Annotated in this window: 42 protein-coding genes, 3 pseudogenes and 1 riboswitch; of the genes and pseudogenes, 23 read left to right on the top strand and 22 right to left on the bottom strand. The window is 71.0% G+C overall.

The annotated features are described in order from the left end of the window. Positions 1 to 400: 400 nt before the first annotated feature. Positions 401 to 2,194 (bottom strand): FG-GAP repeat domain-containing protein, encoded by a 1,794-nt coding sequence (locus ACZ49B_RS34370; RefSeq protein ID WP_468313876.1) that lies wholly within the window; start codon positions 2,192 to 2,194, stop codon positions 401 to 403. Positions 2,195 to 2,903: 709 nt separating this feature from the next. Between ACZ49B_RS34370 and ACZ49B_RS34375 the strand changes: the two genes are divergently transcribed. After that, positions 2,904 to 3,641 (top strand): VOC family protein, encoded by a 738-nt coding sequence (locus tag ACZ49B_RS34375; protein WP_468313878.1) that lies wholly within the window; start codon positions 2,904 to 2,906, stop codon positions 3,639 to 3,641. A gap of 53 nt (positions 3,642 to 3,694) precedes the next feature. Here the strand turns inward: ACZ49B_RS34375 and ACZ49B_RS34380 are convergent, their stop codons facing one another. From ACZ49B_RS34380 to ACZ49B_RS34390, 3 genes are all read right to left on the bottom strand, one after another. After that, on the bottom strand, positions 3,695 to 4,222 hold the full coding sequence (locus tag ACZ49B_RS34380) for a peptide ligase PGM1-related protein (RefSeq protein ID WP_468313881.1): 528 nt from the start codon (positions 4,220 to 4,222) through the stop codon (positions 3,695 to 3,697). A gap of 148 nt (positions 4,223 to 4,370) precedes the next feature. Then, positions 4,371 to 6,485: an MMPL family transporter gene (locus tag ACZ49B_RS34385; protein WP_468313883.1), complete on the bottom strand. Its 2,115-nt coding sequence runs from the start codon at positions 6,483 to 6,485 to the stop codon at positions 4,371 to 4,373. 126 nt (positions 6,486 to 6,611) lie between these two features. Next, positions 6,612 to 7,136 (bottom strand): MarR family winged helix-turn-helix transcriptional regulator, encoded by a 525-nt coding sequence (locus ACZ49B_RS34390; protein ID WP_468313973.1) that lies wholly within the window; start codon positions 7,134 to 7,136, stop codon positions 6,612 to 6,614. Between the two features lie 507 nt (positions 7,137 to 7,643). Between ACZ49B_RS34390 and ACZ49B_RS34395 the strand changes: the two genes are divergently transcribed. Continuing rightward, complete coding sequence (locus ACZ49B_RS34395) at positions 7,644 to 8,528, top strand: oxygenase MpaB family protein (RefSeq protein WP_468313886.1); 885 nt, start codon at positions 7,644 to 7,646, stop codon at positions 8,526 to 8,528. Between the two features lie 409 nt (positions 8,529 to 8,937). On the opposite strand, the gene ACZ49B_RS34400 is transcribed toward ACZ49B_RS34395, so the two are convergent. Beyond that, entirely contained in the window at positions 8,938 to 9,438 is a 501-nt protein-coding gene (locus ACZ49B_RS34400) for a metallophosphoesterase family protein (RefSeq protein WP_468313887.1), read from the bottom strand. Positions 9,439 to 9,814: 376 nt separating this feature from the next. After that, positions 9,815 to 9,976 carry a hydrophobic protein gene (locus ACZ49B_RS34405; protein WP_468313889.1) on the bottom strand — a complete coding sequence of 54 codons (162 nt, stop codon included), beginning with the start codon at positions 9,974 to 9,976 and terminating at the stop codon, positions 9,815 to 9,817. Positions 9,977 to 10,192: 216 nt separating this feature from the next. On the opposite strand from ACZ49B_RS34405, the gene ACZ49B_RS34410 reads away from it, so the two are divergent. Next, entirely contained in the window at positions 10,193 to 10,366 is a 174-nt protein-coding gene (locus ACZ49B_RS34410; protein ID WP_468313892.1) for a CsbD family protein, read from the top strand. A gap of 228 nt (positions 10,367 to 10,594) precedes the next feature. Beyond that, positions 10,595 to 11,320 carry a peptidylprolyl isomerase gene (locus ACZ49B_RS34415; protein ID WP_468313895.1) on the top strand — a complete coding sequence of 242 codons (726 nt, stop codon included), beginning with the start codon at positions 10,595 to 10,597 and terminating at the stop codon, positions 11,318 to 11,320. A 292-nt stretch (positions 11,321 to 11,612) separates the two neighbouring features. Here the strand turns inward: ACZ49B_RS34415 and ACZ49B_RS34420 are convergent, their stop codons facing one another. The 7 genes and pseudogenes from ACZ49B_RS34420 to ACZ49B_RS34450 all read right to left on the bottom strand — a co-directional run bounded on the left by ACZ49B_RS34420 (position 11,613) and on the right by ACZ49B_RS34450 (position 20,168). Next, on the bottom strand, positions 11,613 to 12,284 hold the full coding sequence (locus ACZ49B_RS34420) for a TetR/AcrR family transcriptional regulator (protein WP_468313898.1): 672 nt from the start codon (positions 12,282 to 12,284) through the stop codon (positions 11,613 to 11,615). Between the two features lie 91 nt (positions 12,285 to 12,375). Then, the gene (locus ACZ49B_RS34425) at positions 12,376 to 13,578 is read right to left on the bottom strand and encodes a cytochrome P450 family protein (protein ID WP_468313901.1); all 1,203 of its coding nucleotides are present in this window, start codon (positions 13,576 to 13,578) and stop codon (positions 12,376 to 12,378) included. A 135-nt stretch (positions 13,579 to 13,713) separates the two neighbouring features. Further along, positions 13,714 to 14,869 (bottom strand): annotated as a pseudogene (locus tag ACZ49B_RS34430) (NAD(P)/FAD-dependent oxidoreductase). 90 nt (positions 14,870 to 14,959) lie between these two features. After that, positions 14,960 to 15,799: a patatin-like phospholipase family protein gene (locus tag ACZ49B_RS34435; protein WP_468313904.1), complete on the bottom strand. Its 840-nt coding sequence runs from the start codon at positions 15,797 to 15,799 to the stop codon at positions 14,960 to 14,962. 1,189 nt (positions 15,800 to 16,988) lie between these two features. After that, a complete protein-coding gene (locus tag ACZ49B_RS34440; protein WP_468313907.1) occupies positions 16,989 to 17,483 on the bottom strand; it encodes a hypothetical protein in 495 nt (164 codons plus the stop codon). Between the two features lie 800 nt (positions 17,484 to 18,283). After that, entirely contained in the window at positions 18,284 to 18,886 is a 603-nt protein-coding gene (locus ACZ49B_RS34445; RefSeq protein ID WP_468313909.1) for an HAD family hydrolase, read from the bottom strand. Positions 18,887 to 18,941: 55 nt separating this feature from the next. Then, entirely contained in the window at positions 18,942 to 20,168 is a 1,227-nt protein-coding gene (locus tag ACZ49B_RS34450) for an MFS transporter (protein ID WP_468313912.1), read from the bottom strand. A 170-nt stretch (positions 20,169 to 20,338) separates the two neighbouring features. Between ACZ49B_RS34450 and ACZ49B_RS34455 the strand changes: the two genes are divergently transcribed. The 7 genes and pseudogenes from ACZ49B_RS34455 to ACZ49B_RS34485 form a co-directional block, all read left to right on the top strand. Next, positions 20,339 to 21,106 (top strand): DeoR/GlpR family DNA-binding transcription regulator, encoded by a 768-nt coding sequence (locus tag ACZ49B_RS34455; protein ID WP_468313914.1) that lies wholly within the window; start codon positions 20,339 to 20,341, stop codon positions 21,104 to 21,106. A 547-nt stretch (positions 21,107 to 21,653) separates the two neighbouring features. Beyond that, positions 21,654 to 21,716: riboswitch (guanidine-III (ykkC-III) riboswitch) on the top strand. 12 nt (positions 21,717 to 21,728) lie between these two features. Next, the gene (locus ACZ49B_RS34460; protein ID WP_468313917.1) at positions 21,729 to 22,043 is read left to right on the top strand and encodes a hypothetical protein; all 315 of its coding nucleotides are present in this window, start codon (positions 21,729 to 21,731) and stop codon (positions 22,041 to 22,043) included. A 352-nt stretch (positions 22,044 to 22,395) separates the two neighbouring features. Further along, complete coding sequence (locus ACZ49B_RS34465; RefSeq protein ID WP_468313920.1) at positions 22,396 to 23,022, top strand: family 1 glycosylhydrolase; 627 nt, start codon at positions 22,396 to 22,398, stop codon at positions 23,020 to 23,022. 80 nt (positions 23,023 to 23,102) lie between these two features. Continuing rightward, positions 23,103 to 23,732: an HAD-IA family hydrolase gene (locus tag ACZ49B_RS34470; protein WP_468313922.1), complete on the top strand. Its 630-nt coding sequence runs from the start codon at positions 23,103 to 23,105 to the stop codon at positions 23,730 to 23,732. Positions 23,733 to 24,173: 441 nt separating this feature from the next. Then, a complete protein-coding gene (locus ACZ49B_RS34475) occupies positions 24,174 to 24,461 on the top strand; it encodes a hypothetical protein (RefSeq protein WP_468313923.1) in 288 nt (95 codons plus the stop codon). 430 nt (positions 24,462 to 24,891) lie between these two features. Next, on the top strand, positions 24,892 to 25,872 hold the full coding sequence (locus tag ACZ49B_RS34480; protein WP_468313926.1) for a GNAT family N-acetyltransferase: 981 nt from the start codon (positions 24,892 to 24,894) through the stop codon (positions 25,870 to 25,872). Between the two features lie 78 nt (positions 25,873 to 25,950). Further along, positions 25,951 to 26,068 (top strand): annotated as a pseudogene (locus tag ACZ49B_RS34485) (winged helix-turn-helix transcriptional regulator); the annotation flags it as partial. Positions 26,069 to 26,578: 510 nt separating this feature from the next. Here ACZ49B_RS34485 and ACZ49B_RS34490 read toward each other — a convergent pair. The 3 genes from ACZ49B_RS34490 to ACZ49B_RS34500 form a co-directional block, all read right to left on the bottom strand. Continuing rightward, entirely contained in the window at positions 26,579 to 27,022 is a 444-nt protein-coding gene (locus ACZ49B_RS34490) for a DUF2267 domain-containing protein (RefSeq protein ID WP_468313928.1), read from the bottom strand. Positions 27,023 to 27,081: 59 nt separating this feature from the next. Continuing rightward, positions 27,082 to 27,477: a DUF2267 domain-containing protein gene (locus ACZ49B_RS34495; protein ID WP_468313931.1), complete on the bottom strand. Its 396-nt coding sequence runs from the start codon at positions 27,475 to 27,477 to the stop codon at positions 27,082 to 27,084. A 92-nt stretch (positions 27,478 to 27,569) separates the two neighbouring features. Continuing rightward, entirely contained in the window at positions 27,570 to 28,004 is a 435-nt protein-coding gene (locus ACZ49B_RS34500) for an Hsp20/alpha crystallin family protein (RefSeq protein ID WP_468313934.1), read from the bottom strand. Positions 28,005 to 28,110: 106 nt separating this feature from the next. Here ACZ49B_RS34500 and ACZ49B_RS34505 point away from each other — a divergent pair, with 106 nt between their 5' ends. The 9 genes from ACZ49B_RS34505 (at position 28,111) to ACZ49B_RS34545 (ending at position 33,578) form a co-directional block, all read left to right on the top strand. Then, positions 28,111 to 28,812, top strand: a complete 702-nt coding sequence (locus tag ACZ49B_RS34505) for an HSP18 transcriptional regulator (RefSeq protein WP_468313975.1) — start codon at positions 28,111 to 28,113, stop codon at positions 28,810 to 28,812. A gap of 53 nt (positions 28,813 to 28,865) precedes the next feature. Beyond that, a complete protein-coding gene (locus ACZ49B_RS34510) occupies positions 28,866 to 29,249 on the top strand; it encodes an STAS domain-containing protein (RefSeq protein WP_468313937.1) in 384 nt (127 codons plus the stop codon). A 36-nt stretch (positions 29,250 to 29,285) separates the two neighbouring features. Next, positions 29,286 to 29,585: a hypothetical protein gene (locus ACZ49B_RS34515; protein WP_468313940.1), complete on the top strand. Its 300-nt coding sequence runs from the start codon at positions 29,286 to 29,288 to the stop codon at positions 29,583 to 29,585. A 204-nt stretch (positions 29,586 to 29,789) separates the two neighbouring features. Then, positions 29,790 to 30,266 (top strand): hemerythrin domain-containing protein, encoded by a 477-nt coding sequence (locus tag ACZ49B_RS34520; protein ID WP_468313943.1) that lies wholly within the window; start codon positions 29,790 to 29,792, stop codon positions 30,264 to 30,266. Positions 30,267 to 30,322: 56 nt separating this feature from the next. Beyond that, on the top strand, positions 30,323 to 30,712 hold the full coding sequence (locus ACZ49B_RS34525; RefSeq protein ID WP_468313945.1) for a hypothetical protein: 390 nt from the start codon (positions 30,323 to 30,325) through the stop codon (positions 30,710 to 30,712). A gap of 81 nt (positions 30,713 to 30,793) precedes the next feature. Continuing rightward, positions 30,794 to 31,492: a DUF6766 family protein gene (locus tag ACZ49B_RS34530; protein ID WP_468313947.1), complete on the top strand. Its 699-nt coding sequence runs from the start codon at positions 30,794 to 30,796 to the stop codon at positions 31,490 to 31,492. Between the two features lie 162 nt (positions 31,493 to 31,654). Continuing rightward, positions 31,655 to 32,074 (top strand): STAS domain-containing protein, encoded by a 420-nt coding sequence (locus tag ACZ49B_RS34535; protein WP_468313950.1) that lies wholly within the window; start codon positions 31,655 to 31,657, stop codon positions 32,072 to 32,074. Between the two features lie 275 nt (positions 32,075 to 32,349). After that, the gene (locus ACZ49B_RS34540; protein WP_468313952.1) at positions 32,350 to 32,676 is read left to right on the top strand and encodes an isoamylase early set domain-containing protein; all 327 of its coding nucleotides are present in this window, start codon (positions 32,350 to 32,352) and stop codon (positions 32,674 to 32,676) included. Between the two features lie 680 nt (positions 32,677 to 33,356). Continuing rightward, on the top strand, positions 33,357 to 33,578 hold the full coding sequence (locus ACZ49B_RS34545; RefSeq protein WP_468313955.1) for a hypothetical protein: 222 nt from the start codon (positions 33,357 to 33,359) through the stop codon (positions 33,576 to 33,578). Between the two features lie 14 nt (positions 33,579 to 33,592). Here the strand turns inward: ACZ49B_RS34545 and ACZ49B_RS34550 are convergent, their stop codons facing one another. The 3 genes from ACZ49B_RS34550 to ACZ49B_RS34560 form a co-directional block, all read right to left on the bottom strand. Continuing rightward, entirely contained in the window at positions 33,593 to 34,570 is a 978-nt protein-coding gene (locus ACZ49B_RS34550) for an AraC family transcriptional regulator (protein ID WP_468313957.1), read from the bottom strand. 198 nt (positions 34,571 to 34,768) lie between these two features. Beyond that, a complete protein-coding gene (locus tag ACZ49B_RS34555; protein ID WP_468313959.1) occupies positions 34,769 to 35,554 on the bottom strand; it encodes an alpha/beta fold hydrolase in 786 nt (261 codons plus the stop codon). A 59-nt stretch (positions 35,555 to 35,613) separates the two neighbouring features. Further along, the gene (locus tag ACZ49B_RS34560; protein ID WP_468313962.1) at positions 35,614 to 36,126 is read right to left on the bottom strand and encodes a hypothetical protein; all 513 of its coding nucleotides are present in this window, start codon (positions 36,124 to 36,126) and stop codon (positions 35,614 to 35,616) included. Positions 36,127 to 36,473: 347 nt separating this feature from the next. On the opposite strand from ACZ49B_RS34560, the gene ACZ49B_RS34565 reads away from it, so the two are divergent. Further along, entirely contained in the window at positions 36,474 to 36,683 is a 210-nt protein-coding gene (locus tag ACZ49B_RS34565) for a hypothetical protein (RefSeq protein WP_468313964.1), read from the top strand. Positions 36,684 to 36,686: 3 nt separating this feature from the next. Then, a complete protein-coding gene (locus tag ACZ49B_RS34570) occupies positions 36,687 to 36,926 on the top strand; it encodes a hypothetical protein (protein ID WP_468313966.1) in 240 nt (79 codons plus the stop codon). A 73-nt stretch (positions 36,927 to 36,999) separates the two neighbouring features. Here the strand turns inward: ACZ49B_RS34570 and ACZ49B_RS34575 are convergent, their stop codons facing one another. After that, on the bottom strand, positions 37,000 to 37,413 hold the full coding sequence (locus ACZ49B_RS34575; protein ID WP_468313977.1) for a TraR/DksA family transcriptional regulator: 414 nt from the start codon (positions 37,411 to 37,413) through the stop codon (positions 37,000 to 37,002). A gap of 111 nt (positions 37,414 to 37,524) precedes the next feature. Continuing rightward, a pseudogene (locus ACZ49B_RS34580) lies at positions 37,525 to 37,656 on the bottom strand (YnfA family protein); the annotation flags it as partial. Between the two features lie 524 nt (positions 37,657 to 38,180). Here ACZ49B_RS34580 and ACZ49B_RS34585 point away from each other — a divergent pair. After that, complete coding sequence (locus tag ACZ49B_RS34585; RefSeq protein ID WP_468313968.1) at positions 38,181 to 38,735, top strand: hypothetical protein; 555 nt, start codon at positions 38,181 to 38,183, stop codon at positions 38,733 to 38,735. Positions 38,736 to 39,223: 488 nt separating this feature from the next. Here the strand turns inward: ACZ49B_RS34585 and ACZ49B_RS34590 are convergent, their stop codons facing one another. Next, on the bottom strand, positions 39,224 to 39,769 hold the full coding sequence (locus ACZ49B_RS34590) for a hypothetical protein (protein WP_468313971.1): 546 nt from the start codon (positions 39,767 to 39,769) through the stop codon (positions 39,224 to 39,226). Positions 39,770 to 40,835: the final 1,066 nt, after the last annotated feature.

The raw sequence follows: 40,835 nt of genomic DNA on the forward strand, positions 1-40,835 counted from the left end.
TTCCCTCCCGTTCCCCCCCCCCCCCCCCCCCCCCCCCCCCCCCCTCCCCCCCCCCCCCCCCCTCCCCCCCCCCCGATGCCGTGTCGCCCTGCGGTCACCATCCCGGGGGTCGCCCGCCAACGACAAGGCGGAGGGGCCGGCTCAATTGTCCCGTGCCGGCGAAGGTTTGGCCGGCTGACGCCCCGGCCGGCTCACGGGTCGGCGCGAGTCGGGGGGGGGGGGGGGGGGGGGGGGGGGGGGGGGGGGGGGGGGGGGGGGGGTGGGGGGGGGGGGGGTGTTGGGGGCGGAGAACCCTTCTGCGGTCGGGGGGGTGGAGGGGGGGGGGGGGGGCCCCGCGCCCCCACCGGGGCCGGGGGGGCGGCCCCCCGCCGTCGCTCTCAGCGGCCCGGGGCCGCGAGGGTCAGAGCATGTTCTTGTAGATGTTCCACCCGCTGCCGAACTTCACCCGGGGGGCGAAGGTCGCCGTGCCGGTCTTGCCCGTCGAGGTGTACGTGTACACGTCGCCTCCCGGGAGGCGGGCCATCAGGTCGCCCTTGCTGTCGCCGTTGATGTCACCCGGGACGAACAGCGTGTCGTACTGGTTGAAGCCGCTGCCGACCTGTTCCCGGGCGGCGAACGGCGCGGAGGCCGTGCCGGTGCCCTTGTAGAGGAAGAGACCGCCGGCGGTGTCCCGGGCGAGCAGGTCGGGCCGCCCGTCCCCGGAGTAGTCGCCCGCGCCGACGAGGGTGTTGTAGCCGTTCCAGCCGGTGCCGACCTTGATGCGCGTGCCGAACTTCGTGTACGGCAGGCCGTCGCCGGGGTGTAGCCACAGGACGCCTGCGGAGTCACGGCTGACCAGGTCGCCCTTGCCGTCGCCGGTGAGGTCGCCGGGACCGGCCATCATGGTGTAGTTCCACGACGTACTCACCTTCTGGCCGCGGACATAGAGGTCGGTGCCGATGTTCTGCACGTAGCTGGCGTGGTTGTGGCTGTTGAGGCCCGTGGCGTACGTGTTGCGGGAGCCGGGCGTCTCCTTGCCGACCTCGTACGGCGGCGAGTAGTAGGCGCTGTTGGCCAGGGCGTGGTACTTGACCAGGACGTTGTCGGCCTGGGTCATCACGTTCTGGCCCTTGCCGAAGAGCGATGTGGTGCCCGCGCCGACGATGAACTTGTTGAGTTCGTAGCCGCTGCCGAAGTAGGCGGGTGCGGCGAACTTGCCGCCGCCGATCGACTTGAACCAGTACTCCACGCCGTCGTGGTTGCGAGCCAGCAGATCGCTCAGCCCGTCGCCGTCGCCGTCGTCCGAGCCGGTGATCACGTTGTACGTGTTCCAGCCGGTGCCGACCTTGACACGGGGTTTGAGCGGGGCGGTGGCGCTGCCGGCTCCCTTGTGGAACCACAGCTCACCGGTCAGGGTACGGGTGAGGACGTCGCCGATGCCGTCGCCGTCGACGTCGTTGGCGCCCACGACCTGGTCGTAGATCCCCCAGCCGGAGCCGACCTTGACCCGGGAGTTGAAGGGCTTGCCGACCGTCCCGGTTCCGGTGTACAGCCACAGGTCGCCGGCGGGATCCCGGGCCAGCAGGTCGGGGCGGCGGTCGCCGGTCAAATCGCCGGTGGCGATGATCCGGTTGTACATCTGCCAGCCACGGCCCGACCACAGAGGTGCCGAAGTGCTCTTCACGCCCGCCTCGTAGAGCGTGAGCACGCCGTCGAAGGTGAGGGAGAGGAGTTCGGGCCGGGTGGTGCCGCCGACGTCGCCCACCGGCAGCAGGTCCTTGAACGAGGCCTCCGGATCCGGATCGGTCTTGATAATCGTGTAGTCGCTCCAGGCCTTGATCGACGACAGATATACGGCCGTGACCTGGTCGTACTCCATGACGATCATGTCGCTGACGCCGTCGCCGTCGACGTCGTGCCGCGGCTTGGCGGCAGCGGCCACCCGGGCCGGGACCCGGGCCGGCATGACGACGGTCGGGAGCCCTTGGTCGCGGGCCGTTTCGGTGACGGCGGACGGTGCCGGCGCGGCGACGCCCGGCACGGCCAGGCCCGTCGCGGCCAGACTCGGCGCGGCCAGACTCGGCGTGGCCAGACTCGGCGTGGCGGCCAAACTCGGCGCGGCGGCCAGGCCGCTGGCGGCCAGGGCGAGAACGCTCCCGGCGGCCAGAGCGCGTAGCCATCTGCGCTGCGTTGACGTGCGGTGCGATGTACTCAAGATCCCCCCTGAGGATCGAGCCGTGGGGCTCTGCCCTGACACACGTCATGTGTGTGTACAGGATCACGCGTCCGTGCGTGAACGACCCCCCGCTTCCGTCCGTGCACGCTGAGCCCCGATACCGACATTCACGTCGGCACGATCACTCCGGTTCCCGTTCCCGGCACATCAGTTGGGCTTCCTGCACCGGGCGTGTGAGGAACAAGGGCCGCTCGGCCAGGCTTCGCTCGTGGGCGGAGTGGACGCTCCGGGCCCGGGTACGGCACCCCGGGCTCTGGGCGGCGGACCGCACGCGGCCACCATGACGACCAGGGCCCCCGCCAACCAGGCACGCCCTGCTGGAACGTTCGCGCACCCACCCTCTGGCCTGGGAATTCTCGGAACTCCGGTCAGAGGCCGGAAAGCGGGCAAGGCTGCTCGTCGCCCCACTTGGTCCGGAGTTCAACGGAGCGGGGTAGCGTCGGCCGGCGTCGCGCGTGTTGTCGACTGGGCTCGCCCGCTCGTGGAGCGTGTGGGCCGAGCCGGCCGGTGCGGGCTTGCAGCATTCGATCGGTCAGTGGCGTCGGCGTCGGGGCTTGCCTTCGTTCACAAGGACTCGCCCCGGTCGCCCCGGTCGGAAGTCTCGGCAAGTGCGACCACAATCAGTACCTGGTCGAGCACAGGTCTGATCGCGGCGGCCTGGGCCGGCGGAGCTTCTAAGATCTGCGGCATGGCAACACGACTTGTACAGATCAACATGAAGGCCCATGACGACTCCGCACTCGGCCGGTTCTGGGCTGAGGCACTCGGTTGGGGTGTCGACAGCGAGGGCCCCGGCGTGACCAACCTCGAACCCGTGGGCTTCGCCTACCCCGACCCCGTGGCCGTTTGCATCGACATCATCGCCCGCCCGGAACCCAAAACGGTCAAGAACCGCGTGCACCTTGATCTGGCCACCACCTCGACTGCCCATCAAGCGGAGTTGGTCGCGCGCTTGAAGGGTCTCGGCGCGACGCTCGCCGACGTGGGGCAAGGCGACGTCCCCTGGACGGTCATGGCCGACCCGGAAGGCAACGAGTTCTGCGTCCTGGAACCCCGTCCGATCTACCAGGACACCGGGCCGATCGCCGCGGTGGTGGTCGACTGCACCGACCCACGAGGGATGGCCCGGTTCTGGGGCGACGCGATGGACTGGACGCTGCACGAAGTCACCGACGACCACGCCACCATGCGCTCCGCCATGGGCGTCGGCCCCTACCTGGAGTTCCTGCGCACCCCCGACAGCAAGAGCGTGTGGAACCGCGTCCACCTCGACGTCTGCCCCTACCCCGGTGACGACCTGGCCGCAGAGGCAGCCCGACTGCGCGTCCTGGGCGCCACCAACCCTGATTTCGATCAGTCCGCAATCTCCTGGACGATTCTGGCCGACCCGGAAGGCAACGAGTTCTGCCTCCTCACGCCTCGCTGACCTTGAGCAACGACTCCGGCTGGTTCCAGGGCACCGGCGAAGACCGCGTGGCGTCAGCCTATGCCGCCCGCGACGGGAATGGCGTCCCCGATGAGCCAGCACGCTCCCTTCGGGGGCAAGAAAGGAGCGGTGGTCTCTGGAGGATCAGACGACAAAACGGGGTAGGACCTCTTGCTGAATGCTCGGATGGAAACAGAAGCCCACGCTGACTGGCATGCGGTGGTCGCTGACACCGTCGACACCGCCGGTAGCCCTGCGCCCCAGGGCGGTGGCCGCAGGCATTCAGGCGCGGACGGCTTCGAGGCCAAGGGCGTCGGCCGTCGCCTCTTCCTGCCCTGCCCTGCCACGTCCCCGGCGCTCTGGGCAATGACCGCGTAGCGCCAAGACTGGCCGTCGGGCGGAGCGTCCGCACAGAGGACCACCCCTTCGCCCTGCTCCGGCTCGAAGGCGAGGCCGCACACCCGCAGCCGGGCCGGCGCTTCCTCGAAGCGCAGCGGATGGCCCGCCCACCCCTTGGCCACCACCCAGGCCCAGGCCGGCGGGTGTGCGCCGCTCGCGCGTCGGGTCAGCCGGGTCACCATGGCGTGGGGTGCGGTGGTGGCCGTACGCCGGATGTTGCTCTCGCTCGCGTACGCGACACCGTCTACCCTCCAAGTGGCCTCCCAAGGCGGTGCCCCACGCTGCCAACTCGTCGGCCAGGTGGGCGCAGGGGCGGGCTACCGGAGTACTTCAGCCCTGCCGCCAGTTGCTGGTTGAGGTGTCGTCCAGGCTGCGGCTGAGTCTGCCGGGCCACCACACAGTCGGTCCGATGTCCCGTACCAGGGCCGGCACCAGGAGCGACCGAACGACCAGCGTGTCCAGGAGCACGCCGAATGCGACGATGAACGCAATCTGCACCATGAATGCCAGTGGAATCACACCGAGCGCAGCGAACGTTGCGGCGAGCACGACACCGGCCGAGGTGATCACCCCGCCGGTGGCGACCAGGCCACGCAGGACACCCTGGCGCACACCGTGGTGCACGGACTCCTCCCGCACCCTGGACATGAGGAAGATGTTGTAGTCGACGCCCAGAGCCACCAGGAACACGAAGCCGTACAACGGGACGGACGCGTCGGTACCGGTGAACCCCAGGACGTGGTGGAAGAGGAGGGACGCCACGCCGAGGGTGGCGAGGAAGTTCAGAGCAACTGTCGCGACCAGCAACACCGGCAACAGGAGCGCGCGGAGCAGGGCGATGAGAATCACCAGGATGATGGCAAGCACAACGGGCACGATCAGGAGACGGTCCCGTTCGGACGTTCGCTGGACGTCGTACTGCTGTGCGGTGTAGCCGCCGACACGGGCGTCCGCGCCGTTCACGGCGTGGACGGCGGTACGCAGGCGCGCCACGGTGTCCCTGGCCTCGTCGCTGTCGGCGGCGGAGCGCAGGGTGACGTCGACCCTCGCACGGCCGTGGACCACCTTCGGCTCTCCGCCCGGACGGCCTTGGGCGCCCACGGTGGTGGCCGAGGCGACGCCGTTGGTTTCCCGTGCTGCCGCGAGCACCGGCTCGAGGCGGGCTGCGTTCGTGATCACCACGGCGGGATTCCCCTGGCCTGCGGGGAAGTGTGCGCTGAGGGTCTCCTGAGCGGAGACGGACGGCGCGTCGCGGACGAAGATCTCCTCCAGGGGCACGCCCTTGGCACCGAGGGTGGGGGCGAATGCGGCGCATGCGAGGAGCCCTGCCAGGCACAGGGCCCAGATTCGGCGCGGTGCCTGGTCGACCAGGTTCGCAATACGCAGCCACACCACGTGTCCGCCCCGCCCGTCCGTGGCGGGGCGAGGCCGTGCCGGCCAGTAGGCAGCACGGCCGAGAAGAACCAGGACAGCGGGCAGAAACGTCAGCGTACTGAGAACGGCGCAGGCGATGCCGATGGCGCCGACGGGTCCCAGCGCGCGGTTGTTCGTCAAATCGCTCAGAAGCAGGGCGAGCAGGCCGAGGGCGACTGTGGCCGCGCTGGCGGTGATGGCGCCCCAGGACCGGCGCAACGCCGATCGCATGGCGGTGAACCGGTCATCGGTGCGGAGCAGTTCCTCGCGGTAGCGGGCGGTCAATAGCAGGGCGTAGTCGGTGGCGGCGCCGATGACGAGGATGGACAGGATGCCTTGGACTTGGCCGTCGACGCGGACGACGGCCTGCTCGGCGAGGGCGTAGACGATCGCGCAGGCGACGCCGAGCGCGAGGACCGCCCCGATGATGATCACGAATGGCAGGAGCACGCTGCGGTACACGAGCAGCAGGATCACGAGCACGGTGACGAGTGCGACTGCGAGGAGCAGTCCGTCGATCCCGGCGAAGGCGTCGGCGAGGTCTGCCCGGGCGGCTGCCGGGCCGGCCAGCTGGACGGTGGTTCCGGAGACCTTGCCCGCGGCGTTGCGGATGTCGTCGAGCACGCGCGGCAGGTCCTCGCCCAGTCGTGGGCTCAGCGGGACGACACTCTGCAGGGCCTGGCCATCGCGTGAGGTGAGGGCGGGGGGCACCGGCCCGACGACGCCGGGTGACCCGGCCAGCGAGGTGAGGACGACAGTGGCCGCCTGCTGCTGGGCCGACGACACCTTGGCTCCGGCGGTTTCGGCGGTCCACACGACGATGGCAGGCAGAACTTCTTCCTGCTGGAAGGCCCGCTGTTCGGCGATGACCGCGGTCGACTCGGCGCTGCGGGGCAGGAAGGCGGCCTGGTCGTTGGTGGCTACTTCACCCAGTCTGCCGGCGAACGGACCCAGGGCTCCGCCAAGGAGCAGCCAGACGACGAGAAGCAGGATCGGCGCGGCCACGCGGCCGCGGCGGTATGGGGACGACATGGCGCTCCGAGGCTCGGAATTACCTCAACGATAAACAATCTCAACGATTGAGATATTACTGCTTCCTGGCGTTCCGCTTCTCCTCGGGTGAGCAGGTCGGACGCGGCGACCGGCGGGTCGGCCCGGTCAGCTCCCCGGGGAGCGCAGCTGGGACAACTCATCGTTCATCGTGGCCAGGAACCGCAGCACGACCTCCAGCTCCGCTTCGGTGAGGCGAGCACGGGCGGCATCGGCGGCCTGAGCCAGGGGACGAAAGTAGGTGCGGGCCGCAGAACGGGCCTCGCGGGCGTAGTAGAGGTGGACCACCCGGCGGTCCGCGCTCTCACGGACCCGGCGGATGTGTCCCGCCTTCTCCAGCCGGTCCACGCACGCCGTCACCGCACCGGAGGTCAGACCGAGATGTTCCCGCAGCCCGCCGGGCGTCATCGGATCGTCGGCATCCAAAATCGCAGCCAGGGCCTGGACATCGGTCGGATGCAGGCCCTGGGCTCCGGCAAACCCATGCACCAGACGGTTGATCTCACCGTTCATCCGACGCAGATGTACCGCGAGCAACTGCAGATCGCCCGCCGGACCAAAAGTGCCACCTCGCACTCCGCCACTCAGCGCCCGCTCTTGATCCGGACTCACCCGGTCATCTTCACCAGCCATACCAGCCATCCGACAAGTCTAGGAACACACCGCTGCCACCCGACACCACGGGCGAGGATCGCGCGAGGGGGCGGTGCGCAGGTGACGCGCACCCGGGTCGAGCCCCGGCATGATCACGGCATGATCGCAGCGGCGGTGCCGGGCGACGCTTCGTCCGCGGCCTCGCCGGGGTTGGGCCACAACTGCCACCGGTCGGCGACCTGAACGGCTGGGGTGCTTGGTGGTGGCGGCCTCGGCGAAGACGGGGCCCGGTCCCGGCAGACGACCTCGATCCCGGGCCACTGGGCCGGCCAGGACGGCCACGGCTTCGGGGTGCACGGCGAGGCACCGGTTTCCGCCGCTGCCCTTGCGGCGCCGTACGGGGTGATGAGGTCGGGGAGCAGGACTCGTCGTAGTGGTGGCGGGCGCCGGAGAAGACGGCGCCACTGGATACGTTGATTGGACAAGCCCTCCACGCTGCCGCCCACGCGTCCGGCCGGACTGCGCCGCCGGAGGGATGATGGAGCCATGCTCTGGCCGCCGCCTGCTCCGCTTGCCCGGCTTCGGATTCGGGCAGGAGAGGAGCTCTTGCGCCGGGTCGCGGGCCCTGCTGCGCATCACAAGCGTGCTCATATCCATGGGGCTCCGGGACCGCGCTGGTTCGAGCCGCGCAGTCCGATCCGCCTCGTGCATGCGGACGCGTCCATGTACGTCGGCGGCCTTGCCGCGCTGCTGCTGCAGTCGCTGCACCCCGAAGCCATGGCTGCCGTGTGGGCACACTCGGGGTTCAGGGGAGACCCGTGGGGCCGGCTTCAGCGCACCAGCACCTTCCTGGCCGTCACCACGTTCGGGACGGACCAGGACGCCGCTCAGGCCATCCTTCGAGTGCGCGGCGTCCACGACCGGATCAGCGGCGTCACCTCGGACGGAGTGCCCTACCACGCTTCCGATCCACACCTGCTGGCCTGGGTCCACATCGCCGAGGCGGAGTGTTTCCTGCGGGCCTACCAGCGCTATGGACGTCAGCCCTTGGACCGGGTCGGCCAAGACGCTTACGTGCGCGACATGGCGCTGGTCGCCGGTCGGCTGGGGGCCGAGGACCCGCCTGAGACCCGCGCGCAGCTGTCCACCCGGCTCGCCCTATACCGCGGGGAGCTCCGACCCACCCCGGAGTCACGTGAGACGACCGCGTACCTGCTGTCTCGGCCGCCGTTGCCGGGCGCTGTACGGATTCCGTATGCCTTCTTGGCGGCTGCGGCCGTGGATCTGCTGCCCCGATGGGCGAGAGCGCAGCTGTCCATTCCCCGCGCATCACGGGTTTTGCTTCCCCTGGCCGGGCCCCGGGGGCGGGCTGTGACAGCCGCGATCCGGTGGGTTACGCCGCCTCTGCCTCCGCCGGCGGAGGCCGCATGAACGGTCGGCCTTGTCTTGTTCGTCGGCCGACTCGGCGGACCGTGACCGCCTCGCCAAGAGACTGAACGGCGACACGGGACCATCCCTGGCTCTGCTCCGCCTCGTGCCAGCCGCACACCTACGCGGCCGGGGCCGATCAGCCGGCGCCTCCCGAGGCAACCGTTCATGCACGCACAGGAACGGGGCGGGCCTTCTCCGGCGACAGCAAGGCCTCACGTCGGACATGGGCTCACTGGGGTCCGGGAGGGGTCGGGCCCCCTCGCTCCACGCGCGGGGCGGCGCTGTCGCCGGGGGCGAGCGTACGGCTCCCTTTTCATGGACCTCCACCTGACGGCAAGCAGCCGAGGACGGCGTCTGCGGCGGTCCATCGCCTGGATCCCCTCAAGGATGGACGCCGGGGAAGGGTGGGTCAGCGCCGCGGCGGCAGAGGGTGGAGCGTCACGTCGTGCACCCTCCCCTCCGCGAGACGCAGCGTCATGAACGAGCAGAACGGCTGGCGTCTGCGGTCCGTGGGCGAACCCGGGTTGAGCAGGCGCAGGTTTCCGGCGGTGGTGTCCCACGGGATGTGGCTGTGGCCGAACACCAGGACGTCCACGTCGGGGAAGCGTGCCGCGCAGCGACGCTCCCGTCCGGCGGATGCCCCCGTCTCGTGCACGACCCCGAAGCGCACTTCTTCCAGCTCGGCGTAGGCGATCTCCGGGAGTCGCCGGCGCAGTCCCGGGCCGTCGTTGTTGCCGTACACGCCGATCAGCCGACTGGACCTGGCCTCCAACAGGTCGAGGGTGGCCTCGTCGATCCAGTCTCCGGCGTGGATGACGACGTCGGCGTCGTCGACCGCTGCCATGAGGGCTTCCGGGAGCGACGCGGCGCGGGCGGGGAGGTGGGTGTCCGAGGTCAGCAGGAGCCGCATACGTTCCACGGTAGGACGCTGCGCATCCGAGTGCCCGTCCCGGCGCGACGGCTGTCCCGTCCCGGCGCGACGGCTCTACGCGGGCCGGGTCATCGTCGGCGCAGCCTCATGCGGTCAGCACCGTCGGGCAGCCAAGCACCGCCTTCCTCGGGCACGACCGGGACGGCCGCCGATCTTTGGAGGTCAGCAGGTCCCCTGCTGCGTCACGGCGACCGGCCCGGCAGATCCGCGCATACCCCCGGCGAAAGTCCTCACCCCATGTCCTCGGCTTCGAGGAGCAAGTGCGGCAGGAGGACCACAAACGGCGGTGGGCCGCTCCCCCCGTCGGGGGGAGCGGCCCACCATGTAGCTCGGCTGGGCACTGCCGCAGGCCGGGCTACCAGCGGTACCAGCGGCCGCTGCTGTTCTTGGGACGGGCGACGAAGCCGATGAGCCACAGCACCAGCACCGCGATCGCGATCCACCAGAGGATCTTCACCGCGAAGCCGGCACCGAACAGGACAAGGATCAGCAGAAGAACGAGAAGCAGGGGAACCATAGTTATCAACCTCCGAAGCGGCGGATGCCCGCCTCTGCGACGGTCATGCGCTCGATTTTTACCCGGTTCTTAGCCGCACAGCCGGGTAAGAGCGGCGGCCCGCCGCGGATCGCCGTGCGCAGTTCGCCCGGTCGGCGGCACAAAGGGGGTTTGCGGTCGCTGAGCGGGAGCAGGCGAGAGATCACGACCAATCCGGTTCACCACGAGGAGGTCCCGATGTCGGGCACGGAGAAGACCAAGGCACAGGCCGAGCAGGCCAAGGGCAAGGCCAAGGAGATGCTGGGCCGGGCCGTCGGCGATGAGCGGATGACCGCCGAAGGCCACGGTGACCAGGCCAAGGGCAAGGCCCGACAGGCCAAGGAAGACGTCAAGGACACCTTCCGCCACTGACAGGCGCGTCCCGGCGCGCTGCCCGTTCGGGCCCCGACCCTCCCCCGGGCCGGGGCCCGAACACGTGCCCGGCGCCCCCGGGGCGCTCGGCTCCCTTCACACTCGGACCGGGCAAGGGTTTCGGGGTTGGCCGCGCCGGCGTCCTGTCGTTGACCATTCCCGCCGAACCAACCACGCCCTAAACTGCGAACGCTCCAAAACCTGGCGATCATCAGGAGGGCGCGCAAGATGAACCGAGCACTGATCAGCGCATTCGCGGCCGTGACGTTAGTTGTGTCCGGGGGAGGTGCGGCCACCGCTTCCGACGGCGCTCCGCCGCGCACCACGCACGGCCCTTGCCAGTACACGCAGACCCCGGACGAGCCGCCCGCGCGTCTTGTTCCACTGCCGCCTGACCCCCGGCGCACCCCCAGCCGTGGCACGGTTGACATGGCTGTTCCGACCAGCCAGGGCCCGCTCCCGCTGCGTTTGGACCAGGCCAAGGCGCCGTGCACGGTCCAGAGTTTCCTGCACCTGGCACGGCATGGGTTCTACGACCGAACGGTGTGCCACCGTCTGACGGCGTATCCGACGCTGAAGGTCCTGCAGTGCGGCGACCCGACGGGTACCGGAGAGGGAGGGCCCGGGTACAAGTACAAGGACGAGCTGCCCGTGGATTTGCCACCCGCACCGACCGATCCGACCGGCGCGCGCCGCTTGTACGGGCGCGGCCTGCTGGCGATGGCCAACGCCGGTCCGGACACGAACGGCTCACAGTTCTTCGTCGTCTACGGCGACTCCGCCCTACGACCGAACTACACGGTGTTCGGCACGGTCGGCCCCGACGGCCTCACGACACTCGACAAAGTCGCCGCCGGAGGAATCGAGCCGACCGCTGAGGACCCGGCACCGGTCGACGGCACACCCGTGTTGCGGACCGAGCTGCTCCGCGTCCGGCCGTCCTGCCGGCATTGACTCCCCGCGCGGCCCCCGCCGCAGCCGCGGCCGCGCAGCCTGCTGACCTCGTCCCGGCCGCTCCGGTGGCCTCTGTCCGGGGTACCGCGCCCCGTCCAAGCTCCGCAGCTTGAGTAGGGGTTGGCAGACGTGGACGAGGACGAGGAGCCGGTGGTCCTCGATTCGAGGACCGGCAACAGCCGCCGGGTTGCACACTGACCCAGCTTGCTGTGGGAGGGATTGACTGGTGGCGGGCAGGCCCGGGCAACGGCGAACTGGCGATGCTCGGCATACAGCACGGGGCGGGTCGGGGTCAGGTCGGGCGGTGGGGGCCCAGGTCGAGGAGGACCGCCGCCAGTTGTTCCGTGGTGAGGCCCGGTGCAGGAAGGTCCGACGGGGGGCGCGTACCGGCGCGCAAGCCGTCCAGGAACAGGACCAGTTGCCGGCGCCAGGCGTGCGGCGGCCCTGCGGCCGCCAGGGAGGGGACCGAGCGACCGAGCGTGGCCAGGCTCAGGAGCATGTCCTCGACGGTGACGTCGGGGCGCATCGCGCCGTCACGCTGGGCACGGTCCACGAGCAGGGAGATCGTCTCGTGGTTGTGGACGTGGACGGCGTCGAGGGAGGTCACCCCCTCGATCGGGGTCGTCATCAGGTCGTTGACGCCCCGGTCCGCTGCCAGCACGGTGAAGACCGTCTCCAGGTAGGAGGCCAGCCCCGCCCAGGGATCGGCCGCGCCGCGGGCCTCTTCTCCGGCGTCGACCGTGCCCTGGAGCGCGTCACGGAACACCGCGTCGATCAGGGCGGCGCGGGTCGGGAAGTGCCGGTACAGGGTGGCGTTTCCGACGCCCGCTTGGCGGGCGATCACGTCGAGGCGGGCGTCCAGACCCTGGGCGGCGAAGGCTTTGCGTGCGGCGGCCAGCAGCAGCTCGCGGTTGCGCAGCGCGTCACGCCGTAGCGGCGCAGGCCGTTCCGTGCCCGGGGTCACTGTCCACTCCTCGCGTCGCCGGTCCCCACGCAGGCGCCCCGGCACCGGGGACCGTGGTCCGGTACGGATGCTAGCGCCATCGGTGGCGGCGTCATGCGGGGAGCCGCCGCGACCAGCGCACCGGCAGGGCGACGACGCCCCTGAGCATGGTGCTCGGGCGGCGTACGAGGGAGTCGGGTTCGGTGGCCAGGGCAAGGTCCGGCAGCCGCCGCAGCAGGGTCGCCACGGCGATCCGGCCTTCGACGCGGGCGAGCGGCGCACCCAGGCAGTGGTGGATGCCGTGGCCGAACGCGAGGTGTCCCCGGGCGGCGCGGCGGATGTCGAAGCGATCGGGGTCGGCGAAGTGCTCGGGGTCGCGGGAGGCTGCAGCCAAGGAGAGCATCACGCTGTCACCGGCCGGGATCCGGACCCCCGCGATCTCCAGGGGTTCCGCGGCGAACCGGAAGGCCGCCGCGGCGACGGGCCCGTCGTGGCGGAGCATCTCCTCGACGGCGCCGTCGAGAAGGCCTGGCTCCGCCCGCAGCGCGGCGAGCTGGTCGGGGTGGCGCAGCAGGTTCAGGACACCGCCCGAGATGAGGTTGACCGTGGTCTCGTGGCCGGCGACCAGCAGCAGGAAGGCCATGCCGAGCAGTTCCTCGGCGCGGAGCCCGTCCGGCGCCGTGGAGGCCCCGACGAGGGCGCTCATCAGGTCCGGCCCGGGATCACCGGCCTTGGCGGCGATGAGCGCGGCGAAGTACGCGCTCATCTCACCCGCCGCGGCGCCCGCCGCGGCGGGTGAGGACGGTGCGACGAGCTCGGCCGACCAGGTGTGGAAGAGGCGCTGGTCCTCGACGGGGACTCCGAGCAGCTCGCAGATGACGGTGAGCGGCAGCGGCAGCGCGTAGTGGGCGACCAGATCGGCGCTCCCGGCCGACGGGAAGGCGTCGAGGAGGCGGTCGGCGATCTGCTGCACGCGCGGCCGCATCGCCTCGATCCGACCAGCGGTGAACTCGCGTGCGACCAGGGCACGCAGGCGGGTGTGCTGGGGGGCGTCGGTCTGCAGCATGTTCAGCCCGATGGCGTTGCCCCCGTCGCTCTCCCACGTCGCGGAGTGCCGTATGTCGTTGCGCAGGCGGGGGTCCGTGAGCGCGGCGCGTACCTCGTCGCGGCCGAGGACGAGCCAGACGTCACCGCTCCCGGGGATGTGGACGCGGTGCACACGGCCCTGCTCGCGCAGTGCGGCGTAGACGCGGTGCGGGTCGGCGGCGAAGCTTGTACCGGTGGGGGTGAGTTCATCGAGGGTCGGGGCAGGCATGGTGTTCCTTTGATTCTCGGTGAGACGGCGAAGCGGGGAAGGATTCCCGTTCTGAGGGGTGGGTGTGCCGGGATCCGTGGAGATCCGCCGTGAACCTGTTGTGGAGCCCGTCGGATCCGGATCGGGGCAGCCGGGTCAGGCGGGCGACGGGAGGTCGGTCCGGGTTCCGGCGTCTTCGGCCTGCACGAGCCGCCGCCGGGTGCCGCCGCGCTCCATGAGGTGGAGCTTGTAGCCTTCCGGCCTGTCGGCCTCGTCGGCGAGGTGCTTAACGTCGGCAAGGTGCTTAACGACCCCCGAGCAGACGGCTTCCTTGAGCCTCGCCCCGAGGCGGCCGCCGTCCTTGAACCAGACCGCGGTGTCGAACCGGTCGGCGAACTGGAAGACGCCGGCGTGCCGGCCCAGGCTGGTGCACTGGGCGCCGTAGGGCTGGTTGAGCACGGCGGGCGGTTCGCCCCCGATCAGGCTGAGCACGGTGTCGGCGGCCCGGGCCCATCGGCATGGCGGCCTGGCAGCTCATCCGCAGGGGCAGGCCCGACGGCGCCGACGAGTCACCGGCCGCGACGATACGGCCGTCGTCCACGCTTATCAGCGTCTCGTCGGTGAGCAGACGACCCTCGGGGTCGGTGCTCAGCCCGCTGCGTACGGCCAGGTCCGGGCCGGCGAAGCCGGCGGTCCACACGGTCACCCCGCTCGGCACCTCGCGGCCGTCGGCGAGCGACACGGCGGCCCGGGTCACGGCCGTCGGCCCGCGAGGGTGCAAGTACGGTCCGAGAGCCCCGCCGCAGACCAGCGTGACGGCGCGACCCTCCTCGGCCAGCTCGGTGGCGGTCTCGATGCCGCTCGGGCCGGCGCCGACCACCGTCCCCGCGGCCGTCGCCGGCGCCCGCCTCCAGGGCCGGTCGCAGTCTGGCGGCCTCCTCGAGGCCGGCGAGCGGGTGGGCGAACTCCGCGGCTCCGGGCACCGCCGGGTCGGCGCTGCCGCTGCCGACCGCGTAGACCAGGTAGTCGTATGCCGGCCTGCCGCCGCCCGCGAGGACGAGACCGCGGCCGGCGGCCTCGATCCGGGCGACGGTGTCGACGACCAGCCGTACGCGTTCGGCCGGCAGGTCCTCGTACGCGACGACCGCGGTGTCCGCCCCGCCGACCAGCTGGTGCAGCCGGATCCGGTGGACGAACGGGGGCGCGGATCGACCAGGGTGACCCTCACATCGCTGCGCCGGGTGAGGCGGTTGGCCTCCATGACGCCCGCGTAACCGCCACCGATCACTACGACGTCGGTGTTGCCGTTCATGATCGCACTCCGGTTCGAAGGGTGCGGCGGAAGGAGCCGCCTGGGTGGTTGCTCATGGGGTGGGCGGCGGCCCGTGGGGGGCCGGACACGTCAAGGGGTCCACACCGCGCGGACGGTGTCCGCGCAGGAGGCCGCCTGGGCACGGCCCGCCCGGGCGGCGGCCGTACGGCGGGTCTGGTCGAGCATGTTGCGGCCGAAGGCCCTGCGGGCGGCGCGGTCGGGGGTGAGGACCGCCACCAGCGCCCCGCCGGCGGCGAGTTCGGCCCCCTGGGCGGTGGCGCTCGGGTGGGGACCGACCGCTTCGGGAATCGGGGTGAGGGCGATGACGCGGCGAGCGCCCCGGGCGAGGTGCACGTTGGCCGTCGAGCGGCTGCCCCCGTCCATCCACCGGCCGCCGGCCACCGATACGGGCGGCCAGACCACCGGTACCGCGCAGCTCGCCGCCACGGCGTCGGGGAGAGCGATGCCCGAGGCGGAGTCGAACGTCGCCAGGTGTCCGCTGCGGGCGTCGACGGCCGTCAGCCGAAGGTCGGCTGACGGCCAGTCGCGTATGCCCGCCAGGAGAACTGCGACCGCGTCGTGCACGGCCGACTCGGGGACGGTACGGGAGGCCAGCGCGGCCCGCCCGAGGCGCTGGGCGGAACGCCGCGGATCACGCGAGCCGAGTGCGGCCCACAGGAAACGGGCCGTCTGGCGCAGGGTGACGGTGACGTCGAGCTCCGGGGCTCCGTCGAGTTCTTCGCGGTACATCTCCTCGGCCCGCACGCCGGAGGTGAGCCGCGCACCGATCACGGAGCCGGCGGAGGTCCCGATCGTCACGTCGGCGGCGGAGAGGTCGAGGCCCTCCTCGGCCAGCCCGGCCAGCATTCCGACCGTCCAGGCAAGCCCGACCGCTCCCCCGCCACCCAGCACCAAAGCCGTGGTCGTCATGATCCCCGCCCCCCACATCTTAAACGGGGACTGCTCCCCGTTTCCCTGACAGGCAGGACGGTAGCACAGAAAATGGGGACCACTCCCCGTTTCTCGCGGACGCCTGGTACCCCTCGGAGACCCGTCTGCCAACCGGCCGGGCCACCGGATCCGAGCCATGCCTGCTCTACGCATCGCGGGTCGAGGGAGTAAGACGCGCGTACGCGGAAGCCCAGCCTGTACGAAAGTGGTCTGGGCGCCGAAGCTCGCCCGGTCAGCCCGGACCCTTCGGGCCCACCAAGCGGGGTGGGCCAGCGCCATCCATGAGGGACCTGACGGGCACCCACCTCGCACCACACGGGCGTCACCGTCACGCCTGAGATGGCGATCGACGAGAGGCAACCCATCGTGCGGGACGTCAGTTCGCGAAGCAGGTCTTCACGGGCGCCCGAGAGCAGGTCCACAACGAGGTCGGCCCTCGCGCACGCCGCGTGGCCCAGGCCGGCGCCCGGCGCAGGAGCAGAAGCGGGAGCGGCGCTCGCAGTGGGAGCTGGAGCGGGCGCGGGGATCCGGGTGGCGGGAGCCGTGGCGGGAGCGGGCTGCGCGGCCGGTGCGGGAATCTTGGCGGCGGCGGGAGCGACGGCGGCGACGGCCTGGTCGACGCCGACACCGGCGGCGCGCGCGTCGAGGAGAATCCGGGCGACGTCCACGCACCGGGCGTCGAGGAGCCCCATCGCGGCCGCGATGTCCGGCCAGGCCGGCCGCCACGTCCCGCCGGACCGCGTCCGGTTTCGGCGCGGCTGCGCGGCGGCCACCTCTCACCGAGCGGCGAGCGATTCTGCGCCAGTTCACCAACAGCATCGACGCGACAACCGGCGCGTTCACCGGGCGCCGGGAAGGGATGCCGCAAGCAGTCCGCCGGAGGGAACCTGACGGACTCCTGACTGCGCCGCCCTGCAACCACCCCACCGTGTTGAACATGTTCAATTCACTGGGGTGCGGTGACACGAGGTGTCGCTACGGTGGGCTACTCAACGAGCAGTGCTCGATGGTACGGGTCGATGGATGTCAGCCGAGTCCTCGACCAGCTCGAACGCCGCCCCACGCAGCCGGATCGGGCTGGCGCGGGCGTTCGGGCCGGCGGAGCCGGCACCGTGCCCGAGGCTCAGGCGTCGGCCGGGCCGTTGAGGCGGCCCGGCCCTTCAGCGGATCAGGCGTGGACCGCGTGCCAGGGGGTGCACTTGCGCTCGCTGCCCTTCACGACGCACCCTCGCAGCTTGTACGGGTGCCCCTCCGGCAGGTTGCCGGAAGCGACCGCCATGTAGATCGCCTTGTGGCCGCGGGTGGAGGCGATGCGGCCCGTGCTCAGCTCGGCCTCGACCGACCAGCCATCGGGGCTGATGTCCTTGGCGATGAGGGAGTCGCCCGGGATGTCGGGCGCGGGCTGCGGGTCGGCGTTCCAGCGGGCGAAGCCCATGTTGTGGCCGTCGGTGGGGCTCATGATGTTGATCGTGTACGACCCGTCCGCCGACATCGCGGCGAGCCCTGAGACCCCGGACGGCAGAACGGCAACGTCGGCGTCGGGCGTGAGGTCGCCCGTTTCGTCGGCGGCGCTAGCGGTTCCGGCCCCGGCAGTGAGCGCCACGCCGGCGAGCAGCGTGGCCGAACCGAGGACCGCGCCGATGCGCTTGTATATCGAACCCATGATTTCCTTCGTTCCTGCGCGCGACGGCGACCGCCGCACGGGCACTCTCTCACCGACTGCAAACTTGGCTGGCAGCCAGTCAAGAACACTGTAACCAGGCCTTGTTGCAGGGCTACTCGCGGGTACCGCTTGAGCCTGCACAACCGGACCACGCGCGGACACAGCCCTCTCCGCGGGCACGGCCCGGACCGCCGCGGTACCGGTCGGGGTGGTGGAGCAGGCCGCGGTCGCGGAGACGCGGGGGCCGTCGGGGACCAGGGGCCGGGCGGCCTGGACAGGGGTGCGCACCGAGCGCCGACGCGGCCACCCGCGGCCGGCGCGCACCTGCTCCGGGTCGGCGGCCTCCACCACCGCCCGCGACCACAGCCCCGGCCCCGCATCCGGTGCCGGGACCAGGCCCGAGCCGGCCGCCCACCGCCAGGCCGCCAACGGGACCCGCAGCCGGCCCGCAGCCTGGTTCTAGGCGGGCCCGACCAGACGGCAGACCCCGCTGAGAGTTGCGAGCCCGCCCACAGCGCGGGCATGAGCGCCATCCCGCGTGCCTCATCGACCTGGTGGCGGCCCCGGTCGGCTTGCGTTCGCGGTCGGCACGCGGGGCGGGGTCATGTGCCGAGGACGAGCAGGTCGTTCGCCGTGAGGACATCAGTGTCCTGTAGGGGGCGCTCCCCCGCTCGTGCCGGCGGGGCGGTGTACGTGCGGGGAAGGGCCGGGTACGCGTTCTCCGGGTTGAGGACGGGGGCGGGGCGCTGGGGGCTCGGCCCGGCGGGGGAGAGCCGGGGCTCCCACCGGCTTCGCCGGCGTCACCGCAAAGCCGCCTCCAGTGCGTCCCGCAGCCCCTCGGGCGAGGTGAACACATGTCCCTGTAGGCCCAGTTGACACGCGGCCTGCACGTTCTCGGCCCGGTCGTCGACGAACAGGATCTCCTCGGGCGGCAGTCCGAGCTCGCGGACGCACCACTCGTAGGCGGCGGGCTCGGGTTTGGCGCTGCCGATCCGGCAGGACAGTCCGCGGACCGCGAAGTGCTCCAGCCACGGGTGGGTGGCCTCGTACCGGACGGCCAGGTCCTCGGGGATGTTGGAGAGGAGGCCCAGCACGGTTCCGCTCCCGGCGAGGTGGTCGAGCAGGTCCACGGTGCGCTGGTCGATCTCGCTCCAGCTGGCGAGGTCGGCGGCGATCAGCTCCTCGGTCAGCCGCTGGTCGAGCGGAATGGCGAGTTGCGCGCAGACCGCTTGCCAGTAGCCGGGCCCCGTGACCTCACCGCGGTCGTAGGGGGGTCGGTGCGACCAGTACGCGGCCCAGAAGCGGTCGGGGTCGCCGCCGGCGGTGCGTTCCAGGACGGCCATCGATTCCGGCGACTGGACGCGGGCGATGACACCGAACATGTCGAAGAGGACGGCTTTCATGCTTCGGCTCCTCACGCTCTACGGGTCTGCGGGTCTTCGGGCTCAAAGGGTGGGCTCAAAGGGTGGGAACGGATTCCGTGCGCCCCGGATCGCGCGGGCCCGGCACGCCACCGGGGTCGGGCGCGTTGCGCCGCAGCCAGAGGCTGAGCACGCCGCAGATGACGGCGAGCAGGAACAGCAGCAGCGGCACCGTCCGCACCTCCATCGTGTCGATCACGGCACCGAGCAGCGGCGGGAACGCCACGCCGCCGATCATAGAGGCGGCGATCACGTAGGCGCCGGCCGCGGCCACGCTGGGCACGGCGCGGTTCAGCCAGGGCAGGCAGGTCGGGAAGATCGGCGCGATCATCAGGCCGACGCCGACGTACGCGTACGGGGCGAGCGCCGGGATGGTCGCCAGGAGGAGGGAGCCGGCCATGCCGACGCAGCAGACGAGGAGGATGGACGGCGCGGACCAGCGCAGGCTGATCGGTGCGGCGACGAACCGGCCGATGGTCATGGCGGCCCAGTAGGCGGAGGTGGCGGTCGCGGCGGTGGCGGCGCCGTATCCGACGGCTTCGAGGTGGGTGGGCTCCCAGCCGCCGACGCCGGTTTCGATGGCGACGTGCAGGACGTAGATCCCGATGAACACCGCGATGATCGGAAGCACCCGGGCACCGCCCGCCTCGGCGCCCTCCGCGGGGGTGGGGGCGGGCTCCCGGGCGGCCACCCCGCCGAGGGTGACGAGGATCAGCAGGCTGATCACGCCGGTGCCCACGAAGATCTCCGGGTAGTTGTCCGCCCCGAGCCAGCCGATCAGGGCGGGGCCGGCGATCGCACCGATGCCGAAATGCCCGTTCAGCAGGTTGAGCATGGCGGTGCTGCGGTGGCCGAAGCCGGCGGCGAAGAGCTGGTTGAGGCCGTAGTCGATGCCGCCGAAGCCCAGGCCGATGACGAACGTCCCGGCGAGGGCGAGGGTCCAGCTCGGGGAGAAGGCGAAGACGGCGGCGCCGACGGCCATGAGCGCGTAGGAGCCGCCGAGCAGCACCCGGTTGTTCAGGCGGCCCCGCAGGAGGTGGTAGATCAGCACTCCGAGCAAGGCGCCGACGAAGTGCGCGCTGAGGCTGAGCCCGGCCACGGCCGGACTGATGCCGTATGCGTCGCGCAGCGCCGGGATCGCCGGGCCGTAGAGCGCCTGGAGGGCGCCGATCACCACGAACGCCAGGCACGAGGCGGCGATCGCGACGGTGGTGAGGAGGGGCTTGCCTCCCTCTGGCAGATCGGCCTCGCTGGTGGAGGTCATGGCTCTCCTCATCGGTCATGGTCGAATGAACATGCTCAACGTTCACAGCAGCGGTAAGTTCACACTATTTCACTCACACTACACATCAGCTATGTTCGTTTCAACAGTGAGCATGTGCGAAACGCTCAACCGCAGCGCCCTCCCGCCCCTTCTGTGCTAAAAGCAGACACATGAACGTCATGGAGAGGCACAAGTTCGTCGTGGGACTGCTGATGCGGCAGAACCGTGCGACGGTGGCCGAGCTGGCCCAGGCCACCGGGGCGTCCGAAATGACCGTCCGCCGCGACCTGGAGGTACTGGAGTCCCGGGGCGCGCTGCGCCGGGTGCGCGGCGGCGCCGTGAGCAGCCTGCCCGGCGGCGTCGAACCCCCCTATGCGATCCGGGCCATGTCCGGGGCGCAGACCAAGGAGCGGCTCGCGCGCACCGTGGTCGAACTGCTCACCGACGGCGAGACCGTCGCGCTGGACACGGGCACGACGGCGGTCGCCATCGCAAAGGCCATGGCGGACCGCCAGTTCACCGTCGCGCCCCTTTCACTGCACGCGGCCTTCGCCCTCTCCGCGTATCCCGGCATCCAACTGGTGATGCCCGGCGGGCAGGTGCGCCCCGAGGAGCTGTCCTTCTACGGCCACGCACCTGTCCAGACCTTCAAGGACCTGTGCTTCGACACGTTCATCCTGGGCTGCTGCGGGGTCGACCCCATCCAGGGCGCCACCGCCTACAACCTCGACGACGTACAGGTGAAGCGGGCGGCCGTCGCCTCGGCGCAACGCGTGATCCTCGTCGCCACCGCCGACAAGATCGGCCGGGCGGCGCTCGGCCGCATCTGCTCCATGGAGGAGATCGCCCTCGTGGTCACGGACGCCCCCGCCGACTCCCCCGCGGTCGAAGTACTGCGTGACCAGGGCGTCGAGGTGGTCCATCCGCCGGAGGACTGAGCCCGGCAGTCGGGCCGGCCACGCCGCGGGGCGGGTCCGTCCGGCCGTCTGGGTTTCGTGTGAACGTACCTTTCCTGCACGGCACGCACCCGGGTTCGCCGCCACCAACCCCACCGACGGGTCCGCGCAGTTGCTCAAGTGGTGGGAGGAGCGCGTACAGGGGGTCCAGCTCGACCTGCTGCGCATGCGGGGACAGCTCGCGGAACTGGCCAACGTGCACGCCGCACACCAACGCACGTGGGAGGAGTCGCCGTTGGAACGCGTCGAGTCGCCGGACGAACCAGATGTTCGACGTCCTGTGGGCGACGGGCGAGCAGATCGGCAAAGCGCGCGAGAAGGCCTTCATCCAGGACGTCGCCGACCAGGCGAAAAGCTCCGTACACCTGGATCCACCTGTCACGGGATCGCGCCACCAAGGACTTCGCCGCACGCATCGGGCGTCGCGAAGCGGTGTACCGGTGAGAACCGTGCACGGGGAGGAGGGGGCGGAGGGGCAAGGTGGGGCACTCCGGGTGCCGCCGGGCCCGCGTTCGTTGCCAGGTTGTGCGGCGGCCCCGTCCCGAGGCCTCGGACGAGGTGCGCCGTACCCGGTTACGCACGACGACGCGCCAGGCGCCCCGTCATGGCCGGCGACCCCGACGACGCCACCGCAGTCGTGCTGCTCGCCCGCTGCCGACACCGCCTCGGCGACGAGCAGCAGGAGCTCGCCACCGTCGAACAGGCCCGCGCGTCGAACCAGTCGCTCGGCATCGCCCTCGGCCGCGCCGTCCGCGTGCAACGCAAGCGGACCGCATACGAGTCGGCCCGCTCGGCCGCCGCCCTCGCCCTCCGAGGAGAGCGACGCGGACACCAGGGGTGCGGCGAGGTGTCGCCAGGATCAGCCCGGCGGCGGCCGGCTCGGGCAGGCAAGCCCGGACCAGCGGAACCGTCCGTGTGAGGGTTTCTTGCCGATGCCGGCTCGATCGGAGGACTCGACCTGCACCCAGGCGTCCATGTCGTCCGGGTAAAGGATCACCCCGCCCTCCCCGACCGCTTCGGGAGGCTGCCCCGGGACGAGTCGACCGAGCTCTCCCGCAGCGGAGGTGCGCGCCCGTTGTACGGGTGCCGGCCGCGAGGCACCGAGGGAACCTGCGGGAGTTGCGCGGTACGGCCGGTGATACGTTTCCACGGAGATCAACTTCCGGGGCCGGTCTTCCTCGGGTGCGGTGGCCGCCACCGAACGCCCGCCTACCGGGCCGTCTCCCGATGCATACGTGACCGCCCGTCCAAGACCGATCAGGAGCACGACCATGACCTCGTCCGGCCCCGGCGGCTTTCCCCCCGGCTTCAGGTGGGGAACGGCCAGTTCGGCCACCCAGAGCCAGGGCGCGACGCCGGCGGACAACTGGTGGGGCTGGGAGGAGGCCGGCAAGGCTCCGCGCAGCGGCGCCGGGAACGGCTTCGACGAGCGGTACGCCTCCGACTTCCGGCTCCTGGCCGACTGGGGATTCGGCGACCACCGGATGTCCCTCGACTGGGCCCGGATCGAGCCGGAACCCGGACGCCGCGACCAGCGGGCGGTCGAGCACTACCGAAAGATCCTCGGGGCCGGCCGTCAGGCCGGCCTGACGATGTGGGCGTGCCTGCTGCACACCGCCCTGCCCGTCTGGGTCGCGGCCGACGGCGGCTTCCTCTCTCCTTCGGCCGCGGCTGCGTGGGCCCGGCACGTCGACTTCGTCGCCGAGACCTTCGGCGACCTCGTCGACGGCTGGATGCCGGTCGACAACCCGGCCGGCTATGCGGAGAAGGCCTACCTGCGTGGCACGTTTGGCTCGACGGCTACACCGTTCCCTTCGGGCTGTTCGACCGTAACCGGGTCCCGAAGCACAGCGCACACGTCGTCCAGTCCTTCATCCGCGGCTGACAGCCCCCGATGACGACGGGCCGGGACCGCTGCCGACCGCGCGTCCTCAGCCCCGGCCATCGCCCCGACCCCTCACACTGCTGGAGTTCCCGTATGTCTCACCGCACCGGCCTCGTCCTCGACTTCGGCGGGGTGCTCACCACGCCCCTGCTGCCGGCCGTGCTGGCCTTCGAACAGCGCGAAGGGCTGGCACAGGGCGCGTGCATCAAGGCGCTGTACATGGACGCCGAAGGCGTACGGCTCACCCACGAACTGGAGCGCGGTGCGATCACCCAGACCGAATGGAACGAGGCCGCCGCCCCCAAGCTCGGGCTCTCTCCGGACAACCTGATGGGCCGCATGTTCGCCGACCTGCGACCCGAGCAGACCATGATCGACGCGGCCGCCGCAGCCCAGCGGGCCGGGATCAAGGTCGGCATCCTGTCCAACTCGGTCGGACTCGCCCCCTGGAACCTGTACGACGGCTACGAGCTCGAGACCCTCTATCACGGTGTGGTCATCTCCGAGTGCCACGGGATGCGCAAGCCCGACACGGAACTCTTCGAGGTCATGCTGCAGCTGCTGGGCCTGCCGGCCGAGGAGTGCGTATTCGTCGACGACACCGAGGAGTACGTGCGGGCGGCGGAGAAGCTCGGCTTCGCGGGAGTGCACGCGCTGCAGCCCGAGCAGACGGTCTCCCAGCTTGAGGACCTGCTGGGTATCCCCCTGACCGACGCACGCTGATCCGACGCCTGACCGGCTCACAGCCGCAGAGGAACGGCGGCCCGGAGCCTTCGGTGGTGGGAGAGGTACAGGGGCCGACGGCCCGGACACATCGGAAGACCTGAACAGTCAAATCCATGGCAGCCAGCGAACAAGCAGATGCGCTTTTCATGTAAGCCGCTTGGTTACCCCATGGCAGCAGCCTCGACCCGGCTGACGCTCACCCGTTGCCACCAGCGTACCCATGCACAATGCCCGGAGCTCACTGACCAGCCACAGGGCTGTCGCCGAACCGGTCACAGGGCGTGCCGGTGGCGATCGCCCGCAGAGTCGCACACCGAACCACTGTCGAACCGAGCCGATCACCACCTGGGGTGGCAGGCCGGGGACCCTACCCGAGCGGCGGCCCAACGGGCGGCGGCACTGCCAGCCAGCAGGATCTTGACGCATAAAATCCCGGAAATGGAAATAGAACCCGATGTACTGGACGAACTGATCGAGCTGCAGGAAGCGACCGACGAAGCGCACGCCGAGTTGACGCGCCTTCAGGAGGAACTCGGCGACGCGTCTCAGTGGACCGACGAGCAACACGTCACCTGGCGGGACGCGTGGGAAGACGCGCGCGAGCCCTGGTGGCTGCTGGATACGGCCCTGGACCACTACGCGGAGACGATCGGTCTGAACCGCGACGAGCTGGAGGCCACGGTGCAGAAGGCGGCAGGCCACGTACCACCACCAGACGAAGACTGACGGCCCCGCCGGCGGCCGAGGCAGCCTGAAGCGCGTCCACCCCCGCAAGCAACCCCCGCAGGGGGCGGCGACACCCACAACGCCGCCCCCGCCCCCCGTCGGCTCCCCCTGGGCACCGCAGCGGCCACCGCCGACGCTGACCACCTCTCATCGGCGGAGGACGAAGACATCCCCCAGCCTTCACCAACCGAACGCCACCCCAGCGGCGCGGTGCCCCGGCCCGCCACACCCACCACCAGTGGAAACCCTTGACGCATGCGTAGCCGTTGTTCGACCGGTCGGAATTCGGCCTGGTGACTGCCGCAGTTCCCGGCGGACAGGCACGGCAGACCGGCCGGGTCCTCGGTCCCTGAGCATCGGTGGACCTTTCGCCTCGCCTGCGGCGCACGGACGTGGTGCGATGAAACAGGGGGTGGGGAAGGAGCGACCGATGATCCCACCGGCAGGGGAGCGCAAGAGCGGCACGGGCCCCGTGTCGGTCCGCCCGCTGGGTGAGGCGGACCTGGATCGGGCCGACGAGATCTTCAGGGTCGCCTTCGGGACGTTCCTCGGGGCTCCTGAGCCGAAGACGTTCTTTGGGACCGCCGACTACGTCCGTACGCGCTGGGCGGCTGATCCACAGGCGGCCTTCGCAGCGACGGTCGAGGGCGAAGTCGTTGCATCGAACTTCGCCGCCAACTGGGGCAGCGTCGGCTACTTCGGTCCACTGACCGTGCGTCCTGACCTGTGGGACCAGGGCATCGGCAGGCGCCTCATGGAGCCGGTCATGGACTGCTTCGACACCTGGGAGAACCGCCACCTGGGCCTGTTCACCTTCTCGCACAGTCCCAAGCACCTTGAACTCTACCGCCGTTACGGCTTCTGGCCCCGATTCCTCACAGCCATCATGAAGAAGCAGGTGGCAGGCAGCGTCACGGTCCCCGGCCGAGTACTGTACGGCCAGCTGCCCGCCGGCGAGCAGCCCGACGCCCTGAGCCTTTGTCGCGCACTGACCGGGTCCGTGTACGAGGGCCTGAGCCTGGAACGTGAGGTCGTGGCCACGCACGCGCAGGGGCTCGGGGACACCATTCTGCTCCAGGGCGCCGGCTCCGAGCTCGATGGCTTGGCCGTCTGCCATTGCGGAGCCGGGTCGGAGGCCGGCGAGGACGTGTGCTTCGTCAAGTTCGGCGCCGTGCGCCCTGGCCCGGAAGCGGCCGACCGGTTCGAACGACTGCTCGACGCGTGCGAGCAGCTGGCCGCCGAGCGCGGACTGGGTCAACTCGACGCCGGGATGAACCTGGGCCGCCCGGATGCCTATCGTCGAATGGTCGACCGCGGTTTCCGCACCTGGTTGCAGGGCGTGACCATGCACAGACCCAACGAACCCTGCTACAGCCACCCCGACGCCTACGTGATCGACGACTGGCGCTGAGGCCCCGCCACACTCGGCTCGCGGGGAAGGCCTGTGCTGCCCGAAGCCGGGAACATTCCGCGACGGCACCGCCGGCCAGACACGGAGGCGGACGGTCTGGTGCACCGGGAGCTATATGCCGGGGGTGCCGCCACGGGCGGAGTACTCCCTGACCGAGCACGGGCGCACGCTCGATCAAGCGCTCGGACCGCTCGGTGTTGACAGAAAACTTCCCACTCAAGTCACCAGAGGATGGGGTTGCCCCTCGTGCTGTCGGCCGTTGTGCGGCCAGGGGGAGGCCGTCGGCGCCGTGGCCCGCGCGGAGGGAGGCGGCCGGATTGCCGGCCACGTTCCGCAGGGCCGTGTAGGTGATCATCGGGAACGGGCGCAGCATCGCCGTGAGCAGGCCCGCGCCGTCCAGCCCCCCGACGAAGGTGAGGACGCTGGGCTATCGTCGGGGCGGGCAACGAGCCGGGCAGCACCGCGGGCCACGATGGTCTCCCGTAGGCGTGGTCGAGGCCGGAGCTGTCGAGCGCGGTCAGGACCAGCCGCCACAACGTCACAGCCCGCTCCTGTTGTTGCAGGGAGCCGCCGTGGCCAGGTCATGCCGTCATTCTTTCCCGGCATCCGGCCCTGGCTGCTGTCGACAGTCCGCGCGGCGGCGATGCCGCCAAGGCCGGCCGCTCCGGAGGGGTGGTGCCGTCCCCGTAGTGCATGCGGCTCGTGTTCAGGCGGCCGTCGACCGGGTGAGGAGTTGTGCCTGGCCGAAGAGGAGGGCCCAGCCGTCGGGGAGCTGGTTGAGGATCCGGGCCAGCAGGGAGGGGCCCGCGAGGCGGGCGACGACGGCGAGTACGGCTCCCGTTTCCCAGCGGGCGGTCGCCGGGGTGGCTGCGCTCCGTGAGGCGAGGTCCTTGACGAAGGCCCATCCGGTGAGGGGCTCGGCGGCCGGGGCCTGGGAGATCAGGTGACGGGCGGCCTCCAGTGGGAGGCGGGCGGCCAGGTCGGCGCGTTCGTCGCCGGTGATCTGGCGGCCGAAGGCACCCATGACGTTGCGCACGGCCTCCTCGGCGCGCTCGCGGGTGGCGTAGGCGCCCTCGTAACGGATGGTTTCCAGCATCTGGTCGTAGGTCATGCCCGGGGCCGGACGGAGGGTTTCGGGCTGGTGGAGCATGGCTCGGGGCACCTTTCTCGTCGGGGGGATGGGAAGTGTGGAATGCGGAGGCGCGGTTGTCAGTCGTGGTGGGGGCGGCCGAAGAGCAGGTCGTAGCCGGGTGGGAGCTGGATCAGGAGGCGGTGGGTGAGGTCCTCGCCGGCCGCGTCGGCGACGACGCTGAGGACGGCGCTGACGTCCCAGGCCGCTGTGGCCTGCGAGGCGCCCTCGATCCAGGCCGCGGTGGCCCGGACGAAGCGGTCCGCAGAGAGGGGTTCGGTGGCCTGGAGGGGGTTGAGCAGGATGAGGGCGTAGGCCTCGGGGAGGCGGGCCGCCAGGTGGGCCCGGTCGGTGCCGACGACGTGGGCGCCGAGGAGGGCCAGGACGACGCGGGTCGCGCGGTCGGCCTCTGCGGGGGTGTTGTATTCGCCCCGTTCCTGGACGTGCTCGAGGAATGCTTCCTGGCGCAAGGTCATGACTCGCTCCTGCGGTGACGGCAGGGCGGAGGACGGGCTGCCGGGGGGAAGGGTGCTTCCGTCCTCCGCGCTCGGGCCGGCCGATGCCGGGATCAGCCGGAGATCTGCTTCCGGTCGTCCGTGGTGCCGATGGCGACCTTGCGTCGCTTCGCGCGTTCGGTGATCGGGATGCGCAGGGTCAGGACACCCGCGTCGTAGTCGGCGGTGATGTTCTCGGAGTCGAGGGTGTCGGCCAGCATGATCTGGCGTGAGAAGACACCGAGCGGCCGCTCCGAGAGCTCCATCTGAACGTTTTCGTTCCTGGCCGTGGGGCGCCGTTCGGCCTTGACGGTCAGCTGGTTCCGCTCGACATCGATGTCGATCGCGTCCGCGCTCACCCCGGGGACGTCGAAGGCGATCACGTACGTGTCACCTTCCCGGTACGCGTCCATCGGCATGACGGACGGCTTCGACCATGTTCCGTTCGTGCCCGTCAGCTGCTGGGTGATCCGGTCGAGCTCGCGGAACGGGTCAGTGCGCATCAACATCGCGAAACACCTCCAGTTGGTTGCGGCAGGAACTGCCAATGCGCTTCAACGTGCTTCCGTTGTAACATGTCATCCAATGGATGACAAGCGACACGTCAACGATGAGATGACGCCGCCGAGAGAGGAACCTGCCTTGACCCGAGCCCGACCGTCCGATCCGCCCCCGCGGCCTGGAGCGGCGTCCTTCGCCGCCGCCGCAGCCGCGCTGCACACCATCGACCAGGCGCTGCACGCCGCACAGCACGACCGGCCCGCAGACCCGACTCCCCCGCCGCACGACGGACCCCACCCGGCGCTCGCCGCGCTGCTCCTGCTGCGCCAGGTGCGCGAACAGCTCGCCGACTGGGAGTCCGGGCTGATCGAAACCGCCCGTGAGGCCGGCGCCAGCTGGGCCGATCTGGCCGAACCCCTCGGCGTCGCCAGCCGCCAGGCCGCCGAACGCCGCTACCTGCGCCTGCGCCCCGGCGCCGCGGGCGCCACCGGAGAACAGCGGGTCCAGGCCGTACGGGACCGCCGCGCGGCCGACCGCTCCGTCACCGTCTGGGCCCGCGACAACGCCGCCGCCCTGCGGAGCCTCGCCGGACAGATCACCGCACTCACCGACCTCCCCGCCACCGCAGACCAGCAGCTCGGCGAACTGAACCAGGCCCTCGCCCACCACGACGCCGCCCACCTCGTCCGCCCGCTCACCGACACTCAGCCCCACCTCCGGCCCGAACACCCCGGCCTCGCCGACCGCATCGACGAAATGACGCGCCACACCGACCAGCTCCGCCACCACAGCAACCAGCAGCGCAACCAGCCCTAGGCCGACTCCCGACCACCCCGGGCCCACGCTCTTGAGCGGGAAGGAGACAGGAAATGCCCGCGAAATACGATGACCTCTCCACGACCGCGGGAGCGACAGTCCTTCGCGCCGGCGACATCACGCTCACCACGACCCGAGCCGACGGCCGCATCACGGTCACCGTGACCGGAGAGATCGACATCGCGACGGCACCGCTGCTCTCCCACGCCCTGCACACCGCGCTCGCCGACGGTGCGTCCCGGATCGAAGCAAACTTCCGCGGCGTCTCCTTCTGCGACGTCTCCGGCCTCAATGCCCTGCTCCGCGCCCGACGAGCAGCTCGCGCCCGAGGCCATTCCCTCCACGTCACCGAAGTGACCTCCCCCCAGGTCCGCAAACTCTTCGAGATGACCGGCACAACCGCCATGATTGCCACGCCGAAGCGGCCCTGGAGATGACGCGGCGCAGCATGGCGGCCGGGGTCCGTCCGGGAAATGACCTCACGTTCGACGCCCCACCTGCTGCCCGGAGCCGAGGCGCAGGGGCCGGGGCCGGCCGTCGTCAGGTGCTCGGCGACTGGGCGGGACCCGTCCAGGCGCGGCGGGGCCGCACGGCCGACCGCGCGGAGCCGGCCGCGTCCGTCGCGGCGACCCCAGGATCAGGAGCAGCGGCTGCCGGCGGACGCCCTGCCGACCTCGGCCGAGGCGACGCTGGCCCCACTGCGGATGCCGGAGCTGACGATCGCCGACCTCGAGCAGGCGGAGGCGGACTCTCTGAAGTACCGGTACGAGTAACGGGCCGATCTGCGGGTGAACACCAGCCAGCCGAATCCCCAGGCCTGCACGCCCCGCGATCAATCGCGGTCAGCCCGTTAGACCGGGTGGGCGATCTGTCGTGGCGTGGTGTGCCGGGCGCTGCGGACCCTCTGGGCCGTCCAGGGATGGTGGTGCTGATACCCGGCCTGCTGCCGGGGCCGTCGGCCAGTGGAAGGAACGGACATGGACGCGATCGTGCTGCTGCGCGAGGACCACAAGACGGTGGAGAAACTGTTCAAGCGGTTCGAGAAGACCGGTGAAGAGGATCTGGCCGAGCGACGGGGCATCGCGGACGAGGTGATCCAAGAGCTGACCGTACACGCGTGGATCGAGGAGCAAGTCTTCTATCCCGCCGCCCGCGAAGCCGCCCCGGACACCACGGATCACATCCTCGAAAGCATCGAGGAGCACCACGCGGTGGTGTGGATGCTCTCCGAGCTCAAGGACATGGACCCCTCCGATGAACGGTTCAAGGCCAAGATGAGCGTCCTGATGGAGAACGTGCGCCACCACGTCGAGGAGGAGGAGAAGGAGTGGTTCCCCGACGTCCGCAAGGCCATGGGACGCAACCGCCTCACCGAGGTCGGCGAGCAGCTGGAAGCGGAGAAGGGCAAGGCTCCCCGAGACCCGCTCGCCGTGCCGAGCGCTGCCAGCAAGTGACGGCCTCCTACCCGCCCCTGCGGGGCCACGCGGGGCGGCGCAGACACCCCGCCCTGGTGACCCTGGCCGTTGCCGCGGTGGTTGTGATGCTGTGCGGGTGCGGGGCCTCCGAACCGCGTCTGGACGGTGCGCGCCGGGCGGCCACCGCCTTCGAGAAGACCCTTGCCCGCGCCGATTACGCCGGGGCGTGCGAACTGCTGGCCCCGCAGACCCGCCGGCAGCTCGAGGAAGACGCCACCAAGCCGTGCGGCCCGGCCATGGCCGGCGAGGAACTCCCTGCCGCCGGCATGGTGCGCGACACGCACGTGTACGGGCGGCAGGCCCTGCTGCACCTGGAGCGGGACACACTGTTCCTGTCGCAGTTCGACGACGGCTGGAAGGTCGTGGCGGCGGGCTGCGAGCCGGCTGCCGACCTGCCCTACCGGTGCTCGCTGAAGGGCGGCTGACGTGCGCATCTTGTTCATCATCTGCCTGGTGGTCATCCTCGGCGGGCTGGGCTACTTCATGGCGATCGGGGCGATGCACCGGTGAGCGGCGGGCAGAAGAAGGCGCGGGGCAGCTTCTGGCGGGACAACAGCCTCACCCTCGGCTTCGGGACCGCTTTCCTCCTGGTCCTGGCCGGGCAGGCGCTCGCCGGGCACGCCGGCTTCAACGAAGACCTGGCCGTCGACGGAATGCAGCAACTGACGCTCGGCGAGTACCTGATGTCCTCGGACTTCGCCGTCGACGTGACCGAGAACTGGCAGTCGGAGTTCCTGCAGTTCTTCCTGTACATCTTCGGCACCGTCTGGCTCCTGCAGCGCGGCTCCCCCGAATCGAAGGAGCTTCACAAGGCGGGACCGGAAAGCGATCGGGACCAGCGAGTCGGCGACCACAGCCGCGCCGACTCGCCGCGGTGGGCCGGCACCAAGGACTGGCGACAGCAGCTGTACTCACGCTCCCTGGGGAGCGTGATGGCCGTGCTGTTCCTGCTCTCCTGGCTCGCCCAGTCCATCGCCGGCACCGCCGCGTACAACGAGCGGCAGCTGCGCGACCTTCTCCCGCCCGTCTCCTGGGCCGGTTACCTTGCTTCCGCCGATTTCTGGAACCGGTCCCTGCAGAACTGGCAGTCCGAGCTCCTGGCAGTGGCAGCCATGGCCATCCTCTCTGTCTATCTGCGCCAGCGCGGATCACCGGAATCCAAGCCCGTCGGAGCGGCGCACACCTCCACGGGAGTCGAAGGCTGAACCCCGGGCCCCCTGCGGAGCCTGCGGCCCAGGCGGCCAAACCCGCGGAACCGCCTGGGTGGCCTGCACCGGCACCGGCTCCGCCGGCGGCCGCACCGTCCCTCGGAGGCCGACCCGTCCGAACGTAGCCCCTCGGGCCCTGCGGGCCGCATGGTAGATGGCGTGGGCGATCAAGAAGACGGCGAGCACGATGAGTGGGTGCACAGCCGTGATCAGCGTCTTGTCGTACGCGTCGGCGGCGAGATGGACCTCGACCGGGCCCCGATGCTGTACGACGCTCCGCATACGGCGATCACCCGGCCGGGCGGCCCGAGCGTGATCGTCGTCGACCTCGCAGAACTGTCGTTCTGCGACTCGGCCGGCCTCAACGCCTTCATCCGGGCCCAGCACACAGCCGAGGAGCACGGCAAGCAGATCAGCCTCCGCGCCCCGCAGCCGCAGTTCCTGCGCCTCCTGGAAATCACCGGCACCGACACCCTCTTCCCGATCACAGACACCTGCCCCCTCGACGCTGACCCCTCGACGCTGCGCCCTCGCGCTTCGGCCACGGCCGCACGCAGGCGGCGCACCCCGAGTCCCTGAACGTACGGCCCGCGCGGCCCGGCGCCGCGCGGGCGGTGCGGGCTCGTTCGTGTCACGGTGGCAGGCGACGAGAGGTCCACGCGCGCGGGGCCCGATCCGGGGTCCGGTCGGTCGACGAAGCCCCGGCCGGGCCCCGCAACGGACCAGGACCGCACTCCCCTTCCCGCCCGGATGCCCCATCGCCGTTGCCCGCTCCCATCGGCGGGGACCGGACCGGTGACCGGCGCCCGGGCCACCGGCACGTCGCGTCGTGGCCGGCCACCGCACACGCGAGGATGCCTGGACCCACCCCGAAGACGACCGCCGACGTATCGCTGGAGAACACCGTGCTGGAACGCAAGAAGGTAAGAGGCCGGACCAAAGTCACCTTCGTCCTGCCCGAGGACGCCCCGGACGGGCCGGTCAGTGTGGTCGGGGACTTCAACCACTGGAACCCCGCCGCCCACCCCCTCGAGCCCCGTGGCGACGGCACCCGCGCAGCCGAGGTGTCCCTGCCCGCCCACAGCACGCACTCCTTCCGCTACCTGGCCGCCGGCGACTACTGGTTCAACGACGAACACGCCGACAGCCACGACGGCACCAACAGCCGCATCCACACCTGACCCCCGACCCCGACACTGGGGAGCGCGAGCGCCGCGACGGCCCGGTCAGGGCGCCCGGGATCCCTGGCTCAGGTTCGAGACGGGACGGCACCACGGCGCTGCCACGGTGTCGGGAGGACGCTGCATACCTCCGCACCCGCATGGCAGCGCCCGCTCGCTGATCTGCCAGCGTCGGGCGCACCGGGACCGTACGGCCGGCCGCACGGCCGGCCGTGTCGCCCGGGGGCCGAGGACGAGGGGCCACGGAGGGACCGGCGTGCGGGTGACCGCGCCAATGATCGCCACGGTGGCTGCCTGGCCCTCCGCGGCGCGGCTACGCGGCGGGAGCGAGCTCCACCGCCGTGCCGCCGCAGGCGGCCGCGATGTCCAGCTTCACGGCCTTGAGGACACGTGATCCCGTACCGGACCCGCCCGTTCGGTCTCACACGCGTGCGCGGGAGGCCGGTTTCGTTTTCCGGATGACCGCCGCGGATCCGTTCGCTCGGCGGCTTCCGCCGCGCGCTCCGGGTCGATGGAGTAGGCACATGCCATCCACACAGCCCCCGACCGCCGAGCCTTCCGGAGGAGGACGCAACAGCGCAGACTGCGAACGGGTCCGGCGCGTCCTGGCCCGAGCCGGCTTTGACACGTCCCCGCGCGAGGGGGAAGGCCTCCGCGTGTGGGCGACACCCGAGGGGGTCATGGTGGGATGGGTCGCCCACGAGGTACTGCGGCCGACCGTCCAGGTGCACGGCCATGAGGAGGACCTGTCCCGGTTCACGTCCCTGGCGGGTCTGCACAAGGCGTTGCAGACGGCCCTGGCCGAAATCCTTCGCGAGGCGGACCTCGATGTCGCTCCCCACGGGGAGCGCCTGCTCGCCGTCAGGCCGGGGGCCGCGCCGGTGGAACGAGGGGCCGGGTAGCCGGAATTGACCGCTCAGGACCCGGCGAGGGTGCGCCGGGGCGGGACTCCGTACGCGGCGCGGTAGGCCGCGGAGAAACGTCCGTGGTGGTGGAAGCCCCAACGGTGGGCGATGGCCGTGACCGTGTCCCGCGACGGGTCCGCCGCGACCAGGTCGGCGTGGGCCAGATCCAGTCGTACGCGGCGCAGGTAAGCCATCGGGCTCATGCCGAGGTGGCCGCGGAAGGCGTACTGCAGGGCCCGCGGTGTGACGCCCGCGGCAGCGGCAATCTCGGTGAGGCCGATTTCGGCGTCCGGCTGCGACTCGATGAAGGCGATGGCCCGGCGGACGGTCTGCGGAGTCGCGTCCCGTGTGTCTGCAAGCACGGGGGCGGGGCGGGCATCGGTGGGGAAGGTGGCCAGGAGCATCGCGGCAAGCATCCTGGCGGCCGCGTCGACCACCAGAGGTTCGCCGCTCAACGGCAAGGCCAGGACGCTCTCCTCCACGTAGCCGACGGTCCTTTTCCACTGGTCGGCCATGGCCCTGGAGACGGGGGTGAAGCGGTGGAAGCGCAGCGGGCGGGTGGCCTGTCCGGCAGGGCGGCCTGCGGCCTGCTCCAGGTGCGAGAGCGGCACCGTGACGGCGCGCAGCTCGGCCGAGTACACCCGGCCGGTGTAGGGCTGATGGGGCTGTGAGATCGCCAGGACGTCGCCCGGTCCGGCTTCGGTGACGTCGTCCGCGCACTCGCGGGCCATGCGGCCGCCGACCACGTGTGTGATGGCCACGGAGCCGAGGGCGCCGGACGTGAACGCGTACTCCGTCGGCAGGGCAATGGTGCTGAGCGATACGGGACCGGCCTGGGCGCGGGTGTAGCGGAAGGAGCCGCGCGGGGCGGGCGTCTTCATGCGCAGGCTCGTCCCGTACGCCGCCTTCAGCCAGTCGCGTGCGACGTCCACGTCGGCGGTCCGGAAGCTGTACCCGCCCTGCGACTCGGCGTGCGGCTGTCCTTCCACGACGATCGGGCCTCTCGTTGCGCGGCGGGCGCGGCACGGAGGAGCCGCGCGGACTCAGCGTACGTGGCGATGCGGGCGCGGAGGACGCGGTCCTCAGCCGGGCGGATCCGGATGCGACGGCCCACGCTGCCGCTGGTCATCAGCGCGAAAGCCGGCCCTCAGGTCGGTCAAAGTCACGTTCCGACATGCCCACCGTGGTCACCACAGGGGCGCTATGAGGTCCTTCCGTAAGGAGTTCCCGGACCTCATCAGGAAATCCGCCATGTGCGCACCCCATGTCCCGACTTCGGCGCGCGTCCGTGCCACCTGCAGCTGCGCGGCAGGCAGGCAATCGGCGAGGCTCTGCGCCGTCGCCTGCGGATGGCCCGGGTCATCCGCCCAGGCCAGGATCAAGGCCGGCTGGCGCAGCACGGCGAGCGCGTCCGGCGGGGGCAGATCAGCCAGCGCGAGACCGCGTAGTACGGAGGGCAGGACCCGCTCCTCGGGTGTCGGGGGGATCTCGGGTACGTCCGCTACCACCGCTGGGCGTGGTCGGCTGTTCTTGGTGGCCAGCCAGGCCGCGAGCCCCTCTCGCTCGATGGTTTCGGCGGCCGATCGGTTTGCGCGCGCGTAGGCCTCACGGGTCGCCCACGCCGTCGGCGGGATGAGCAGGACCAGCCGGGAGAACCGGTGAGGAGCTCGGACGGCGGCGTGCAGGACGGTGCCGCACCCCATGGAGGCACCGATCCCGTCGATGGGCTCCGTGACCCCCAGGTGATCCAGCAGGGCCAGCAGGTCGTCGGCGAGGGAGGCGTAGGTGTAGTCGGTGACGACGGGCGCGCCGGTGGACCGGCCATGGGCGCGGGCGTCGTACCGGACCAGGCGCCGCCCGGCGTCCAGGACGGGCACCCAGTCGAAGAGGCCCATCCGTTCTTCGTTGGCCTGGCTCGCGAATGCGCCGTGGGCGTATACGGCGAGCGGCCCGTGCCCGGCGTCGTCGTACACGAGCTCAGCGCCGCGATGGCAGAAGCGGCCTTCTGCGACAGGATGCGCTCCGACGGTCCTCATCGCGCCACGGCCTTCCCCGGACCTGCGCGTTCGACGGTGGAGAGGAGCCGGACGAGTGCCGGCCTTGCGGGGGCCGATCCGAAGCCGAAGCGCACCGGCGGAACGACGGGAGCAAGAGGGCCGAGGTCGATCCCGTCGAAGGACGCGTCGGCGTCGACGATCGGCCACAGGTCGCCGACCGCGTACCACTGGCGGTACCCCGGGCGCGAGCTCCCGCGGGTCCGTACGCCGACCGTCAGGCGGGCAGGGACGTCGGCCACGGCCGCCCAGAGCGGCCGTCGAGCGAGCCGCCGCGGGACTGCCCGCAGTGCGCAGCCGAAGGCTCCGCGACGGCCGACGGTGAAGCGCAGGATGAGGGGCCCGGCCGCGACGTCCCACACCCTGTCGCCCCTTCGCACGCTGACCGGGCCCGTCAGGACCTCGTCGAAGTGATAGACGCCCGCGACGTACTCCGCGGTGCGGGAGGTGGGTGCCAGCAGCACACGCCAGCCGTCAGCGCGTTCCAGCATCACGTCACTGAACGGCCCAAAGGGCGAACGGGCCCAGTGACCGACGACCACGCGCGTGCCGGACCCCGTCCCGGCGGCTGCGATCCAGCCATCGAAGCTCAGCCGTTCACATCCCACTCCATGCCAGTACCCCTTGCCGTGGCCGCGTATGCGGGTACGGGTGCGGGTGCGGCGGCAAAGGCCTCGTCGCGCGATGGACAGCCCCCGTAGACACTTTCCCTGGTCGCGCTGTGCGCAGTCCTGCAGGACTGGTAGGCGGCCTCGCCCGCGCACCGGCAGGCGGCCCGGACCGCCCCTGACGCTACGCTCGGCGTGCTGCACGGACCGGCTCGGCTCAGTCTGGCGGCATGGCCGATCACGTATACGTCGTTGTCCACCCGGTCGTCGCCGGTGGCCGCTCAGTGGTGGCCCCCGTGCATGGCGAAGATCAGGCCCTCGCCCTCGCACACACTCCCGTCGGCGTCATCGGCCTGCTGCGCGCAGCCGGGCTCGAGACGGCAAAGGGCCGGCCCCCGATCCGGCGGCTCGGCGGCGGCCCCGAAGAGTGGGACGACTGAGCCGTGGACCAGGCGCCGATCCTCGTCCACCGGATCTCTCCGACCGGCGGTCGCCGTGTCGTCATCCGCATCCGCGGCATCGAGACCGTCCTTGGCGTCGCTCACTCTGACGCGGACCTGATCGAGTTCCTGCGACGCATCGAGGTGCCCGACCCGGACGAGCTGGTCCTCGGCGACTCCGAGGTCATCGCCTGGCAAGGAGGCCGGCCGCATGTGTACGAAGTCGGCCCCGACGATGCGTGATCCGGGCCGGTCTCGATCAGGTGCAGCAGAAGTGAGCGGCCGCTTTCTTGTCGCATACCGGCCGTCGCCGGCGTCAGGCAGGGCGTGTCGGCCTACGCGCGTTGGACCGGGCGCAGCGCACACAGGTGGTGGCTGCCGGACGGACCTCCAGGCGTTCGGGCGGGATTGCTGCGCCGCAGCCTTCGCAGCGACCGTACCGACCCTGTTCCAGTCGCTCCAGTGCCCGGTCCAGTTCCTCCAAGTGCTCGCGCGCCTGAGCCATCAAGGCGGCCACGTGGGCCCGCTCGAAAGCGGTGGTGCCCCCCTCGGGGTCGTGCTCGTCGTCTACCGCGACGAGGGCGTTCGCCGCGACGATCCCATCGAACTCGCGGCTCAGCGCGGCCACCCGCGCAAGGGTGCCGGCGCGGTCGGCCGCGAGGCGTGCGCGGGCAGTCGCGACGGTGGACGGGCCGCGGACGCCATGACCGGTCGGGGATGCATCGTCCATGCTGTCGCAACGCCGATTCACGCTCGGCGATTCCCCCGAGCACCCGTTTCCCCGCCGCCCGGCCGAGCACCGACCGCAATGCAGTCCCCGCCGGCGGGTCGACGAGCGCGCGGCCATCGACCCGGCGACGAAGATCCCGCCACACGGGGCGAGGATGCGGCCGAAGCTGTCGGCGGACTGGAAGGTGGCCACCACGCCGTAGAGGCCGAGAGCGATGACGCCGGCGCCGATCCAGATCCAGCCCAGAATCGATTCGACGGCATCGCAGCCACGGATATGACGGCTGCCAGCGAAGATGGCGCTTCCGCCTAGCCATCTCTGGAGGGCTACACGAGCCCCGTCTCATCCCGAGGCGGGGGCATCGTCATTTCCGGATCACACGGCCGTCCCGACGTGGCCACCTTTCATCAAACTTCGACGGCATGAACTCGCGTTCCTACGACGAGCTTGCGCAGGCCCCGCCGGCGCCGGCACGACCGCGCTGCGGCGCCGGCTGATCGTCCTCTCCCAGAGCCTCTGCACATCCCTACTGGGCGGCTGCCGCCGGCTGGCGGACCGGCGGCGTCGAGCTGCGCCGCGCCGCCCGCACCCACAGCCCGGCCGCGATGGAACGGAAGACCGCAGCATGAGGGAGCAGACCACCACCAAGTCCCGCCCGCAGGCCGTACCCGTCACCTGGGCACCCAGCCAGACCGGGCCGTGCGCGAAGTTCTCTACGCCAACACACGGGGCGTGACGGACTGGCCAACCGAGTGCCCTCGAGGCACATGACCGCCGCGCTCGCCCACTGCGCGGCATGGAACGATGCCGGGGTGGAGAGTAGAGAACGCGCAGAGAGCCTGTCTGAGCTCGGAGACCTGCTGACATCGCTGTCGAACAGGCCCGTCGTCTCCGTGCGATACGGCCGATTCCCGGATGGCACGACCCCGGGTCCCCGGCTGAGGCCCCTTGCCGGCCAGGCACACGACCTCGTCACCGAACTTCACCCGAAGTGGAAGCGATACCTCCCCAGTGGGGCCAAGCCCCCGAGCGCTTCGCAGATCGAGGCTCTCCTGGAGCCACTCAGCGCCGACACGGCCGTGGAACTGATGTCCACGCTCGCCGCCGACGACCTCGTGTGGCCCGGTTCGAAGCTCATGAACCGTGAGATCGCCCACGACACTGCGACGCGCATCGTGAAGTGGCTCGGGCCCGGCGCGACTTGGTGGACAAACCGACAAGGCAATTCCTGGGAGCCCGTCACCGCCTGCACCTTCGATGGCGTGGTTGCCGGAAGCGACGGTGAATACTTTGCGATCCTGATCCAGGTTGGCGAGGACTGAGCCGGCGATCGCGCCGACATCACTCGCGCCGACGTGGTGTGGGCATCCCGGAATCAGCACTCCGCGGTCCTCGACACCAGCCGCCGCCGAGTGGAGCCGATCGACGGCACAGTGCAGTCAACTGACCAGCCCTGTGCGCGGTACGGCGCTCCGGCAAACCCGTTCTGCCTGCCATGCCAGCAGGCCCGGCGGGAGCGGCTCGCCCACCCCTCACCGTGACCGCCCCAGGCGAGTACCAGCTCGCCGAGCCGTCGCTCCGCCGTACAGCCGGACCCACGCGGGCCCGGGCATCGCAGGGCCACCCGCGCAGGCCTGCGGCGCGGCGGCAGCCAAGCCCCAGAGGGCGAAGGCACGGCCGAGCACCCACACGCCCGCACCGCACAGCCCGGCGCGGCCCGGCGCGGCCCGCGCCCGGAGCGGACGCGGGCCGGCGCGGGCTGGGCACAACCTGCGTCGCCTCCTCCTGACGCACTATCGAACCGTCCGGGTCAGGTGCCGGCTTCGCAAACCAGCGTCACCGTGAACACCGCCGACGACACGCCCGTTTCAGATCCCTGCCGGGGCACCTGGAGTTGGGCCTTCACCGTGGGCCTCGGTTCTGCCGGGTTCGCGCGGGCGGGGGCATTGACCACAGATATAGGGGACTTGGAGCTCGGGCCGGTGAACTTCATCGTGGGCTCGGACCGCTTACCGGTGTCCGGGCTCACCCACACGACCTTGATGTCACCGGTTCCCGTGCCCGTGAGCGTGCCCTCGAACGTCACGGGCGTCGCCTGGTTGCACTTGACCGTGGGAGTGTCGGGTTTGGTCGCGACCACGTCGGCATCAGTGATGTTGACGCTCACGGGGGCGGGCGCCTCCTTGCCCGGGACGCCGGAGCCGCGACCACCCCTGCGTGGTTTGACGTTGTAGGTCCCATCGCGCAGGTTTTTCAAGTTGAGGTTGCCCTGCTCATCGACCCGGGTGTCCACCACTCTGCCGCCGATTCGGTTGATTGTGATCTTTTGCCTCGCCGGGAAGCCGGTGATCGCCATGGTGTCATTGGACGAGGAGCCGCCCACGGGTTGCAGTTGGCATGCCGGGGCGGCAGGAACATGCGCGGCCGAGGGGGCTGCCGGGGCCGCCATCGTCGGGGGCAGGGCCACCGCGGAGGCCAGGAGTGGGGCGAGCAGTGCACAACGACGTTGCCGATTCATGCGCTTCCCTCCATGGCAGAGATACTGCCGGGAGGTCTACGGAATCAGGGATCGAGCTCGCCATGGCGGGCGACGCGAGGCGTTGCGCGGCAAGAGGGGCGCGGCCGGTCAACCGGTCGGTCCGGGATCGGCGCTCGACTCCGCGATCGCGGACTGTCCGGCGGGCCGTCATGGCGGCCCGCGGCGGCCCCGCGCCATGGGGCTCCTCTCAGAGAATACGTGCCAGCCCCTGGGGCAACCCGTCAAGAGCACCCGAGGGTCAGGCAGGGCCGTGCTCGGACGTCCATCCCCGCCCCCGCACGGGCGGACCGGGATGTCCCTGTGCCTCTCCCGCATCCCCGAGCCCGTCTCCGCCGCCCCGACCAGCGCCCCAACCAGGGGGTGAGGACCCAGCCCGACTGCGGCGGGCCACCCCACCGAAGGCCGCCGTTCGCCCCGCCGCCAAGCCCGAGGTCAAGCCGAAGAGGGTGAAGCACGCCGGTCCGCGTACAGGCGCGACAGCAGCTCTTGACCGTCCTGCAGCAAGAGGTCGAACGCGAAGTAGGCCGGCCACCGCGCGGCCAGGGGCGAGGGGCGCCGCGGACGCGGGCGGCGGCTCGCTGCTGCAACGCCTCGAACGACAAGTACTTGCCCCGTGAGAAGCTCCCCGGCGACACCAGGACATGGATGGAGAGCTGGCGGGATGGGTTTCGAGGACGAAGTCTGGCCACTGGTGCGGCAGGAGCATCTGCAGGACTTGTCCGGGCGATCACGTTCGAAGCCAGAGGGTGAGGGCTGTTGCGGTGGCGGTGCCGAGGTAGACGTAACGGCGCTTGATGCCCCTATGGATGTCAAGCAGCGACTCCGGCGGGTCTTGTCTGGTCAGCCGGAGTGGTGGCGGGGACGATGAGTCGGTAGATCTCTC

Source organism: Streptomyces sp. NPDC031132 (genome assembly GCF_055570595.1).

Coding starts and splice junctions, on each gene's coding strand:
- ACZ49B_RS34375 (WP_468313878.1), top strand. CDS start 2,904: ATGGCAACACGACTTGTACAGATCAACATGAAGGCCCATGACGACTCC.
- ACZ49B_RS34380 (WP_468313881.1), bottom strand. CDS start 4,222: ATGGTGACCCGGCTGACCCGACGCGCGAGCGGCGCACACCCGCCGGCC.
- ACZ49B_RS34385 (WP_468313883.1), bottom strand. CDS start 6,485: ATGTCGTCCCCATACCGCCGCGGCCGCGTGGCCGCGCCGATCCTGCTT.
- ACZ49B_RS34390 (WP_468313973.1), bottom strand. CDS start 7,136: ATGGCTGGTGAAGATGACCGGGTGAGTCCGGATCAAGAGCGGGCGCTG.
- ACZ49B_RS34395 (WP_468313886.1), top strand. CDS start 7,644: ATGCTCTGGCCGCCGCCTGCTCCGCTTGCCCGGCTTCGGATTCGGGCA.
- ACZ49B_RS34400 (WP_468313887.1), bottom strand. CDS start 9,438: ATGCGGCTCCTGCTGACCTCGGACACCCACCTCCCCGCCCGCGCCGCG.
- ACZ49B_RS34405 (WP_468313889.1), bottom strand. CDS start 9,976: ATGGTTCCCCTGCTTCTCGTTCTTCTGCTGATCCTTGTCCTGTTCGGT.
- ACZ49B_RS34410 (WP_468313892.1), top strand. CDS start 10,193: ATGTCGGGCACGGAGAAGACCAAGGCACAGGCCGAGCAGGCCAAGGGC.
- ACZ49B_RS34415 (WP_468313895.1), top strand. CDS start 10,595: ATGAACCGAGCACTGATCAGCGCATTCGCGGCCGTGACGTTAGTTGTG.
- ACZ49B_RS34425 (WP_468313901.1), bottom strand. CDS start 13,578: ATGCCTGCCCCGACCCTCGATGAACTCACCCCCACCGGTACAAGCTTC.
- ACZ49B_RS34435 (WP_468313904.1), bottom strand. CDS start 15,799: ATGACGACCACGGCTTTGGTGCTGGGTGGCGGGGGAGCGGTCGGGCTT.
- ACZ49B_RS34440 (WP_468313907.1), bottom strand. CDS start 17,483: ATGGGTTCGATATACAAGCGCATCGGCGCGGTCCTCGGTTCGGCCACG.
- ACZ49B_RS34445 (WP_468313909.1), bottom strand. CDS start 18,886: ATGAAAGCCGTCCTCTTCGACATGTTCGGTGTCATCGCCCGCGTCCAG.
- ACZ49B_RS34450 (WP_468313912.1), bottom strand. CDS start 20,168: ATGACCTCCACCAGCGAGGCCGATCTGCCAGAGGGAGGCAAGCCCCTC.
- ACZ49B_RS34455 (WP_468313914.1), top strand. CDS start 20,339: ATGAACGTCATGGAGAGGCACAAGTTCGTCGTGGGACTGCTGATGCGG.
- ACZ49B_RS34460 (WP_468313917.1), top strand. CDS start 21,729: ATGGCCGGCGACCCCGACGACGCCACCGCAGTCGTGCTGCTCGCCCGC.
- ACZ49B_RS34465 (WP_468313920.1), top strand. CDS start 22,396: ATGACCTCGTCCGGCCCCGGCGGCTTTCCCCCCGGCTTCAGGTGGGGA.
- ACZ49B_RS34470 (WP_468313922.1), top strand. CDS start 23,103: ATGTCTCACCGCACCGGCCTCGTCCTCGACTTCGGCGGGGTGCTCACC.
- ACZ49B_RS34475 (WP_468313923.1), top strand. CDS start 24,174: ATGGAAATAGAACCCGATGTACTGGACGAACTGATCGAGCTGCAGGAA.
- ACZ49B_RS34480 (WP_468313926.1), top strand. CDS start 24,892: ATGATCCCACCGGCAGGGGAGCGCAAGAGCGGCACGGGCCCCGTGTCG.
- ACZ49B_RS34490 (WP_468313928.1), bottom strand. CDS start 27,022: ATGCTCCACCAGCCCGAAACCCTCCGTCCGGCCCCGGGCATGACCTAC.
- ACZ49B_RS34495 (WP_468313931.1), bottom strand. CDS start 27,477: ATGACCTTGCGCCAGGAAGCATTCCTCGAGCACGTCCAGGAACGGGGC.
- ACZ49B_RS34500 (WP_468313934.1), bottom strand. CDS start 28,004: ATGTTGATGCGCACTGACCCGTTCCGCGAGCTCGACCGGATCACCCAG.
- ACZ49B_RS34505 (WP_468313975.1), top strand. CDS start 28,111: ATGACGCCGCCGAGAGAGGAACCTGCCTTGACCCGAGCCCGACCGTCC.
- ACZ49B_RS34510 (WP_468313937.1), top strand. CDS start 28,866: ATGCCCGCGAAATACGATGACCTCTCCACGACCGCGGGAGCGACAGTC.
- ACZ49B_RS34515 (WP_468313940.1), top strand. CDS start 29,286: ATGACCTCACGTTCGACGCCCCACCTGCTGCCCGGAGCCGAGGCGCAG.
- ACZ49B_RS34520 (WP_468313943.1), top strand. CDS start 29,790: ATGGACGCGATCGTGCTGCTGCGCGAGGACCACAAGACGGTGGAGAAA.
- ACZ49B_RS34540 (WP_468313952.1), top strand. CDS start 32,350: ATGCCTGGACCCACCCCGAAGACGACCGCCGACGTATCGCTGGAGAAC.
- ACZ49B_RS34545 (WP_468313955.1), top strand. CDS start 33,357: ATGGTGGGATGGGTCGCCCACGAGGTACTGCGGCCGACCGTCCAGGTG.
- ACZ49B_RS34560 (WP_468313962.1), bottom strand. CDS start 36,126: ATGCTGGAACGCGCTGACGGCTGGCGTGTGCTGCTGGCACCCACCTCC.
- ACZ49B_RS34565 (WP_468313964.1), top strand. CDS start 36,474: ATGGCCGATCACGTATACGTCGTTGTCCACCCGGTCGTCGCCGGTGGC.
- ACZ49B_RS34575 (WP_468313977.1), bottom strand. CDS start 37,413: ATGGACGATGCATCCCCGACCGGTCATGGCGTCCGCGGCCCGTCCACC.
- ACZ49B_RS34585 (WP_468313968.1), top strand. CDS start 38,181: ATGACCGCCGCGCTCGCCCACTGCGCGGCATGGAACGATGCCGGGGTG.
- ACZ49B_RS34590 (WP_468313971.1), bottom strand. CDS start 39,769: ATGGCGATCACCGGCTTCCCGGCGAGGCAAAAGATCACAATCAACCGA.